General features: G+C 73.5%; 51 protein-coding genes and 3 pseudogenes (2 of these 54 cut by a window edge). 17 read left to right on the forward strand and 37 right to left on the reverse strand.

Translation table 11 applies throughout. The annotated features are described in order from the left end of the window. Together ffh and ACSNN8_RS06455 are read right to left on the reverse strand one after the other, a co-directional pair. Nucleotides 1-657, reverse strand: the start of a protein-coding gene (gene ffh, locus ACSNN8_RS06450; RefSeq protein WP_436647548.1) for a signal recognition particle protein. Its footprint begins 903 nt before the window's first position; 657 of the gene's 1,560 nt are visible here — the first part of the coding sequence; its start codon is at nucleotides 655-657; its stop codon lies beyond the left edge, outside the window. Nucleotides 658-719: 62 nt separating this feature from the next. Further along, nucleotides 720-950, reverse strand: coding sequence for a hypothetical protein (locus tag ACSNN8_RS06455; protein ID WP_436647549.1), 231 nt, complete (start codon nucleotides 948-950; stop codon nucleotides 720-722). A gap of 170 nt (nucleotides 951-1,120) precedes the next feature. Here ACSNN8_RS06455 and ACSNN8_RS06460 point away from each other — a divergent pair, with 170 nt between their 5' ends. Together ACSNN8_RS06460 and ACSNN8_RS06465 are read left to right on the forward strand one after the other, a co-directional pair. Then, the gene (locus ACSNN8_RS06460; RefSeq protein WP_436647550.1) at nucleotides 1,121-2,854 is read left to right on the forward strand and encodes a stealth family protein; all 1,734 of its coding nucleotides are present in this window, start codon (nucleotides 1,121-1,123) and stop codon (nucleotides 2,852-2,854) included. Further along, complete coding sequence (locus ACSNN8_RS06465) at nucleotides 2,851-4,098, forward strand: nucleotide sugar dehydrogenase (RefSeq protein WP_436647552.1); 1,248 nt, start codon at nucleotides 2,851-2,853, stop codon at nucleotides 4,096-4,098. The genes ACSNN8_RS06460 and ACSNN8_RS06465 overlap by 4 nt, the downstream gene beginning before the upstream one ends. A 34-nt stretch (nucleotides 4,099-4,132) precedes the next feature. On the opposite strand, the gene ACSNN8_RS06470 is transcribed toward ACSNN8_RS06465, so the two are convergent. From ACSNN8_RS06470 to ACSNN8_RS06500, 7 genes are all read right to left on the reverse strand, one after another. Then, nucleotides 4,133-5,860, reverse strand: coding sequence for an FAD-dependent oxidoreductase (locus tag ACSNN8_RS06470; protein WP_436647553.1), 1,728 nt, complete (start codon nucleotides 5,858-5,860; stop codon nucleotides 4,133-4,135). Beyond that, entirely contained in the window at nucleotides 5,853-7,721 is a 1,869-nt protein-coding gene (locus ACSNN8_RS06475; RefSeq protein WP_436647555.1) for a maleylacetate reductase and hydroxyquinol 1,2-dioxygenase domain-containing protein, read from the reverse strand. Before ACSNN8_RS06475 ends, ACSNN8_RS06470 begins: the two co-directional genes overlap by 8 nt. 40 nt (nucleotides 7,722-7,761) lie before the next feature. Next, a complete protein-coding gene (locus tag ACSNN8_RS06480; RefSeq protein WP_436647556.1) occupies nucleotides 7,762-8,646 on the reverse strand; it encodes a helix-turn-helix domain-containing protein in 885 nt (294 codons plus the stop codon). 31 nt (nucleotides 8,647-8,677) lie between these two features. After that, a complete protein-coding gene (locus ACSNN8_RS06485) occupies nucleotides 8,678-9,064 on the reverse strand; it encodes a GtrA family protein (protein WP_436647557.1) in 387 nt (128 codons plus the stop codon). Beyond that, complete coding sequence (locus tag ACSNN8_RS06490; protein WP_436647559.1) at nucleotides 9,051-10,010, reverse strand: glycosyltransferase family 2 protein; 960 nt, start codon at nucleotides 10,008-10,010, stop codon at nucleotides 9,051-9,053. The genes ACSNN8_RS06485 and ACSNN8_RS06490 overlap by 14 nt, the downstream gene beginning before the upstream one ends. A gap of 63 nt (nucleotides 10,011-10,073) precedes the next feature. Continuing rightward, entirely contained in the window at nucleotides 10,074-10,673 is a 600-nt protein-coding gene (locus ACSNN8_RS06495) for a hypothetical protein (RefSeq protein WP_436647561.1), read from the reverse strand. A 1-nt stretch (nucleotide 10,674) separates the two neighbouring features. Beyond that, the gene (locus ACSNN8_RS06500) at nucleotides 10,675-12,198 is read right to left on the reverse strand and encodes a hypothetical protein (protein WP_436647563.1); all 1,524 of its coding nucleotides are present in this window, start codon (nucleotides 12,196-12,198) and stop codon (nucleotides 10,675-10,677) included. A gap of 227 nt (nucleotides 12,199-12,425) precedes the next feature. On the opposite strand from ACSNN8_RS06500, the gene ACSNN8_RS06505 reads away from it, so the two are divergent. Further along, nucleotides 12,426-12,911, forward strand: coding sequence for a CAP domain-containing protein (locus ACSNN8_RS06505; RefSeq protein WP_436647564.1), 486 nt, complete (start codon nucleotides 12,426-12,428; stop codon nucleotides 12,909-12,911). Here ACSNN8_RS06505 and ACSNN8_RS06510 read toward each other — a convergent pair. The 4 genes from ACSNN8_RS06510 to ACSNN8_RS06525 are packed head-to-tail and all read right to left on the reverse strand — an operon-like array spanning nucleotide 12,905 to nucleotide 17,970. After that, nucleotides 12,905-13,837 (reverse strand): class I SAM-dependent methyltransferase, encoded by a 933-nt coding sequence (locus ACSNN8_RS06510; RefSeq protein WP_436647566.1) that lies wholly within the window; start codon nucleotides 13,835-13,837, stop codon nucleotides 12,905-12,907. The two genes, ACSNN8_RS06505 and ACSNN8_RS06510, sit on opposite strands and share 7 nt — an antisense overlap. Nucleotides 13,838-13,874: 37 nt before the next feature. Continuing rightward, entirely contained in the window at nucleotides 13,875-15,446 is a 1,572-nt protein-coding gene (locus tag ACSNN8_RS06515) for a hypothetical protein (RefSeq protein ID WP_436647567.1), read from the reverse strand. Between the two features lie 54 nt (nucleotides 15,447-15,500). Next, nucleotides 15,501-16,130, reverse strand: a complete 630-nt coding sequence (locus tag ACSNN8_RS06520; RefSeq protein WP_436647569.1) for a hypothetical protein — start codon at nucleotides 16,128-16,130, stop codon at nucleotides 15,501-15,503. Next, on the reverse strand, nucleotides 16,120-17,970 hold the full coding sequence (locus ACSNN8_RS06525) for a glycosyltransferase (RefSeq protein WP_436647570.1): 1,851 nt from the start codon (nucleotides 17,968-17,970) through the stop codon (nucleotides 16,120-16,122). Before ACSNN8_RS06525 ends, ACSNN8_RS06520 begins: the two co-directional genes overlap by 11 nt. A gap of 77 nt (nucleotides 17,971-18,047) precedes the next feature. Here ACSNN8_RS06525 and ACSNN8_RS06530 point away from each other — a divergent pair, with 77 nt between their 5' ends. From ACSNN8_RS06530 to ACSNN8_RS06550, 5 genes and pseudogenes are all read left to right on the forward strand, one after another. Then, entirely contained in the window at nucleotides 18,048-20,294 is a 2,247-nt protein-coding gene (locus ACSNN8_RS06530; protein ID WP_436647572.1) for a glycosyltransferase family 2 protein, read from the forward strand. A 271-nt stretch (nucleotides 20,295-20,565) separates the two neighbouring features. Next, nucleotides 20,566-20,682 (forward strand): annotated as a pseudogene (locus ACSNN8_RS06535) (RNA polymerase subunit sigma-70); the annotation flags it as partial. A gap of 139 nt (nucleotides 20,683-20,821) precedes the next feature. Further along, nucleotides 20,822-21,016 carry an RNA polymerase sigma factor gene (locus tag ACSNN8_RS06540; protein ID WP_436647574.1) on the forward strand — a complete coding sequence of 65 codons (195 nt, stop codon included), beginning with the start codon at nucleotides 20,822-20,824 and terminating at the stop codon, nucleotides 21,014-21,016. Next, entirely contained in the window at nucleotides 21,013-21,291 is a 279-nt protein-coding gene (locus ACSNN8_RS06545; protein WP_436647575.1) for a hypothetical protein, read from the forward strand. The genes ACSNN8_RS06540 and ACSNN8_RS06545 overlap by 4 nt, the downstream gene beginning before the upstream one ends. Then, on the forward strand, nucleotides 21,279-21,794 hold the full coding sequence (locus ACSNN8_RS06550; RefSeq protein WP_436647577.1) for a hypothetical protein: 516 nt from the start codon (nucleotides 21,279-21,281) through the stop codon (nucleotides 21,792-21,794). Before ACSNN8_RS06545 ends, ACSNN8_RS06550 begins: the two co-directional genes overlap by 13 nt. 4 nt (nucleotides 21,795-21,798) lie before the next feature. Here ACSNN8_RS06550 and ACSNN8_RS06555 read toward each other — a convergent pair whose 3' ends face one another. Further along, nucleotides 21,799-21,999: a hypothetical protein gene (locus ACSNN8_RS06555; RefSeq protein ID WP_436647578.1), complete on the reverse strand. Its 201-nt coding sequence runs from the start codon at nucleotides 21,997-21,999 to the stop codon at nucleotides 21,799-21,801. A 672-nt stretch (nucleotides 22,000-22,671) separates the two neighbouring features. On the opposite strand from ACSNN8_RS06555, the pseudogene ACSNN8_RS06560 reads away from it, so the two are divergent. Then, nucleotides 22,672-22,767, forward strand: a pseudogene (locus ACSNN8_RS06560) (hypothetical protein); the annotation flags it as partial. Nucleotides 22,768-22,846: 79 nt separating this feature from the next. Here ACSNN8_RS06560 and ACSNN8_RS06565 read toward each other — a convergent pair. The 8 genes from ACSNN8_RS06565 to ftsY all read right to left on the reverse strand — a co-directional run bounded on the left by ACSNN8_RS06565 (nucleotide 22,847) and on the right by ftsY (nucleotide 32,934). Beyond that, nucleotides 22,847-23,209, reverse strand: coding sequence for a hypothetical protein (locus ACSNN8_RS06565; protein WP_436647580.1), 363 nt, complete (start codon nucleotides 23,207-23,209; stop codon nucleotides 22,847-22,849). Continuing rightward, nucleotides 23,209-24,189 carry a class I SAM-dependent methyltransferase gene (locus tag ACSNN8_RS06570; RefSeq protein WP_436647581.1) on the reverse strand — a complete coding sequence of 327 codons (981 nt, stop codon included), beginning with the start codon at nucleotides 24,187-24,189 and terminating at the stop codon, nucleotides 23,209-23,211. The genes ACSNN8_RS06565 and ACSNN8_RS06570 overlap by 1 nt, the downstream gene beginning before the upstream one ends. A gap of 31 nt (nucleotides 24,190-24,220) precedes the next feature. Further along, nucleotides 24,221-26,575: a glycosyltransferase family 2 protein gene (locus ACSNN8_RS06575; RefSeq protein ID WP_436647583.1), complete on the reverse strand. Its 2,355-nt coding sequence runs from the start codon at nucleotides 26,573-26,575 to the stop codon at nucleotides 24,221-24,223. A 119-nt stretch (nucleotides 26,576-26,694) separates the two neighbouring features. Then, nucleotides 26,695-28,962, reverse strand: a complete 2,268-nt coding sequence (locus tag ACSNN8_RS06580; RefSeq protein ID WP_436647584.1) for a [protein-PII] uridylyltransferase — start codon at nucleotides 28,960-28,962, stop codon at nucleotides 26,695-26,697. Nucleotides 28,963-28,971: 9 nt separating this feature from the next. Next, nucleotides 28,972-29,310: a P-II family nitrogen regulator gene (locus tag ACSNN8_RS06585; protein ID WP_436647586.1), complete on the reverse strand. Its 339-nt coding sequence runs from the start codon at nucleotides 29,308-29,310 to the stop codon at nucleotides 28,972-28,974. Nucleotides 29,311-29,345: 35 nt separating this feature from the next. Further along, nucleotides 29,346-30,671 (reverse strand): ammonium transporter, encoded by a 1,326-nt coding sequence (locus ACSNN8_RS06590; RefSeq protein WP_436649437.1) that lies wholly within the window; start codon nucleotides 30,669-30,671, stop codon nucleotides 29,346-29,348. A 233-nt stretch (nucleotides 30,672-30,904) separates the two neighbouring features. Continuing rightward, nucleotides 30,905-31,696, reverse strand: coding sequence for a phosphotransferase (locus tag ACSNN8_RS06595; protein WP_436647588.1), 792 nt, complete (start codon nucleotides 31,694-31,696; stop codon nucleotides 30,905-30,907). 44 nt (nucleotides 31,697-31,740) lie between these two features. After that, on the reverse strand, nucleotides 31,741-32,934 hold the full coding sequence (ftsY, locus tag ACSNN8_RS06600; protein ID WP_436647589.1) for a signal recognition particle-docking protein FtsY: 1,194 nt from the start codon (nucleotides 32,932-32,934) through the stop codon (nucleotides 31,741-31,743). Between the two features lie 141 nt (nucleotides 32,935-33,075). On the opposite strand from ftsY, the gene ACSNN8_RS06605 reads away from it, so the two are divergent. Beyond that, nucleotides 33,076-34,755 (forward strand): alkaline phosphatase D family protein, encoded by a 1,680-nt coding sequence (locus ACSNN8_RS06605; RefSeq protein WP_436647590.1) that lies wholly within the window; start codon nucleotides 33,076-33,078, stop codon nucleotides 34,753-34,755. Then, nucleotides 34,752-35,276 carry a DinB family protein gene (locus tag ACSNN8_RS06610; RefSeq protein ID WP_436647591.1) on the forward strand — a complete coding sequence of 175 codons (525 nt, stop codon included), beginning with the start codon at nucleotides 34,752-34,754 and terminating at the stop codon, nucleotides 35,274-35,276. Before ACSNN8_RS06605 ends, ACSNN8_RS06610 begins: the two co-directional genes overlap by 4 nt. A gap of 14 nt (nucleotides 35,277-35,290) precedes the next feature. On the opposite strand, the gene ACSNN8_RS06615 is transcribed toward ACSNN8_RS06610, so the two are convergent. From ACSNN8_RS06615 to ACSNN8_RS06625, 3 genes are all read right to left on the reverse strand, one after another. Beyond that, on the reverse strand, nucleotides 35,291-35,905 hold the full coding sequence (locus ACSNN8_RS06615; RefSeq protein WP_436647592.1) for an HAD family hydrolase: 615 nt from the start codon (nucleotides 35,903-35,905) through the stop codon (nucleotides 35,291-35,293). 5 nt (nucleotides 35,906-35,910) lie between these two features. Continuing rightward, nucleotides 35,911-39,492, reverse strand: coding sequence for a chromosome segregation protein SMC (gene smc / locus ACSNN8_RS06620; RefSeq protein WP_436647594.1), 3,582 nt, complete (start codon nucleotides 39,490-39,492; stop codon nucleotides 35,911-35,913). 252 nt (nucleotides 39,493-39,744) lie between these two features. Continuing rightward, nucleotides 39,745-39,939, reverse strand: coding sequence for a hypothetical protein (locus tag ACSNN8_RS06625; RefSeq protein WP_127497323.1), 195 nt, complete (start codon nucleotides 39,937-39,939; stop codon nucleotides 39,745-39,747). A 1,370-nt stretch (nucleotides 39,940-41,309) separates the two neighbouring features. Between ACSNN8_RS06625 and ACSNN8_RS06630 the strand changes: the two are divergent. From ACSNN8_RS06630 to ACSNN8_RS06645, 4 genes and pseudogenes are all read left to right on the forward strand, one after another. Further along, nucleotides 41,310-41,507, forward strand: a pseudogene (locus ACSNN8_RS06630) (DUF3492 domain-containing protein); the annotation flags it as partial. A gap of 579 nt (nucleotides 41,508-42,086) precedes the next feature. Continuing rightward, nucleotides 42,087-43,322: a glycosyltransferase gene (locus ACSNN8_RS06635; protein ID WP_436649439.1), complete on the forward strand. Its 1,236-nt coding sequence runs from the start codon at nucleotides 42,087-42,089 to the stop codon at nucleotides 43,320-43,322. Further along, on the forward strand, nucleotides 43,319-45,094 hold the full coding sequence (locus ACSNN8_RS06640; RefSeq protein WP_436647596.1) for a hypothetical protein: 1,776 nt from the start codon (nucleotides 43,319-43,321) through the stop codon (nucleotides 45,092-45,094). Before ACSNN8_RS06635 ends, ACSNN8_RS06640 begins: the two co-directional genes overlap by 4 nt. Next, on the forward strand, nucleotides 45,091-45,660 hold the full coding sequence (locus ACSNN8_RS06645; protein ID WP_436647598.1) for a spherulation-specific family 4 protein: 570 nt from the start codon (nucleotides 45,091-45,093) through the stop codon (nucleotides 45,658-45,660). Before ACSNN8_RS06640 ends, ACSNN8_RS06645 begins: the two co-directional genes overlap by 4 nt. Here the strand turns inward: ACSNN8_RS06645 and mutM are convergent. The 9 genes from mutM to rsmD all read right to left on the reverse strand — a co-directional run bounded on the left by mutM (nucleotide 45,614) and on the right by rsmD (nucleotide 51,867). After that, nucleotides 45,614-46,468: a bifunctional DNA-formamidopyrimidine glycosylase/DNA-(apurinic or apyrimidinic site) lyase gene (gene mutM, locus ACSNN8_RS06650; protein ID WP_436647599.1), complete on the reverse strand. Its 855-nt coding sequence runs from the start codon at nucleotides 46,466-46,468 to the stop codon at nucleotides 45,614-45,616. The genes ACSNN8_RS06645 and mutM overlap by 47 nt on opposite strands. A 14-nt stretch (nucleotides 46,469-46,482) precedes the next feature. Further along, a complete protein-coding gene (locus ACSNN8_RS06655; protein ID WP_436647601.1) occupies nucleotides 46,483-47,640 on the reverse strand; it encodes a hypothetical protein in 1,158 nt (385 codons plus the stop codon). Beyond that, a complete protein-coding gene (gene rnc, locus ACSNN8_RS06660) occupies nucleotides 47,637-48,395 on the reverse strand; it encodes a ribonuclease III (RefSeq protein WP_436647602.1) in 759 nt (252 codons plus the stop codon). The genes ACSNN8_RS06655 and rnc overlap by 4 nt, the downstream gene beginning before the upstream one ends. Then, nucleotides 48,392-49,354 (reverse strand): phosphate acyltransferase PlsX, encoded by a 963-nt coding sequence (locus tag ACSNN8_RS06665; protein ID WP_436649441.1) that lies wholly within the window; start codon nucleotides 49,352-49,354, stop codon nucleotides 48,392-48,394. Before ACSNN8_RS06665 ends, rnc begins: the two co-directional genes overlap by 4 nt. A 59-nt stretch (nucleotides 49,355-49,413) precedes the next feature. Beyond that, on the reverse strand, nucleotides 49,414-49,587 hold the full coding sequence (gene rpmF, locus ACSNN8_RS06670; RefSeq protein ID WP_014694262.1) for a 50S ribosomal protein L32: 174 nt from the start codon (nucleotides 49,585-49,587) through the stop codon (nucleotides 49,414-49,416). Nucleotides 49,588-49,592: 5 nt separating this feature from the next. Then, a complete protein-coding gene (locus tag ACSNN8_RS06675; RefSeq protein ID WP_436647603.1) occupies nucleotides 49,593-50,156 on the reverse strand; it encodes a YceD family protein in 564 nt (187 codons plus the stop codon). A gap of 91 nt (nucleotides 50,157-50,247) precedes the next feature. Beyond that, nucleotides 50,248-50,745, reverse strand: coding sequence for a hypothetical protein (locus ACSNN8_RS06680; protein ID WP_436647604.1), 498 nt, complete (start codon nucleotides 50,743-50,745; stop codon nucleotides 50,248-50,250). Between the two features lie 82 nt (nucleotides 50,746-50,827). Continuing rightward, nucleotides 50,828-51,307, reverse strand: coding sequence for a pantetheine-phosphate adenylyltransferase (coaD, locus tag ACSNN8_RS06685; protein ID WP_436647606.1), 480 nt, complete (start codon nucleotides 51,305-51,307; stop codon nucleotides 50,828-50,830). Further along, a complete protein-coding gene (gene rsmD / locus ACSNN8_RS06690; RefSeq protein WP_436647608.1) occupies nucleotides 51,304-51,867 on the reverse strand; it encodes a 16S rRNA (guanine(966)-N(2))-methyltransferase RsmD in 564 nt (187 codons plus the stop codon). The genes coaD and rsmD overlap by 4 nt, the downstream gene beginning before the upstream one ends. 346 nt (nucleotides 51,868-52,213) lie before the next feature. Here rsmD and ACSNN8_RS06695 point away from each other — a divergent pair, with 346 nt between their 5' ends. Beyond that, complete coding sequence (locus ACSNN8_RS06695; RefSeq protein WP_436647609.1) at nucleotides 52,214-53,362, forward strand: cell wall anchor protein; 1,149 nt, start codon at nucleotides 52,214-52,216, stop codon at nucleotides 53,360-53,362. A 77-nt stretch (nucleotides 53,363-53,439) separates the two neighbouring features. Then, on the forward strand, nucleotides 53,440-53,970 hold the full coding sequence (locus ACSNN8_RS06700; protein ID WP_436647610.1) for a hypothetical protein: 531 nt from the start codon (nucleotides 53,440-53,442) through the stop codon (nucleotides 53,968-53,970). Between the two features lie 32 nt (nucleotides 53,971-54,002). On the opposite strand, the gene thyX is transcribed toward ACSNN8_RS06700, so the two are convergent. The 3 genes in view from thyX to recG are tightly spaced (each overlapping or abutting the next) and all read right to left on the reverse strand, a layout consistent with a single transcriptional unit that may run on beyond the window. After that, nucleotides 54,003-54,746, reverse strand: coding sequence for an FAD-dependent thymidylate synthase (thyX, locus tag ACSNN8_RS06705; RefSeq protein WP_436647612.1), 744 nt, complete (start codon nucleotides 54,744-54,746; stop codon nucleotides 54,003-54,005). Continuing rightward, nucleotides 54,743-55,099: a DUF952 domain-containing protein gene (locus ACSNN8_RS06710; protein WP_436647614.1), complete on the reverse strand. Its 357-nt coding sequence runs from the start codon at nucleotides 55,097-55,099 to the stop codon at nucleotides 54,743-54,745. The genes thyX and ACSNN8_RS06710 overlap by 4 nt, the downstream gene beginning before the upstream one ends. Next, nucleotides 55,096-56,587: the 3' portion of an ATP-dependent DNA helicase RecG gene (gene recG, locus ACSNN8_RS06715; protein ID WP_436647615.1), read on the reverse strand. 698 nt of this gene lie beyond the right edge of the window; the window shows 1,492 of its 2,190 coding nt (coding positions 699-2,190); the start codon falls outside the window, past its right edge; it ends in the stop codon at nucleotides 55,096-55,098. The genes ACSNN8_RS06710 and recG overlap by 4 nt, the downstream gene beginning before the upstream one ends.

Genomic DNA, 56,587 nt, shown 5'->3' on the forward strand with positions numbered 1-56,587 from the left:
GACCTCGTCGGGGTCGACCGCGTCGCGGATGTCGCGGGCCTGCTGCATCATCTCGGCGTCGATGCCGAGGCGGCCGGCGGTGTCGACGATGACGATGTCCTTGGCGGTGCGCCGGGCGTGCTCGATCGAGTCCCTGGCGACCTGCACCGGGTTGCCGACGCCGTTGCCGGGCTCCGGCGCGTAGACGTCGACGCCGGCCCGCTGGCCGAGCACCTGCAGCTGGTTGACCGCGTTGGGGCGCTGCAGGTCGGCGGCGACCAGCATGGGCTGGTGGCCCTGGCCCTTGAGCCAGCGCGACAGCTTGCCCGCCAGCGTCGTCTTGCCGGAGCCCTGCAGACCGGCCAGCATGATCACCGTGGGCGGCTGCTTGGCGAACTGCAGCCGCCGCCCCTCGCCGCCGAGGACGTTGATGAGCTCCTCGTGGACGATCTTGATGATCTGCTGGGCCGGGTTGAGCGCCTGCGAGACCTCGGCCCCGCGGGCGCGCTCCTTGAGGTTGAAGATGAAGGCCTTGACCACGGGCAGCGCGACATCCGCCTCGAGCAGCGCGAGGCGGATCTCGCGTGCGGTGGCGTCGATGTCGGCGTCGGTGAGCTTGCCCTTGCCCCGCAGCTTGGTGAAGATGCCGGAGAGGCGGTCACTCAGGGTGTCAAACACGGCTTAGCGTCCCGTTGGTCAGAGGGTTCTTTGACCGCAAGCCTAGCCGCCCGCCCGAAGGCTCACCGGTTCCGCATGCGGTACGTCTTGGTGGCCGCCTCGATCCGCCGCTGGGTGCGGGTGCCGGGGGCGATCGACTTCTTGGCCTTCGCGTAGAGGTAGGCCCCGCCGCCGACCACGAGCGCGCCCACGATCAGATAGAACAGCGCCGGTCCGAGCAGCGAGCTGACCACCCAGCCGACCACGACCACTCCGGCGATCAAAGCCACCAGAAATGCGAGCGCCTTGCCCATCTCGGCCTCCCCGAGTCGATGCGTCGGCCTCCACCATGACGCACCCCGGCAACCGCGGGCATCGGCGGTAACCCTGAGCACACCCGTAGGGGTCGGCACCATCGAGTAGCCCAAAACGCCCATAACGGATCGAAGCGCAACCTCCTCCGGGAGGCCACGTTGGGCGGTCCGTGAGCCCCCGGATCCTCGAGTTGACCCCCTGGCCCGTACGCCGCCGCGTGCTCGGCCAGTTGCAGCGCCGGCTTCTGCCGCTCGTGCCCGAGCACCGCCGCCTGCGGGTCGCCCGCCGCGTCGTGCCGCTCGGCGGCCGCCGGCGGCTCGAGCCCCTCGGGGAGACGCCGGCTCTGCGGGTCCGCACGGCGGCGGGGCGGCTGACGGCCCGGCGTTGCCTCGAGGCCTCCCCCGCGGGCGTACGGCGGGAGAACCTCGACCGGGTGCTGGACGCGCTCACCAGCGCCGGCATCGCGTGGTTCCGCATCCCGGTCGCGGAGCTGACCCGCTCCGGCGTGGCCGTCGCCGAGACCGACCGGGAGCGGGCGACGGCCGCGCTCGCCTGTCTGGGCGGCCGCCTCGACCGGGTGCAGCCCGGCGTCCTGCGCGTCAGCTGGCCGGTCACCGACCGCGACGGCCGCGTGGTGCTCGGCCCCGACCACGGCTGCGACGTCGAGTTCTGGCGGCCCGGCAGCGGCACCCTGATCGGCCCGCGCAGCAACCCGGTCGCCGACGTGGTGGCCGCCGACGAGCCCGAGATCGTCGTGGCCGAGCCCGTCTTCGGCCCGTTCGGCGCGCCCGGGACGACCCGCCGCTACCGCACCCGCGAGGTGTTCACGATGGTGAGCCCCGACCGCGTCGCCTTCCCGATCGACGCCGTCTACACGTGGGTGGACGGCGCCGACCCGGCCTGGCGCGAGCGCAAGGCGCGGGCGTTGCGCGAGAACGGCTGGGTGGCCGGGGTCAGCCCGCAGACCGCGAACGACTCCCGGTACGTCTCGCGCGACGAGCTGCGGTACTCGCTGCGCTCGCTGCACGCGTACGCCCCCTGGATCCGGCACGTCTTCGTGGTCACCGACGATCAGGTGCCCGCGTGGCTCGACACCACCCGCGGCGACCTCACCGTGGTCAGCCACCGCGAGGTGTTCGGCGACACCGGTCGGCTGCCCACGTTCAACTCGCAGGCGATCGAGTCGCGGCTGCACCGCATCCCCGGGCTGTCCGAGCACTTCCTCTACCTCAACGACGACGTGTTCCTCGGCCGGCCGGTGGCGCCCGAGATGTTCTTCACGCCCGGCGGGCTGACCCGGTTCTTCCCGTCCGGCGCGCTCGTCGACTCGGCGCCCCGCTCGGCCGGCGACGCGCCCGCGGACTCGGCCGGCAAGAACAACCGCGAGCTCATCCAGAGCGCGTTCGGCCGGGTGCTCACCCGCAAGATGAAGCACACCCCGCACCCGTCGCGGCGCAGCGTGCTGGCCGAGATCGAGCTGCGTTTCGCCGAGCACGTCGAGTCGACCGCCGCCCACCAGTTCCGCCACCCCGAGGACATCGCGCTGCTGTCGTCGCTGCAGCAGTACTACGCGTACCTGACCGGGCGGGCGGCGCCCGGGCACATCGACTACCTCTACACCGACCTGGCCGACCCCGCGACGCCGTTCCGGCTGGCGCGGCTGCTGCACCGGCGCAACCTCGACGCGTTCTGCCTCAACGACACCGCCTCCCGCCCCGAGGCGGTGCCCGAGCAGGCCGCGCTGCTGGCCGAGTTCCTGCCCGCCTACCTGCCGTTCCCGTCGCGGTGGGAGCTGTCCACGCCGAGGGCGGGCACCACGCCGATTCCCGCCAAGGCCCCCACGCGTACGCCCGTGGTCGCCCGTCAGCCCTCCCGGGCGCCGCAGCGGGAGGCCGCCCGGTGAGGTACGACGTGGTGATCCTCGGGCTGGGCTACGTCGGGCTGCCGCTGGCGCAGCAGGCCGTCCGCGCCGGGTTGTCGGTTGCCGGCTTCGACGTGCGCGCCGACGTGGTCGCCTCGCTGGCGGCGGGCCGTTCACACGTCGACGACCTGAGCGACGCCGACATCGCCGAGATGCTCGCGGGCGGCTTCACGCCGACGACCGACGAGTCGCTGATCTCACGGGCCGGCACGGCGGTGATCTGCGTGCCCACCCCGCTCGCCGAGGGCGACGGCCCCGACCTCACCGCCGTCACCGGCGCCACGTCGGCGATCGGCCGCCGGCTGCGCCCGGGCATGCTGGTCGTGCTGGAGTCGACGACCTATCCGGGCACCACCGACGAGGTGGTGCGCCCGCTGCTCGAGAAGCTCTCCGGCCTGACCGCCGGCGTGGACTTCCACCTCGCGTTCTCGCCCGAGCGCATCGACCCCGGCAACGAGCACTACGGGGCGCGCAACACGCCCAAGGTGGTCGGCGGCTACACGCCCGCGTGCACCTCGCGTGCGGCCGCGTTCTACGGCCGTTTCGTCGACACCGTGGTGCGCACCCGTGGCACCCGCGAGGCGGAGACCGCGAAGCTGCTCGAGAACACGTACCGGCACGTCAACATCGCGCTGGTCAACGAGATGGCCCGGTTCTGCCACGAGCTGGGCATCGACCTGTGGGACGTCATCAACGCCGCGTCCACCAAGCCGTTCGGCTTCCAGGCGTTCTATCCCGGCCCCGGCGTGGGGGGCCACTGCATCCCGATCGACCCCAACTACCTGAGCCACAACGTGCGCAGCCGGCTGGGCTACCCGTTCCGCTTCGTCGAGCTGGCCCAGGAGATCAACGCCACCATGCCGTCGTACGTGGCCCGGCGTGCCCAGAACCTGCTCAATGCCGACGGCCAGGCCGTGCACGGCGCCACGATCCTGCTGCTGGGCGTCACCTACAAGCCCGACATCGCCGACCGGCGCGAGTCCCCCGCCACTCCCCTGGCCCGCCAGCTCGCCGCCCTGGGGGCGAACGTGCTCTTTCACGACCCTCACGTTCCGGACTGGATCGCGCCTCGCGCCGACGACCTCGAGGGAGCCGTCACCTCGGCCGACCTCGTCATCCTGGTGCAGAACCACCGTGGCTACGACGCCGACCGGTTGGCCCTCTCGGCCAAGCGCTTCTTCGACACGCGGGGCGCCACCACCGTCCCCGAGGCCCACCGCCTCTGACCCACCGCGCCGAGGAACGTGCGCCGTCGAGCGACTACCTTCCGAGCACGCGGCCGAGCGCGGACCGCAGGGTGCCGCCGGGGTCGCCGGTCAGCGCCGGGCTCCGGAAGCACACGTGTTGGTCGGGGCGTACGAGCACGCAGCCCGAGTCGCCGATCTCGCGCAGCCGCGCCCAGTCGCCGTAGATGTCCTCGTAGTCCGCGCCGGGCCCGATGACCACGGCGACGACCCCGAGGTCGCGGGCGGCCCGCGCCCACGGCTCGCCACCGAGCCCGGTGAGCAGCGTGAACCGGCCCTGCCCGCACACGTCCAACGTGGACACCTTGGACCGGTCGCGGCCGATCCACGCGTGCGGCAGCTTGGCGCCGGGCCAGGTCGTCGGGTGGTGGTAGAGCTCGTCGTCGCGGGGGTTCACCGGCATCGGCGTGCCGTCGGGGACGATCGCGCCCGAGGCGTACCGCTGGTTCAGCTCGACGCCGTGGGTGTTGAACTCGTAGTTCTTGAACTCGATCGCCTCGCGCAGCTCGCGCCGCTGCTTCTCGGCCTCGGGCGTCGACGACTTGCGCGCGGCCATGTTGCGGCGCAGCGTCGCGGGGTCCTCGGCCGACAGCAGGCCCAGCGCCTCGAAGATGCGGGTGGTCTCGCCGATGCTGCGGTTGGCCCGGTCCACGATCTGCCGGCCGATCGGCGCCCGCTCGGCCGAGTAGCTGTCCAGCAGCGCCGGGGCGGCCGTCCCGTCCAGCACCAGCTTGAGCTTCCAGGCGAGGTTGTACGCGTCCTGGATCGAGGTGTTGGAGCCGAGCCCGTTCGACGGCGGGTGCCGGTGCACGGCGTCGCCCATGCAGAACACCCGGCCGTTCTGGTACGTCTCGGCGTACACGTGGTTGACCGTCCACGCCGAGGACGACTTGATGGTGACGGGCACGGTGTCGTCGCCGATGAGATGGTGGGCGATCCGGCGGGCGTACTCCTCGGTGAGGTCCGGCGGCGCGCCGTTGATGTCGTAGCCCCACACGATCAGCCACTCGTGCCACGGCCGGACGCAGCGGACCAGCCCCATCCCGATGCCGCCTACGTCCGACCCGGTCTGCAGCACCCAGTAGAGGGTGCTCGGCCGGTACGCCGTGTATTCGGTGAGGTCCGCCTCGAAGACGATGTTGATGCTGCCGGCGACGCCCATCCTCCCCACCATGGGCAGGCCGATGTCCTCGGCCACCCTGCTGCGCCCGCCGTCCGCGCCGATCAGGTACTTCGCGCGGATCGTGTATTCGTCGCCGCGCAACCGGTCCCGTACGGTCGCCGTCACCCCGTCCGCGTCCTGGGTGAGCGAAAGGTACTCCGTCTGGTAGCGGAACGCGGTCCCCCGCGCGACCGCCGCGGAGGCGAGCACCGGCTCCATCAGGTGCTGCGGCATGTCGCAGATGCTCGTGGGCGAGGCGAGGGTGTGGTCGGCCAGCCGCGACGGGTGGGTGTACCAGGTGTGCAGCCGGCCCAGCTCCTCGCCGGCCAGGCTGGAGCAGAACACCGTGTCGCCCATCAGGTGCTGCGGGGTGGCCAGCGCGACGACCTGGTCCTCGACGCCGGCGTCGCGCAGCACCTCCATCGTGCGCTGGTTGGTGATGTGGGCGCGCGGGGTGTCGGAGAGGCGGCCGTACTTGGTGACGACGATGTTCGGCACGCCGTAGGTGCTCAGCAGCAGCGCGGCCGCCCCGCCGGCCGGGCCGCTGCCGACGATCAGCACATCGGTCTCGACGTCAGTCATGCTCGGCCTCCAGCCGGAAGGTGAACTCGACGGTGCGCGTGCCGCCCGGACCCGCCGGGAAGTCGACGATCAGCTCCGGCTTGACCCCGAAGACCGCGTCGGAGTCGAGGTAGGGCCCGCCGGCGACGAACAGCTGGGTGACCAGCCGCCGGTAACCGGGCGCGCTGATCATGAAGTGGAGGTGCGGGGCCCGGTACGGGTGCCGGCCGGTCGCCCGCAGCATCCGGCCCACCGGGCCGTCGTCGGGGATCGGGTACTCCGACGGCAGGATCGACCTGAACCACAGGCGGCCGTCGAGGTCGCTGCGCAGACGGGCCCGCAGCACCGGCCCCTCCAGGTCGGGGAGCTGCACGTCGTAGTAGCCGTCCTGATCGGACTGCCAGACGTCGACCACCGCGTCCGGAACCGGCCGCCCCCGCGAGTCGGTGATCCGGATGTCGGCCCGCAGCGGCACCCCCGGCAGACCCTCGGCGAGGTTGGCGCCGGAGGGCTTGGCGGGCGGCCCCTCGACGTAGAAGGGGCCGAGCACCGCCGACGGCGTGGCGCCGCGCGAGCGCGAGTGGGTCAGCAGGTCGACCGCGCTCGAGATACCCAGCGTGTCGCTGAGCAGCACGAATTCCTGACGGGTCGGCGAGCACATCTGCCCGGTGCGGGTGAGGAAGTCGATCGCGGCCTGCCACTCGTCCTCGGTGAGGTCGTTGTCGGCGACGAACCCGTGCAACCGCCGCACGAGGTCGCCGAGCAGCGCGGCGACCCGCGGGGAGGACGCCCCGGCGAAGCTCGCCACCACCTGCTCGGTGAGCCCGCCGATGCCGGGCCGGCCGTCGGCGGTGGCCGGCCGGTCACCGCGCCACGCCTCGCCGAGCACCTCGAGAACCCCGTCGGCGGTGACCTGATGCGGCTGCGCGACGGCGAGCTCCGCGGCGGCCGGCAGGTCGGACGACGCGAGCCCGAGCGCCGCCAGCGAGCCGGGCGCGCCGAGCCGGGCGGCGAGGTCGAAGACGGCGGCCGGGGCGTCGGCGACGCCGAGCGCCTCGGCGATGCGCTGCACGGCCTCCGGAGCGGAGCGGGCGTGGTGGGCCATCACGTGCGGCAGCATCACGGCGTGCGTCTCGGAGTGCGGCAGCCCGAACGATCCGCCCAGGACGTGGCAGATCCGGTGCTGCAGGCCCGGTCCGGCGGCGGCGAGGCACATTCCGGCCAGCCACGCGCCGGCGAGCGCGTCCGCGCGGGCCGGTTCGTGGCGCGGCTGCTCGGCGATCCGGGGCAGCGCGCGGGCCAGCCGGATGATCGCTTCCCGGGCGTACGCGTCCACGGCGGGATCGGCCCGCGGCGAGCACAGCGCCTCGACCGCGTGGGCCATCGCGTTGAGGCCGCTGGTGACCGACAGCCCGACCGGCAATCCGAGCGTCAGGCCGACGTCGTAGAGCACCGTCACCGGGACCAGCGCGGGATCGCTGCGCGTCGTCTTCACGCCGTCCGCGGTCTCCCCCACGACCGGGGTCATCTCCGAGCCGGCGTACGTGGTGGGCACGGCGATCTGCGGGAGCCCGGTGCGCGCGGCCAGCGCCTTGCCCAGCCCGGTGGCCGAGCCGCCGCCCACCGACACCAGGCAGTCCGCGTCGTGCTCGCGCAGCACCCGCAGGGCCCGCTCGGTCACCTCGACCGGCGTGTGCATGGCGACGCCCTCGAACCGTGCCGCGGCCAGCGGGCCCAGCACCTGCGCCGCTTGGCCGCCCCGATCGCCCAGCAGCAGCACGCGTGCGGCCCCGAGCCGTCCGGCCTCCGCGCGCAGCCGGCTCAGCGTTCCGGACCCGAAGACCACCCGGGCCGCGGACGGGGTGTGCTCGAACGACTCCACGCGATCAGTGTCGGCCGATCGGCGCGATGCGATCCTGCACCTATGTGCTGCACGAAACGCGCATCGCGGCGGGCGTGGTGCCCAGGTGCGCGCGCAGCACCCGGGTGAGGTGCTCCTGGTGCGAGAAGCCGCAGCGCTGGGCGACCTCGGCGATCGGCATGGCGGTGCGGCACAGCAGCAGGCAGGCGGCCTCGACCCGGCGGCGGATCAGGAACTGGTGCGGCGACGACCCGGTGCGCGCCTTGAACTGCCGCGCGAACTGGCTGACGCTGAGCCCGGTCGCCGCGGCGAGCTCGCGCAGCGGCAACGGGTCCGCCAGCCGCTGCTCGACCAGCTCCCGTACGGCCGAGAGCTGCCGGTCGGTGAGCCCGGCGCGCAGCCCCCGCACGGTCGGCGGCGCGGGCCGGGCGCGCACGCTGTGCCGCCGGCCGAGCTGGGCGGCCAGCGCGTGCCCGAGGTGGTCCACATAGGTGCGCGCGGACGGCTCCCAGTCGCGCATCACCCCGTCGAGGGTGAGCAGCAGGTTCTCCACCAGCGGGTCGAGGCTGCCGAGCTCCTCCGCCAGCTCGACGGGCTCGTCGTGCGCCGCGGCGAGCAGCCCGTCGGTCAGATAGGCGTGCACGGTGTCGAGCGGCCCGCCGAGCTCGACGGTGAGGTCCTTGCCGGCCGGATGCACGAACAGGCCGCCGGGCGGCACGGTGCGCGAGCTGGTCAGGCCCAGGTGGCCGCGGCGCACCGTGACCGGGCCGTTGAGGTGCAGGATGACCAGGTGGCTCGGGGCGCCGCCGAAGCTCGCCTGGTAGGGCTGCTCGCTCTGGGTGGAGACGTAGAGCTGCTCCCAGCCGAGGCCGCTGCTGGTGCGGTCGGGCCGGATCCAGGGTTGCCGGAGGATGCCGTTGGTGTCGTGGACCGTGAGCTCCGCCACCCGACCATGACACCGGGATCTCTTGATCGAATCAAGAGATCCGGAAGGTCCACCGCGAGTGCAGCACGTAGTTCACCGCCGGGATCGCGGCCATGGCGAGCAGCTGCACCGGCACGAACGGGGCCGCGAGCGCGACGGCGCCGAGCCACAGCACGACGCTGTTGAGCGCGAAGGCCGCCGCCGTCACGGCCGCGAAGCGGGCGCCGGTGATGACGTGCGCGGTCGACGCGCGAAAGACCCAGGAGCGTTGCAGGGCGTACGAGACTCCCACGCTCGCTGCAAAGCCGGCCGCCGACGCCGCCACGGGCCGTACGCCCAGACCCTGCGCCAGCGTCAGCCCGAGCCCGAGATGGGTGAGCGCGCTCGCGGCGCCGCTGACCCCGTAGCGCAGCAGCCGCGTCACGTCAGCGCCGGCCACGGTCGGCCCCCACCCACTGCCCGGGCACGACCGCCGGGGGCAGCGGCTCCGCGCGGTCCTGCACGAGATAGCGCGGCCGGCCGCGGACCTCCTCGTGGATGCGCGCGAGGTACTCGCCGATCACGCCGAGCCCGAGCAGCAGGAACGTGCCCATCACCAGCAGCAGCAGGATGACGGTGGGGAAGCCCGCCACCGAGTCGCCGCCGATCCAGCGGATCAGCGTCTGCGCGCCCAGCAGCACGGCGAACGCGGCGAAGGCCAGCCCGACCATCGTCACCAGGTGCAGCGGCGCGGAGGTGAACGAGGTGAGCCCGTTGACCGCCAGCCGGAACAGCGAGCGGAACGTCCACCGCGAGCGGCCGTCGCCGCGGTGCTCGATGTCCACCTCGATCGTGCTGCGCTCGAACCCGATCCAGCTGCTGGTGCCCCGGAAGAACGAGGAGTGCTCGGGCAGCCGCAGCAGTGCCTCGAGCGCGGGCCGGCCGAGCAGCCGGAAGTCGGTGGCGTTCACCAGGTCGACCTGGGTGAGGCCGGTGAACGCGCGGTTGAACAGCCGTCCGCCGAGCCTGCCCACGACGCCCTGGCCGGTGCGGTTGCGTTTCACCGCCTCCACCACGTGCGCGCCCTCGCGCCAGCGCCGCACCATCTCGGGGATCGCGCCGGGCGGGTGCTGAAGGTCGGAGTCGATGACCACGACGGCGTCACCCGCGGCGTGCTCGAGCCCGGCCAGCACCGCGGACTCCTTGCCGAAGTTGCGGGACAGCCGCAGGCCGCGCACCCGATCGTCGAGCAGCGCCCGCGCGGCGACGCGGTCCCAGGAGTCGTCGGTCGAGCCGTCGTCGACCAGCACCAGCTCGTGGTCGAGGCCCGCGCCGGTGAGCACCTCGGTGAGCCGGTCCACGAAACGGTCGACGCCGGCGCTCTCGTTGAAGATCGGTGCGACCACGGAGATCAATGGGCTCGAAACGGTCACGCTCGCCCAACGACCGCGCGTCGGCGAAGGTTGCGATCAGCGCAGCAGCTCGGCGAGCGTGGGCGGGTGGGCGCGGTCCACGATGATCGTGCGGACGGTCCCGTGGTCGCGGTAGAGGCGCGACAGCCGCTCGGCGAGCACGTCCTCCCACGAGCGGTCCGGCCGGTGCTGCTCCCAGGTCGCCCGGTCGGGCAGATATTCGAGCAGTACGCCCAGATCGCGCAGCAGGGCGAACGACGGGCAGTCGGTGAGTACGACGGGCCGGTGGTCGGCGTCGACCAGCAGCCGCTGCCGCAGCGTCAGCACGAACTCGCGCACCGCCTCGTACTCCAGCCCGATCACCACGTACAGGTGGGCCGGTGTCCGCGGCGGAGGCAGCGCCGGGGTCACCGTCGTGCTCACGCGCCGGGCCGGGCGCAACCGGCGCAGCACCACCCGCATGAGCCTCAGCCGTTCGGCGCGGCGGCGCTGGCGGTCGCGTTCGCGGCGCAGCTCGGCGTTGCGGCGCTTCTCGTCGACCAGCCGGGCCTCCAGCAGCCGCAGTCGCGAGCCCATCGCGGCCAGCTCCCAGCGGGCCCGCTGGGTGGTGGCCTGCGGCTCCCGTGCGACCGGAAGGTGTGCGGTGGTGTCGGGCATGTCAGCCTCCGATCCGTTCCCGGCGGGCCAGGAGCCCGCTCAGCCACGTCGCGGCCGGCGCCGCGCCGTTCGCGAACGTCAGCTCGTCGCAGCGGCGGCGCAGCGCGGCGCGCACCTCCGCGCGGGCCGCGGCGTCCAGCGCCCGCTCCAGCTCGTTGGAGCCCGGGTCGGCGACGGTCAGCGCGACCCCGGCGGCGTCCGCGTACCGGGCCCGGGCGGCCTCGTCGTCGACCGTCGCGCCGCTGTCCGGCACGAACACCGTCGGGACGCCGAAGCGCAGCTGCTCGTGGTACGGGTGGTACGCCGCCGAGCTGACCACCAGGTCGAAGGCGCGCAGGCAGCGGCTGCCCGGCTCGACCCGCACCACCTGGAAGCCGTGCAGCCGCAGCCGTTCGGCGACCCGGGCGCCCAGCAGCGGGTCGCCGAGCCGGATCAATGCGGCGGGCCGCTCGTCCAGCGCCAGCTCCGCGCGGGCGGCCGCGGCGTCGAGCAGGTCGCCGCCGTCCAGCAGCGTGATCGGCTCGACCCGGTGCGCGCCGGCCCGGTCGCCCACGGTCGCCCCCTCGTCGACCAGCGCCGCGAACTCGCCCGGCTCGAGCACGTGGTCGAACACCTTGCCCTCGGTGATCCACTCCTGTCCCACGCCGCGCTGCCACATCGCGTGCCGCAGCCACACCCACAGCTGCCCGGGGTGCTCGCGGACGACGTCGGCGATCTCCCCGTGCGGCACGCCGGCGACCATCACGGCCTCGGGGCGGTGCAGGTCGACCAGGTGGCCGAGGCGGTCGCGCAGCAGCTCGCGCGACGGGATGTGCTCGGTGAGGAAGCCCGGCTGGTGCGCCCGCGTCACGATCACCGCGGACAGGTCGCCGGGCAGCCGCCGCGCGATCGCCACCAGGCTGGTCGCGTCGTCGCCGACCATCAGCACCCGGCGGGCCCGCGCCACCGGCAGCGCGGCGGGTTCGGCGCGGCGGGCGGGCGCGTTGATCCGCGGCCGCACGCCCAGGGCCGCGAGCCGCCTGAGGTGCGACTGGTGCCCGGTGGCGCGCTCGAGGGTGCGGAACAGCTCGAGGTCGCCGCGGCACCCGGCCGCCGCGTCGGTGATCTGGTGCCAGTTCTGCGGCGTGAGGCGGCAGAGCAGCGGCATGGCGGCGCGCACGTGCTCGTCGACGGGCGCCCAGTCGACGTCGCGGGCGCTGAGGCCGAGCGCCGGCGGCTCGTCGGCGATCACGACCGTACGCTCGGCGCGCACCTCCGGCATCGGCTCCGTGAGCCGGCGGGTGCCCCGGACCACCAGCAGGCGCGCGGCCACCGGCCGGTCGTCGTGGGCCAGCGTGGCCAGGCCGTCGCGCAGCAGCACGCGGATGGCCGGGTCGAACGGCGCGGGCCGGGTCTCCGGCAGCGGCACGTGCACCAGCACGGTGCTCAGCGCGGCCTCGGCCTGGGCGCGGACCTCGGCGGCGACGCCCGCTCCGGCAAGCCGGAAGTCGGACAGGATCGCCACGTCAGCAACGGTGTCGGGCACGGCGGATCCCCCTCTGGACGCTCTTCGAGAGCTAAACGATCTTTGCAACGCACCGTGACGGCAACGTGACGACACCAGCGCGGAAACCCGGCGCGGGTAGCCAACCGGGCGGCAACCGAAGGGCATCGGCACCGCACCCGTTCAACGGTCATCGTCACTGCGTTCGGGCCGAACTAGGTCGGTGAACGCGGCGGTAGCAGCCGCGGCCACCTACCGAAAGGCAGTCGATGCGCTCTTCGATCACCAAGCGTCTGGCCCTGATCGCGATGATCCCCGCCACCCTGCTCGTCGTGGTCGCGTTCGCATCCTCCGCCCAGGCCGCCGTCACCGGCACCGCGAAGATGCAGGCCGACGTCGTCACCTACACCAACCAGCAGCGCGCCGCCCACGGCTGCAAGGCCGTCGTCGCCAGCCCGAGCCTGACCCGCGCCGCCGTCGGCCACAGCACCTACATGGCCCGCTCCGGCAAGTTCAGCCACACCGGCGCGAGCAACTCGAGCTTCGCCTACCGCATCAAGCAGGCCGGCTACGCCCGCCCGCTGAGCGAGAACATCGCGTACGGCTACCGCACCGGCGCCGACGTCGTGAAGGCGTGGATGGCGAGCCCGGGTCACCGCGCCAACATCCTCAACTGCACCGCCAAGGCCGTCGGCGTGGGCGTCGTCTACGCCGCGAACGGCACCCCGTACATCTCGCAGGAGTTCGGTTACTGAGACCGGCTCAGCTGCCGCACGACGCGGCGGTACGACACCAGGGCCTCACCCTCACGGGTGAGGCCCTCGGTCTTTTCCAGCCACCGGCCGAGCACGTCGGGCTCGCCGAGCACGAACACCGCGGCTGCCTCGGCCAGCCGGTCCTCCAGCAGGCGCAGCGCGGGATAGCGGGCGTCCGGCCCGGTCGTCTCGGGCGGGCCGCCGACCACCAGCAGGTCGACGTCGTGCACGTCGGCGAGCGACTCCAGGTCGTACCAGGCGGACGTCCGGTCCTCCACCGCGATCGGCCGCAGCGGCGCCTCGCGGACCTCGGCGACCTCGGTCAGCCCGTGCGCGGCGAGCGCGGCCCGGGTCCGTTCCGCGCCGGCCGCGTCGTGGTCGAGCGTGAGCAGCTTGCCGCCGGTCTGTTCCAGGGCGTACGCGATCCAGACCGCCGACGCGCCGCCGAGCTCCAGCACGCGCCGCGGCCGCCGGGTGCGGATCAGGTGCAGCACGTCGAGCAGCGTCGCGCCGTCGGTCACGGGCGGCATCGGGGCGCGCGGTGTCACCTGCTGGAACAGCTGGACCAGCGCCTCCACTTCGCGCGTCTGCGCCCGCAGCTGGTGCGCGAGGGTGCCGGCCATCTCGCGGTGCCGGTCGCCGGAGTGCAGCAGCAGCTCCTCGATCGCGCCGAGCACCCGGCGCTGGGTCTGGTCGAGCACCGCGCGCACGTCGTCCTGGTGGCGGCGCTGCGCCCGCTGCAGACCCGAGAGCCGCCGGGCGATCAGCAGCAGCCCGGCGAACAGGATCGTGAAGAAGACCGCGAGCAGGGTGAGCGCGAGCCCGACGTTGCCGGTGAGCGCGGCCGCCGTGACCGCGGCGCACAGCAGGCACGCGCCGGCCGCCGTGGTCGCCTGGCGGCGGGTCAGGGTGGGCAACCGGCGCATCAGTTCGTCCTCCCGCGGTGCTCCTCGGCCGTCCTCGTCAACGCGGCCGGCCGTCGCCGGTTACGCCCGGGCAGTACGACACGTCCGCGCGCTGCCGGGCCGCGGTCTCCAGCGACTCGTCGAAGCGGCGGACCGAGAACGGCACGTCGCCGTGCAGCCTCAGGAATTCCGCGCGCAGCGCACACCGGCGCGCCGCGCCCTCCGGGCCCGGGTCGAAGTCGGCCATCTCGACCGCCAGCCGGTCCGCCAGCCGCGCGGCCGGGGTCGCCATCGTCGTGTCGCGCTGCCGCTTGTTGGCCGTCGCCGACACCGCCGCCGCGCCCGCGAGGAGCACCACGGCGGCCACCAGCACCGCCTGCCTGCGGACGAAGTGGACGGCCGCCACCATCAGCAGGGCCCCCGCCGTCGTGGTCACCGCCGAGTCGCGCCACCCGTACCCCCACCGCCCGGTCGCGACCAGCTGCTGCACGTCGGCGTTGAGCGCGCCCATCCCCGCGCCCAGCAGCACCAGCGCGCCCGCGGTCAGCGCCACGGCCAGGGCCGCGCGCGGGCCCACCCGGGACAGCCGCGGCAGGTCCCGGATCGCGTGCCACGCCAGCAGCCCGAACGCCACCACGGCGACGGCCAGGACGAGCCCCGGCTCCACGCCGGCGGTGCGCCACATCATCGGCGGCAGCCAGGCGACGGCACGCACCGGCAACGCCTCGACCGACTCCGGGCCGAGGCGCACGTCAGAGCCCTGGTAGCAGCCGCCGGCCGAGCAGTAGCGCTGGATGACGACCCGTACGGCCAGGAAGACCGGCAGGAACCCGAGCCACAGCAACCCCAGCGCGCGGGCGGGCGCCGCGGTGCACAGCCGGCGCGCGCCGAGGCCGAGCACCAGCCGGCCGCGCGCCAGTACCGCGACCGTGGCCAGCGGCAGCGCGAAGTAGGCGATCTCGTTGAAGGCCGCCAGGGCCGCGCCGCCCAGCAGCAGCAACGGCATCCACCAGATCCGCAGCGGCCGGTCCGGGTCGATGCGGCACAGCGCGGCGGCCACCCCCAGCACGAGCGCCGCCGACCCGAAATAGAGCCCGCCGAACAACACGACGGGGCTCGACCCGCCCGCGGCGACGAACCCCGCGGCGACCGCGAACGGCACGAGCGCGGCCACAGTGGACGGCGCCTGCCTCCCGCGGGCCACGACGCTCTCGGCGAGCAGCACCGCCGTCACGCACACCAGCACCGCCGACACGAACGAGACCAGCCGGAAACCGACGTTCACCGGCAGCCCCAGCACCTCGCCGAGGGCGTACGCGGCCAGGTCGAGCGCCTTCTCGAGCATCCGCCCGAACAGCCGGAAGTTGCCCAGCCGCAGGTACCCCGGCAGCGAGCCGACCGTGTGCGGCACGATCCGCAGCGGCTCGTCGCGGAACAGCCCTCCGTGCCAGTACAGGTTGAACCGGTGGTCCCGGCTCGGCGCGAGCGCCACCAGCGGCGCCAGCACCGGCAGCGGCACCAGCACCGCCCGCACCATCGCCCGCCGCCACAGAGCCCGCACCGGCGGCCCTTCGACCACGAACCGCATCCCGACGCGCGGGGCGGGGGCATCGACGGTCGGAGCGCTCATGCCGGCACCAACGACCCCACCGGCGTCCCGGTGACGCCCGCGCCGGCGCGGGGGTCAGGCGGCGTTGTCCAGCAGCCGGGCCAGCGTGGGCGGATCCCGCGGATCGATCACGACAGTCCGGACCGCCCGGTGGTCGCGGCACAGCTGAGCGATCCGCCCGGCCAGCAGCGACTCCCATCGCGCCTGCGGCTCGTGCCGGGACCACGTCTGCGGGTCGGGCAGATATTCGAGCACCACCCCGGGCACCTGCAGCCCGCGCAGCGCCGGCTGGTCGGTCACCACCACGGGCAGGTGGTCGGCGTCGACGAGCACGCGCTGGCGCAGCGCGCGGATCAGCTCGTGCGAGCCGGCCCGCGACAGCCCGACCGCGACGTACACCCGGGCCGGCACGGACGCGGCGCGGGGCCGCGGCAGCGACTGGATCGCCGCCTGCCGGCGCAACCGGCGGGCCGCGCGGCCGGCGATCGACGGGCCGTTGCGCACCGGGTCGCGGGCCAGGTCGACCAGCGTGCGGCCCAGCCGGTACGGGCGGCTGCGCAGCAGGGCCAGCACCAGGTCACGGTTGCGGTCCCGGTCGCGCACGGCGGCGTCCCGCTCGTCCTCGACGCAGCGCAACCGGCCGGTCAGCGTGGCCACCTCCCAGCGCGCGAGCGCGAGATCGACCGCCTCCGGTTCATCGAACACCCTCGGCCTCCACTTCGGATCGTCTGCGGCAGTGCCCGGCCACCCACGCAGCCGCGTCGCCCGCCCCGTTGCCGTACGCCAGCTCCGCGCAGCGCCGGCTGAGCGCCTCGCGGGCCGCCGGATCGCTCAGCCGTTCGAGCTCGGCGGCGGCCGCCCGGTCGTCGGTCGCGCACACCGCCACCCCGGCCGCCGCGGCGAACCGGGCCCGGGCCAGCTGGTCGTCGGCGCCGTCGGGGTCGGGCACGAAGACCGTCGGCACCCCGGCGCCGATCAGCTCGTGGAAGCTCGTGTAGTCGGCGCGGGACACGGCCAGCGCGACACCGCTGAGCGCCTCCGGGCCGGCGTCCACCACGGTGAACCCGGGCAGCGTCGCCTCGACCCCGCGGCAGAGCAGCGTGCCGGCGACGGTGCGGCGCGGCTGCCTGGCGGGCAGCTCGGTGATCGGGTCGACCGTGCTGACCCCGGCCCGCGCGGTGGTGGTCCAGCCCTCGTCGCCCGCGGCGGCGAACTCGCCCGGCTCGAGGATGCCGGCGAACAGCGCACCCCGGGCCGCCCACTCGCCGCCGGTGCCGCGCCGCCACATCGCGGGCCGCAGCCACAGCCAGCGCGGGGCCGGATGGGCCTGGATCGCGGCGACGATGCCGTCGTGCGGGACGCCGCCGACCAGCACGGCGCCCGGGCCGTACAGCTCGATCAGATGCCGCAGCCGGTCGCGGACGAAACCGGTCCAGCGCTCCTCGGCGACCCCGAGCGCCGCGGCGGACGGCAGGTACTCGGTGAGCAGGCCGGCGGCGTGCGCGTCCGCCAGGCCGGCCGAGCCGGCGACCACCACCGCCTCGACCTCGGGCGGCAGCCGGCGCGCGATGGCGCGGAACCGGGCGATGTCGTCGCCGACCATCAGCACGCGCCGGGAGGGCCGGGGGCCGGGGCGTACGGGGGCCGGCGGCGCAACGGTCGCGCGGGTGAGCACGCCGAGCGAGGCCAGCCGGGCGATGTGCGAGGCGCGGCCGTAGTGCTCGGTCACGAACGAGCGGCCGCGGGCGGCCAGGGCCTCGTACGCGGGCCGGTCGGAATGCAGCCGCAGGACCAGGTCGGTGAGCCCGGCCGGATGCGTGTAGGCGGCGGCCTCGGCGAACATCGGGCGGAAGCGCGGCGGGGCGACGACCGGCACGCCGGCGGCCATCGCCTCGAGGACGCGCCGGTCGTAGGCCTCGTGGAGGTGGACGAAGAAGTCGATCGCGGCGAGGAACTCGCGGGGCGACTCGTCGGCGCCCGGGGTCCGCACGTGCAGCCGGGGCAGGTCCGCGTCGAGACGCCCGTGCACGCCGACGACCGGGACCGTCGACCGTGGACGGCGCTCGAGGTCCCACTCCGCGACGTCGACGATCTCGTGCCAGTCCGTGTCGGGCAGCGCGACCGCGTCGGCGACGCCCTCGCGCACCTCGGCGCTGGTGGGCGCCCACACCACGCCCGGGCCGAAGAGGCGCCCGACCCGCTCGTGCACCTCGGCGGGCACGGGGTGGTCGAGCACCACGATCGTGTGGTCGGCGCGCACGGCCGGCACGGTCGCCGGTTCCTCGGCGAAGGTCCGCGGCTGCCGGATCAGCAGCACCTTCGCGGCGATCCCGGCGTCGTCCTCGTGCGCCAGCTCGGCCAGCCCGTCGCGCAGGCAGGCCACGATCCGTGGGTGGAACGGCCGCGCGTGCCGCAGGTGCGGCGACGGCACGTGGATCAGCACGGTGGTCAGCCCGGCGGCCGCCTGCGCGCGGACCTCGGCCACGATGCTCGCCGCGTTGCCGCCCGGGTGCCGCAGGTCGGACAGGATGGCGACGTCGTACACGGCATGGTCAACGAGCAGTGGAACCGGGCGATACGGACAATTCACCCGAGCCGTTCGGTCGTTGTGATCTTCGAGAAATGATCTTCGAGGAAGAGGCCACCATGCGCGACCCCGGACCGCACCCGCTCGCCGTCGCGGCCCTGCAGGCCCGGTCGGTCGCGGCCCGTGAACCGCTGGCCCGGGCCGCCGAGGCCTCGGGCGACCCCTGGCTCACCGGCGAGCTGGCCCGCGTCATCGCGCTGCAGGACCTGCGCCCGGACGACCAGGCCGACGCGCTCGCCGTCCTCGACGGGCTGCGGGCGCGCGGCGACATCGCGGACGTCCACCAGGGACTGCACTGTCAGCTCGCGTACGCCTCGGGCAACCGCACGCTGACCGCCGCGCTGCTGGCCGAGTACGCCGCGGTGCCCGAGCCCGTGCGGGCCGCGCTCGCCGCGGACCTCGCCAACCCGTACGCCGGGGGCTCCGGGGACGGCTGGAGGTTCGCCGCCCTGCTGCCCGCCCCGAGCGTGCAGGTGGCCGAGGGACCCGGTTCGCCCTTCGACCGCCTCACCACCGGCCCCGCCCAGCGCGTCGGCCACCCCTGCCGGATCACCACCGTCGTGCCCACGTGGCGGCCCGGCCAGGAGCTGCTCACCTCGGTCCGCTCGCTCGGGCGGCAGACGTGGACCAACCACGAGATCCTGGTCGTCGACGACGGCTCGCCCGCCGAGTACGGCCCGATGCTGCGCGCGGCCGCCGCCCTCGACCCCCGCGTCCGCGTCGTCCGCATGGTGGCCAACGGCGGCGCCTACGTGGCCCGCAACGCCGGCCTGGACGCCGCGACCGGCGACTTCGTGACGTTCCAGAGCGCGAACGACTGGTCCCACCCGCTGCGCCTCGAACGCCAGGTGGCGCCGCTGCTCGCCGACGAGTCGCTGCTCTCCACCACGTCCACCGGCCTGCGCGTCACGCCGGACCTCGTCGTCACCCGCCCCGGGACGCCCGCCGTGCGCCCGCACGACCTCATGCTGCGGCGCGTCGAGGCCCTGCGCCGGGTCGGCCGGTTCGATCCCGTCCGCGAGGGCGCCTTCACCGAGTACGTGGAACGCGCCCGGGCGGTCCTGGGCCGGGGCGCCACGCAGGTTCTGAGCGGGCCGCCGCTCGCGCTGATCCGGCTCACCGCCGACCACGACCACCCCGGCCGGCTGTCGCCCGCCGAGCGCTCCTACCGGTCCGCCTACCGCGCCTGGCACGCCGACGTCCGCGCCGGCCGCTCGCTCCCGACGCGCCCGCGGGCCTTCGCCGCGCCGCGCCGCCTGCTCGGCGAGACCGGAGCGAGGGCGTACGACGTGGTGCTCGCCGGCGACTGGACCACGCCCGGCGGCGCCGGGACCGCGGGCATCGGCCAGCTGCGGGCCCTCGCCGCGCGCGGCCTGCGGGCGGCGCTCATGCAGCTGGACGTGCTGGCCAACCTGCGCGAGGGCCCGCAGGACCTCGACCCGGCCGTGCAGGAGCTCGTCACCGGCGGCGAGCTCACCCAGGTCGAGCTCACCCACGACGTGCGTACCCGGCTGGTCGTCGCCCGCTCCGCCCGGGTCCTGCAGCACGCCCCCGACGTGCGAAGCGGCGTACGGGCCCAGCGCGTCGTCATCGAAGACGCCGTGGTCGTCCCCGCCGCGGCCGCCGCCGCCAAGCGCCTCTTCGGCCACGCTCCACTGTGGTCGCCCGCCGGCCCCGACGGCCGCCGCCGGCTCTCCGCTCACGAGTCGCTCGCGAAACTGGACCTGCCCAGCACCCTGGACGCCGCGCAGTGGCGGCTGGACCGCCGAGGCCCGCGCGCCGACCGCCCGGTCGTGGGACGGCACTGCCGCGGCGGCCGCGCCGAGTGGCACCGCCTGCGCGACGCGCTCCCGCCCACCACCGGCCTCGACGTGCGCCTGCTCGACGCCGCCGGCACCTGCCGCCGCTCGTTCGGCCGCTCCGGCGCGCCGCGCACCTGGCTCGTCTACGAGACCGGCGACGTCAGCCTGCGCTCGTTCCTCTACCAGATCGACTTCTACCTGCACCTGCCCGCCGACGACGACCCGGCCGACCCCACCCCCGATCTGCTGGCTGCGCTCGCCGCGGGCTGCGTCGCCGTGCTCCCCCACCGCTATGCCCGCACCTTCGGCGAGGCCGCCGTCTACTGCAACCTCGCCGAGGTGCACGACGCCGTCCGCGACCTGCACGGCGACCCGGTAGCCCTGCGCGACCAGTCCGCCCGCGGCGCCGCCTTCGTCCGCCGTCATCACGCCCACGAGCTCTACGCCGAACGCGTCGCGTGGCTGGCATCCCGGAGCTGACCCGTTCGCACCCGCCCGGCACCCGGCGAATCGTCAACCCGGCCCCCGCACAGCCGATTCCTCAGGGCACAAGCAACGCAACGACCCGGGGCGGCCCCCGCCGCCCCGTACGCGGGTAGCACCACCTCCCCCACCCGCGTACCGCTACCCCGCCGACCCCCTGCGGCGGGGTAGCGGTGTTTCCCCGCCCGCAAGGCCGCACCCCCGTCGGCGAACGTGACAGCGCGGATGAGAACCCGCCGCACCGGACGCCTCCACGACCGGCACGGGGATGTTCTCCCGGCACGGCAGGTACTGCCTGCGGCGGGTGGGACCGCAGCTCGCGGAGGACGTGGTCGCCGAGACGTTCCTGGTGGCGCACTCCTTCGACCCGCGTCACGGCGAGTTGCTGCCCTGGCTGTACGGCATCGCGACCCGGCTGCTGCGCCGGCACGTCCGCGCCGAGGTGCGAGCGCTGCGCGAGGCGACCCGCCTGCCGCTGGTCGAACACGGGACGCACGACGAGGCGGGTCGACGCGCAACGGTCGGTGAGCCGCCTGTCAGCCGGCCTGGCCGCGCTGCCCCGCCGTCGGCGCGACGTGCTGATGCTCTTCGCCGTGGCCGAACTGGAGTACGCGGAGATCGCCGCGGCCCTCGACATCCCGCTCGGCTCGGTGCAGTCGTCGCTGCACCGGGCACGGGCCAAGGTGCGGGCCGCGCTGAGTGAGGAGGAGACGCGGTGAGCCGCACGGACGCCGACCTGGCCGCGGTGCGCGACCTGCCGCCCGGCACCATCGAGCCGTCCGCCGAGGCCCTGGCCCGGGTGTGGGCGCGCATCGGCGAGCGTTCAGCACCCCGGCGGTCGTGGCGGTCCAGCCCGCGGCTGTGGACGCCGATCGGCGCCGCCGCGGTCGTGCTGGCGCTGGTGGGCGTCGGTGTGCTGATGCTGCGGCCGCGCTCGGAATCGTTGCCGGCGGCACCGGGCTCACCTCCGACCCGGCCGCCGTGGCCCGGGTGATCGTCGAGCTGAGCGACGCCACGCGGCAGCTGTTCTCTCTGCGCACCCGCACCGTGCCCGGCGCCCGGTCGGGCGAGAGCTGGGTGCGCACGGCCGACCTCGGCGCCATCCACCGGCAGTGCGACGGCGACGACCAGCCCGACGACCTGATCGAGGCGTTCCGGGTCCAGGAGCTCGCCACCCGGTCACGCTGGGCCGGATCGGACCCCACCCGTCCCGGCCTGTCGGATGTCAGCGCCCGCGACTACGTCGATCCGGCGGCGATCCGGGCCCGCTTCATCCGGCAGCGCAACGACATGCCCGAGGCGGGCGACGACCTGCGGGTCCTGCAGACCGCGATCTGGACGGGCCGGTTCGCGCCGGTCGACCGCCGGGTCGCGCTGCGCCGGGTGATGGCCGCTCTGCCCCTCAGCGTGGGACGCACCGAGCAGGACGGGCACCGCCCGGTGGTGGTGCGCTTCGCCGGCGGCGCGACCGCGAGCGACCTGCGCGACCGCCCCTGAGCCGCTAAGGCTTGGCGCCGGGCGACCTGCGCGGCCAGAGGTAGACGCCCGCCAGGGCGCACATCGCACCGACGAGCACGACGGCTGCCTCGATCACGCCGGGGAGGTCGTCCATGAAGGGGAAGGCGCGAGAGCCGGCCAGCGCCAGAAAGGCGACCACGAACAGGACGACGGCACCCGCGCGACGCGACTTCACGACCACCATTGGATCATTCCGTGTCCAGCCGGATCGCCGTTGCGGCCGAAGCGGATGCCGGGGTGCGCCGCCAAGCATGGCGCGCTCCGATCGACTCAGGGACGCCACCGCCGTACGGTCGGACCGGACCCACCACACCTGTCCGGGAGGACCGTTGACTCCACGCTCGCGGCATCAGCAAGGCCGGTGTTCCGTCTGTAAACGGCTGGTGGCTCTCACCGACGACGGAAAAGCGGCGCGGCACAACGGCACCATCCGTGCCTACGCCCCGCCCGAAGAGTGCCCCGGGGCTGGGCAGCCACCGGAATCACGCGAGGACCGACCCGGCGGCGGACGCTGAGCTTCCGCTTGGCTCGGGCCATTAGGCTCGGCGTCGTGCTGGACGCGGGGATCATCTGGAACGTCGTGACCCAGCCGAGGTTGCTGGCCGTCCTGGGCGTGAGCGTCGTTCTCGCCTGGCCGCTCGGGCTCCTTCTCCGGCGCGGACCGATGGGCGCCGCGTTCGTCCTGGCTCTGGGCGCCGCGCTGGCAGCGACCACGACGACGAGGATGCCGCACTACTCATCGGACGGCGTCTGGACGTACCTCCAGGCCTACGCCGACCCGGCGAGCATGGTCGACGGGTTCGCCGGCAGCGACGAGAAGCTGGCCAACATCGGGCTGTTCCTGCCGGCGGCCGCGATGGCGACGATCCTGTGGCGACGTCCCGCCGTCGTTCTCGGCGCGGCGGCGGGGTTGAGCTTCCTGATCGAGGGCTGGCAGGGCTTCATCGGCCGAGGCGGCGACGGCGTCGACGTCGTCCACAACGCGGCCGGTGCGCTGATCGGCGTCTGCGCCGGGTTCGCGATCCTGCGGGTCAAGCCGCCGGCAGGTCCACCCGGCGCCCCATGCCGAAGGCCTCGGCCCGGTCGTCGGTCACCATTGCGAAAGCCCCCGCAGGCACTCCCGGGAAAGCCGCGACATGGGAGGCCGCTCGCAGCAGGACAGCCTCTTCGGCTCCGGAAATGAAGAAGACATACACGTCTCCGACGTGCTCCCCGTCGTCGAAGATGTCCAATTCCCCCGCGATACTGAGCTCGGCCAGATATTCCGTGACCTCGTCGATCCACGTTATCGGATGCTCTTCATCCGGAAGGTCTTCGACGGTGTCGGCCGGCAAGGGGAAGTGAATCTCAACGCACAGCGCCATGGCGTCGAACAGTACGCTGGAACGAAGCATCAACGACCGAGCACCGGCACGGCCGGTTCAGCGGCAACGGTCTCCGGATGCACGAGGGCCGTCCACCGCCCCGGCAGCGGCCGCCGCACGGTGAGACCGAACCCGCCGCCCTGCCGGGGTGCGACCCGGTTGGGCTCGTCGTCGACCACGACGGCGGCGCCGGGGGCCAGGCGGCGGCCCAGCACGTGCAGCGCGGGCGCGAGCGGGTCTGGGCCGGGCGGGGCGAGCGTTCCGTCGACGACCAGCAGGCCGATGTCGGTGACGCCGTCGAGCGCGTCGACGTCGTACCAGTCCACCGTCCGGCCGTCGACGGACAGCTCGGCCAGCGGGGCATGCCGCAGGGTCACCGGCAGGCCGTGCTCGGCCAGCCGCGTCCGCACCTGCTCCAGCCGGCCCGCGTCGTGGTCGACGACGGTCAGCCGCGTGCCGGCGAGGGCGTAGCCGAGCCACACGGTCGACGGTCCGCTGCCCAGCACGACCGTCGAGGCGGGGCGCAGGTCGCGGGCGGCGTGCACGAGGCCCAGCAGATCGGTCGGCTGCAGGCCCTCGCCCGGCGGCATGGGCGCGCGCGGGGTCACGGCCTGGAAGAGCTGGAACAGCGCCTCGATCTCGCGGCTCTGCTCGCGCAGCAGCAGCTCGGCCCCGCGGCCGGTGAGGCGCTCGGCCCGCGTCACGGCCTCGGTGAGCTCCTGATGCCGGTCGCCGGCCTCGAGCCGTTCGCGCTCCACGGCGGCGACCACGCGGCGCTGCAGCTCGTCGACGGCGCCGCGCAGGTCCCGTACGGCCTCCTGGGTCGAACGGTGCGCGGCGCCGGCCCGGCGGCAGAGGTGGAACAGCCCGGCGAGCAGCAGCGCGGCGCCGCCGATCACCGGCACGGCGAAGCCCGCGACGGCGAGCACCACGACCAGGGCGCCGGCGAGCCAGGGCTGGGAAGGGCGCGCGCCGCCGAGGCGCAGACGGGCCGGGATGATCTGCCGCACATCATGATCAACGCGGCCGGGACGCGCGACGTTACGGGGTTGTGAGCGGCGCGGGCAGCAGCGCGGCGAACCGGGCCGGGTCGTGGACGGCAGCCGCCTGCCGGGCGCGCCGGCTCTGCTCGGCGAACAGCGCGGGATCGTCGCGGTAGCGGGCGATCAGGGCCTCCACTTCGGACCGGGTGCAGTACACGGCCGCCTCGCCGTAGAAGGCCTCGTAGCGCGGCGGCATCACGACGACGCAGCCCTGCGCCGCAGCCTCGAGCGCCGGCCGCGAATACCACTCGGCCGACTCGCGCGGCGGGAAGTGCAGGTAGAAGTCGAGCTGGTGCAGGAACGGCCGGGACTCGAGGTCGGCGGCCTGGTAGCCGAGCCAGGTGGGAGCGATCGCGATGTCGCAGGTGCCCGCGGGCCGGTCGGGCAACCGCACCCGTACGTCCACCGACGGCAGCCGCCGCAGCACGGCGAGCGCGTCGGCGGCGTCGGGCGGCCAGTTCGCGGCGTCGCACAGGTCCATGCCGACGATCGAGGGTCCGGGCGAGGCGCTCGTACGGTCGGCGACCCACCCTGCCTGGGCGAGCGCCACCGGCCAGTCCTGTTCGCCCCAGGACACCGTACGCACGGACGCCCGCACCCCGCCGTCCTGCGGCATCCACACCGGGTCCGCCCCGAACAGCCGCCGCACCGCCTCCGTGCACGTCGCCGGGTCGTAGCGCCGGTCGCTGCCGTCCGCCCGCACCGGCGCGCGGTCCGCCACGATGACCGCGCGCGACGCCCGTACGGCTGCGGTCTCTCCTCCGGCGAACTGCAGCACCGCGGCCTGGCGCACCACGAGCAGTGCCACTTCCGCCGGGTCGTCGAGCGGGAGCCGGTCCACCACGCCGGCGTTGACGAGGTCCTGCACCGGCGCCGCGAGCGGGATCCGCCGCACCTGCATCGCCCGGTACGAGTCGAGCTGCACCACCGCGACCCGCAGCCCCGCGGCGGCCAGCGCCCGCAGCTCGTCCACGGCGGTCCGCTGCGTGCTCTCCAGGAACCGCCAGTCCGCGACCATCACCACGTCGTACGCCCGGTCGCGGACCGTGCCCAGCAGGTGGTCCGGCGCGGGGAAGGGCCGGTCCGAGCCGTCCGCCGGCCGGTACGCGGGCGCCCGCCGGTTCGCGATCAGCTCGTGGTGCCGCTGATAGGCCGACATGTACGCGGTCCGCGCCGGGTGCATCCAGTGCGCGCGGATCTCGGAGCGCGACAGCGAGCCCGCCGAGAGCCGGATCAGCGCGAGCGGCGGCGAATCGAGGTGCCGTACGCGTCCGGCGCCGAACGCGGCCTGGATCCGTCCGATGTACTCGGAGTCGGCGGCCTTGCGCAGCCGGTCGAAGTAGCCGACCGTGCCCAGCACGGCCCCGCGCCGCAGCATCAGCGACGACGGGTTGAACCGGCTGCTGCGCACCCCGGGACGGGTGCAGCGCAGGTCGTCGGTGACGGCCAGCCCGTCCGAGGTGGTGGCGACCAGCCGGCGGTCCTCGAGCAGCGGCCGCACCTGCAGCTCGACGCGCCGCGGGTGCGACCAGTCGTCGGAGTCCTGGAACGTGGCGAACTCCCCGCCGGCCGCGTCGAGACCGGCGTTGCGGGCCGCGTACGTCCCCGAGTTGACCGGCATCCTGATCAGCCGGATCCGGTCGCCGAGCGCCACCGCCTCGCGCAGCACCGGCTCGAACTCCGGCGGCGAAGCGTCGTCCACGACGATCACCTCGAGGTTGGCCCAGCTCTGCGCGAGCAGCGAGCGCACCGCGGTGATCAGCCCGCGGTCGGGGCGGTAGGCGGTGACCACCACCGAGACCCGGTGCGGCCCCTCCACGCGCTCGGGCGCCTCGGCCGTCAGCCGGTCGAACGGCGTCCCCTCCCCGTCGGCCACCACGGGCGCGGGCGCCGGCAGCAGCGCCCGCAGGGACCCGTTGGGCAGGTCGGCCTGCAGCGCCGCCCGGGCGATCGCGTCGATCTTCCCGTAGCGCCGCAGCAGCTTGCGGGCCCGCTCGGGATCGCTCAGCAGGGCGAGCTGCGCGTGCAGGGCCTGGTTGGCCGCCGTGAGCGACCGGGCGCCGCACGCCCGCCGGGTCAGCTCGAACAGCGCCAGCGCGTCGTCCCGGTCGCCCGGCAGCAGCTCCTGGAGCCCGATCGTGTGCGCCAGCGCGGCGACCAGGCCGGGGTCGATCCGCCGCCGGATCCGGCGCAGCCACCGCCGGTCGCCGTCGCGGGCCGCCCGCAGCAGCTCGCCGAGCGTGCCGTGCTCGCCGAGCGCGGCGCGGGCCAGCAGTTCGCGGGCGTCGAGCGAGCGGTTGCGGCAGGCGGTCGCGATCAGCGCGGACCGGAGCCGGGGGCCGGCCGCCGTCACATGATCATCGAGGAGGTCGGGGAAGGATGCCTTCAGTCCGTCTTCGGGCGGGGGGTGGGGTGGTCGGAAGGGCACGAATCGTCAACGCGCGCACGGCGACGGCGGTGACGTACCCCTTTTCAGACAGCGGCGAGCACCGTGGCGGCCACCCGATCGCGCTCGGCGGCGTCCGCCCACGAGCCGACCAGGTAGAACGCGTCCACCACGTCGCCGCCCAGCGTGGAGATGCGGGCCGCGCGCACCTCGGCGCGGGCCTCGTCGAGCGCGGTTGCCACCCGGTAGAGCAACCCCGGCGAGTCGGCCGCGCGCAGCTCGAGGACGGCCGCGTCGGTCGCCACGTCGCGCTGCCACACCACCCGCGGCGAGGCCGTGCCGCCGCGCGCGCTCATCGCCCGCGCCCGCACCCGCTGGGTCACCGAGACGTCGCCGGCGGCCACCCGCCGCAGGTCGGCGGCGAGCGCGACCGGGTCGTACGGGCTGCCGTAGCGGGGCTGGGTGTAGAACTCCACGATCGCCCGGCCCTCGACGGTGCTCGCGTTCGCGCCCACCACGTCGAGCCGGTGCATCGCCAGGCAGGCGGCCACCGCGGCGAGCAGCCCCCGCCGGTCGGCCGCGGCCACGGCCAGCCGGTCGCCGTCGAGGTGCACCGCCGGCAGGCCGCCCTCGAGCAGCTCGGGGTCGGGCGCCGGCGGCTCGGGCAGCTCCCCGGTGTGCAGCGCGGTGTGCACCCGGCTGACCAGCTGGGCCATGAGCCGGCCCTTCCAGTCCGACCAGGCGGCCGGGCCGGTGGCCTGCGAGTCCGCGCGGGCCAGCGCGTGCAGCAGCTCCAGGGTGGTGCTGTCGCCGACGGCCCCGGCCACCGACGAGATCGTCATCGGGTCGTCGAGGTCGCGGCGGGTCGCCACGTCGGGCAGCAGCAGGTGCAGCCGCACCATCTTCTCGATCGTGGCCACGTCGGCCGGCGGCAGCCCCACGCGGGTGGCGATCTCGGCGGCGATGGGCGCGCCCACCACGCTGTGGTCGCCGGGCAGGCCCTTGCCGACGTCGTGCAGGAACGCGCCGAGCAGCAGCAGGTCGGGGCGTTCCACCTCGCGGGTGTGCGCGGTGGCCTCGTACGCCGCCTGCACCAGGTGGCGGTCGAGGGTGAACCGGTGGATCGGGTGGTGCTGGGGCAGGCTGCGCAGCCGCGCCCACTCGGGCAGCCACGCGTCGATGAGCCCGTACCGGTCGCAGGTCTCCCAGGTGGGCAGCAGACCGGGGCCCGACCCGAGCAGCGAGACCAGCGCGGCGCGAGCCGCAGGTGGCCACGGGGCGGGCAGCGGCGGGCAGAACGCGGCCAGCCACTCGCTGGTGGCCCGGGCGATCGGCAGCTGCACGGTGGCGGCCGCGGCGGCGACCCGCAGCGACAGGCTGGGGTCGGGCACCGGGCCGATCGCGGTGCGGGCGAGCACGAGCTCGCCGTCCTGCTCGACCACGTCGCGGGCCACCGGGCGGCGTACCGGCGGGCCGCCGGGCACACCGCGCCGGCGCCCGCTGCGCAACCGGTCGGCCGCGCGCCAGGCGTCGTCGAGGGCATGGGCCACCGTACGGGCGTCGCCCGCCGTCCGGCGCAGCAGCGCGTCGCCGTCGTCGAGCTCCAGAAGCTCCGCCACCGCGGCCCGCTCCTGGGCGACGAGCCGGTCGACGCGACGCCCGACCGCCAGGTGCAGGGCGTCGCGGGTGTCGAGCAGCCGTAGGTTCGCGGCGCGCACCGCCGGGCGCATCGTGTCGGCGACCCCGGCGCGGCCGATGGCGCGCAGCAGGGTCACGTCGCGCAGCCCGCCGGCCGCCTCCTTGAGGTCGCCCTCGAGCAGGAAGGCGAGCTCGCCGTGGCTCGCCCAGCGGGCGGTGGTGAGCTCCCTGAGCTGGGGCAGCAGCCGCACGGCGGTGCGCCGCCACTGGTCGCTCGCGGCGGCGATCAGCTCGGCGGCCAGGGTCGCGTCGCCGGCCACGTGGCGGGCGTCGAGCAGGCCGAGGGAGACCTTGACGTCGTCGTGCGCGACCGACAGCGCCTCCGGCAGCGTGCGCACGGAGTGGTCGAGGCCGAGCCGGGCGTCCCAGATCGGATACCAGAGGTCGGCGGCGATCCGGTCGATGCCGGCCGCGCCGTTGTGCAGCAGCACGAGGTCGAGGTCGCTGTGGGGGGCGCAGTCGCGCCGGCCCAGCCCGCCGACCGCCACCAGGCTGACGCCCGGCAGGTGGCTGGGGAACATCCCGCGCAGCCAGGTGTCCAGCGCCGCGGCCCGCTCCTCGCGGGCCGCGGCGCCGATGTGCTCGCGGAGCTTGTCCGGCGAGCCACCGGCCGGCGCCTGGGGCGGGGCCGGTGGCTCGTCGGGCATGCGGGTCATGTCGGCCGATCAGAGCGCGTCGAGGCCGCGCTCGCCGGTGCGGACCCGGATCACGTCGTCGACCGTCGTGACCCAGACCTTGCCGTCGCCGATCTTGCCGGTCCTGGAGGCCGTGACGACGGCGTCCACGATCTTGTCGACGTCGATCTCGTCGGTCACCACCTCGACCTTGATCTTGGGCAGGAACTCGACCGTGTACTCGGCGCCCCGGTACACCTCGGTGTGGCCCTTCTGGCGCCCGTAACCCTGTACCTCGCTCACGGTCAGGCCGGTCACGCCGAGCGCGTGCAGAGCCTCCTTCACCGCGTCGAGCTGGTACGGCTTGATGACCGCGGTCACCAGCTTCATGCTCAGTCCTTCCCTGGGTGCAGTCATAGGAGAATCTAACCAGCGACCTTCTGGCTGACGTCGGCCTTGCCGTCGGCATCCACCGCGGCGCCGGGCTTGAGGCCGGCCATGGCGAACGCGCCGCCGCTGCCCGAGCCGCTCGCCGGGGTGAGGTCGTAGCCGGTCTCACCGTGGTCGGCGATGTCGATGCCGCCGATCTCGGCCTCGTCGCTGACCCGGCCGAGCTTGACGGCCTTGAGGAACAGCGCCAGGACGGCCGCGATGACGAACGAGTAGACCGTCACCACGAGGCTGCCGAGGAACTGGCGGCCGAGCTGGGTGACGCCGCCGCCGTAGAACAGGCCCTCGCTGGCGTTGAGGATCGCGGAGTCGGTGATGCCGGCGTTGACCTGCGCCGTGGCGAACAGGCCGATCGACAGCGAGCCGATCCAGCCGCCGACGAAGTGGACGCCGACCACGTCGAGCGAGTCGTCGTAGCCGAAGCGGTACTTCAGGCCCACGGCCAGGGCGCAGACCGCACCGGCCACGAGGCCGATGATGATCGCGGCGAACGGCGCGACGAAACCACAGGCGGGGGTGATCGCGACCAGGCCGGCGACCGCGCCGGAGGAGGCGCCGACCATGGTCGGCTTGCCGTCGCGCAGCCACTCCACGACGATCCAGCCGAGCAGGGCGGCGGCCGTGGCGACCTGGGTGTTGATGAAGGCGAAGACGGTGGTGCCGTCGACGGTCAGCTCGGAGCCGGCGTTGAAGCCGAACCAGCCGAACCACAGCAGACCGGCGCCGAGGGCGACGAACGGCACGTTGTGCGGCCGCATGTTCTCGCGCGGCCAGCCGATCCGCTTGCCCAGGATCAGCGCGAGGGCGAGCGCCGCGGCGCCGGCGTTGATGTGCACCGCCGTGCCACCGGCGAAGTCGAGCGCGCGGATCTTGGCGCCGATGAAGCCGCCGCCCCACACCCAGTGCGCGACCGGGATGTAGACGATCGTGAACCAGCCGAGCGCGAACAGGACCCAGCCGCCGAACTTGAAGCGGTCCGAGACGGCGCCGCTGATCAGGGCGACCGTGATGATGGCGAACATCATCTGGAAGGCCATGAAGGCGTACGTCGGGATGCCGGTGTTGGCGCCGAAGAACAGCCACTCTTCGGTGATCTTGTCGGTGCCGGTGCCGAAGTACGAGAAGTTGCCGATGATGTTGTTGAGGCCGGAGCTGCCGTTCACGCCGAACGCCAGGGTGAAGCCGTAGATGACCCAGAGAACGCTGATGAGCCCGATGCACGAGAAGCTCATCATCATCATGTTCAGGACGCCCTTGGACCGGTTGAGGCCACCGTAGAACAGCGCCAGACCCGGAGTCATGAGCAAAACGAGCGCAGACGACAGGAGCAACCAGGCGGTATTGCCGGTGTCGATCTCCACGCTGCCTCCTCTCGGAAATGTTGGTGTCTCACACACAGCCATGGGCGGCGTCGCCGGTCGGCCGGTTTCGTGACGAGAGACTTCCGTTCCGAGGTTTCACGCACGGTCTACGCTCGATTTCCGGCGCGTGACGGACTGTTTCGTACGTGTGAAGAAACTCTCACCGCTGCCGCTCAGCGGAGGGCGTACTCCAGCGTGTGGCGCTCGTAGTCGAGCAGGCGCAGATCGCGCATCGGGCGCCGCAGGTGCCCCTTGTGAACAATGCGAACGAACGCGGGGTCGCCGGCCGCGGCCATGCGCCGGATGCCCTCGACGTGGTCGACGATCCGCTTGCGGATCGTGCGCACCAGCCGGTGCCGGTCGCGCGGGATCAGGCCGTAGGCGTCGGCGAACAGCCGCAGGCGGCGCGGGCGGTTCGGCCTTTTCCACCCCAGGGTGTACGAGTCCCGGTCGCTGAACAGCGGCACCCAGGTCCAGGCGGCGTACGCCACGTCGTAGATGCGCGCGCCCGGCGAGGCCAGGTCGAAGTCGATCAGCGCGAGCGTGCCGTCGGGCCGCCAGACCACGTTGTGCGGCGCGGCGTCGTGGTGGCAGATCACCTCGGTGTCCGGCGGCGGCGGGCCGAACGAGCGCCACACCGCGCCCGGCGGCGGGACGAAGCCGTACTGCGCGTCGTGGAACATCCGCAGCATCGTGGCGACGGTGACCAGCGCCTCCTCGGTCACCCAGTGCGGCGCCAGCGGGTATTCGCCGCACTCGCCGTCGAGGTACGACAGCACCTCGCGGCCCTTGTCGTCCATGCCCAGCGCGTGCGGCGAGCCGGTGAAGCCCACCCGTTCGAGGTGGTTGAGCAGGGCGTGCACGGCCGGCGTCCACGGTCCGGCATTGCGCCGGACGGTGTCGCCGACCTTCGAGACGGTGCTGACGTTGCCGCCGTGCAGCGGAATCTCCCGCTCCTGCGTCACCAGCACCTCCCCGTCACGATCGCGCCCGAGCCCTGAGCTGAAGCCTACGCGGCGCTGCCAAGCAGGGCGTCGACGAACGCGGCCGGCTCGAACGGCGCCAGGTCGTCCGCGCCCTCGCCCAGCCCCACCAGCTTGACCGGAATGCCCAGCTTGCGCTGCACGGCGATGACGATGCCGCCCTTCGCGGTGCCGTCGAGCTTGGTGAGCACCACACCGGTCACGTCCACCACTTCGGTGAACACCCGGGCCTGCTCGAGGCCGTTCTGCCCGGTGGTGGCGTCGAGCACGAGCAGCGTCTCGTCGACCGGGCCGTGCTTCTCGACGACCCGCTTGACCTTGCCCAGCTCGTCCATGAGCCCGACCTTGTTCTGCAGGCGGCCGGCCGTGTCGATCACCACGGTGTCCACGCCGACCTCGATGCCGCGCTTGACGGCGTCGAACGCCACGCTGGCCGGGTCGCCGCCCTCGGGGCCGCGGACGGTCTCGGCGCCCACGCGCTCGCCCCAGGTGGCGATCTGGTCGGCGGCGGCCGCGCGGAAAGTGTCGGCCGCGCCGAACAGCACCGACCGGCCGTCCGCGATCAGCACCCGGCCGATCTTGCCGCAGGTGGTGGTCTTGCCGGCGCCGTTCACGCCGACGACCAGCATCACCGCGGGACGGCCGTCGTGCGGCAGGGTCTTGAGCGTCCGGTCGAGGCCCGGCTCGAGCGCGGCGACCAGCTCCTCGGCGAGCTGCTCACGGACCTCGCCGACGGTGCGGGAGCCGAGCACGCGGACCCGCTCGCGCAGCCGCTCGACGATCACCTGGGTGGCCTCGACGCCGACGTCGGCGCCGATCAGGCTGTCCTCGATCTCCTCCCACGCGTCCTCGTCGAGGTGGTCGCGGGAGAGCACGCTGAGCAGGCCGCGGCCGAAGATGTTCTGCGAGCGCGAGAGGCGGGCGCGCAGCCGGACCAGCCGGCCGGCCGTGGGCTCCGGCTTCTCGAAAGTGGGCGCGGCCGGCTCCTCGACGACCGGCGCCTCGATGAGGGGAGGCAGCTCCTCGTCCGTCGTGGGCGGCACGACCAGCGGTGGCGTGTCGACCGTCGGCCCCGCGGCGGGCGGCCTCTCCAGCGTTGTCGTGCCTCCGGCCGCGGGCGGAGGCGGCAGGTCCCGGCGGCGCATGCGGGGCACCACCAGGCCGACGGCGCCGGCCAGCAGGACGACGAGCAGGATCACTGCGGCGACCACGTATTCCATAGCCGAAATCCTGACAGATGTGCCGCCGGGCCGTGGCGTCGGAGCCTCACTGGCGACTTGTGGCACACGTGAAGGAGGATGGGGACCCCCTCGAACCCCGCGTGGAGGCTCTCCCGTGCGTCACACCCCGGCGGCCGCCCGGTGACCGCTCACCTGCTGATAGGCCCGCTGCTACGCCGCGTGACCGGCGACCGGGCCACCGTCTGGGTCGAGACGACCGAGCCGGCCCTCGTGCGCGTCGAGGCCGAGGGCGGCGGCTCGGGCTCCGCGCCCACCTTCAGCGCGTACGGGCACCACTACGCGCTCGTCGTGGTCGAGGGTCTGCGCCCCGACGCGGCCAGCGCCTACGAGGTCCACCTCGACGACCGGCAGGTGTGGCCATCGCCGGAGTCGCCGTACCCACCCCCGGTCATCCGCACCCGGCCCGCCGACGACGCCGCCGCCCCCGTACGCATGATCTTCGGCTCGTGCCGGGAGGCCACGCCGCACGCCACCGGGCGCAAGCTGCCGCCCGACGCCCTCGACGCGTACGCCCGGCGGATGATGGCCGACCCGCAGAACCCCGAGCTGCGCCCCGACCTGATCGTCCTGCTCGGCGACCAGGTCTACGCCGACAAGACCTCGGCCAAGGTGCGCCGCTTCCTGCGCCGGCGCCGCCCCGCCGGGCACGACGCCCCCTCCGACCAGGTCGTCACGTTCGACGAGTACACCAAGCTCTACCTGGAGTCGTGGCGCGACCCCGAGGTGCGCTGGCTGTTCGCGACCGTGCCGACCGTCATGATCTTCGACGACCACGAGCTGATCGACGACTGGAACACCTCCCAGTCGTGGCACCGCGAGATGCTCGAGCAGCCCTGGTGGATCGAGCGGATCACCGGCGGGCTCGCGTCGTACTGGGTCTATCAGCACCTGGGCAACCTCAGCCCCGACGAGCTGGCCGCCGACCCGCTCTTCCAGAAGGTCACCGCGACCGACGACGCCACCGACCTGCTCCACGAGTTCGGCCGCACGGTCGACAGCGGCGAGATCCCCTACCGGTGGAGCTACGCCGTCGACGTGGGCCGCACCCGGCTGGTGATGCTCGACAACCGCTGCAGCCGGGTGCTCACCCCCGAGCGCCGCGAGATGCTGCCCGCCGACGAGTGGAACTGGTTCGTCGACCAGGCCCACGGCGAGTACGACCACCTGGTCGTCGGCTCGTCGCTGCCGTGGCTCATGCCGCCCGCGATCCACTACCTCGAGGCGTGGAACGAGCGCGTCGCGGCGTCCCGGCGCCCGTTCGTGGCCGGCGCCGCCGAGAAGCTGCGCCGCGCGGTCGACCTCGAGCACTGGGCGGCGTTCGGCCGCTCGTTCGACGCGCTGGGCGAGCTGTTCCGCCGGCTGGGCGAGGGCGGCACCGGCGCGCCCGGCCACCGCGTGGGCGCCGGCGGGGCGTACGCGGCGCCCTGCACGATCAGCGTGCTCAGCGGCGACGTGCACCACTCGTACGTCGCCGAGGCTCACTTCGGCACGCGGATGGCCACCCCGGTCATGCAGCTCACGTGCTCGCCCGTGCACAACCAGGTGCCCGCCGTGCTGCGCCCGTTCATGCGGTTCAGCTGGTCGCGCGCGGCGGCCCACGGCGTCCGGGCCCTGGCCCGCTCGGCCGGTGTCCGCCGCCCCGCGTGGTCGTGGAAGCGGCTGGCCGGCCCGTACTTCGGCAACGCGATCAGCACGCTGAAGCTCGACGGCCCGCGCGCGACCGTCCGCGTCGACGGCACCAGCAAGGACGGCAACCTGTTCGAGGTGGCCGCAGTCTCGTACCCGGAGAGTTCTTCATGACATGGACAGCACCCAAGCCCTCCCGCACGGGCGAGCCCCACACCGGCCCGGAGCGCGCCATGCTCCAGGGCTGGCTCGACTGGCACCGGGGCACCCTGCTCGCCAAGTGCGCCGGCCTCACCGCCGGCCAGCTCAAGCAGGCATCGGTGCCGCCGTCGAACCTCACGCTGCTCGGCCTGGTCCGCCACCTGAGCTACGTCGAGCGCGTCTGGTTCCGCGAGCGCGTCGCCGGCGACCCCTCGGCCACCCCGCTGTACGTCACCGCGGATCGCCCCGACGCCGACCTCGAGGACGTGGCAACGGCCGACGCGGAGGAGGCATTCGCCGTCTACGCCGAGGAGTGCGCGGCCGCCGACCGCGCCGTGGCCGGGTTCGACCTCGACCAGGAGTTCCCGATGAAGGGCGGCCACGGCTCGCGCAGCCTGCGCTGGGTCTACCTGCACATGATCGAGGAGTACGCCCGCCACAACGGCCACGCCGACCTGCTGCGCGAACGCGTCGACGGCGTCACCGGCGACTGAGCCGGCCGCGGCGATCAGGCGAGGTCGAGCGCCTTGCGCAGATAGTCCAGGTGCTGCGTGCCGGTCCAGCGGTACGCCGACAGGCCGGCCACGCGCGCCCCGCGTACGGCCCGGTCGTCGTCGTCGATGAACAGCAGCCGCTTGGGCTCGTAGCCGATCGCGAGGCAGGCCTTCTCGAAGAACTCGGGGGCCGGCTTGTGCACCTTGAGCTCCCACGAGCTGATCACCACGTCGACCTCGTCCGCCAGGCCGAGCGCGTCGAGGTCACCGCGCAGGCGGTCGGTGGCGTTGGTGGCGAGGCCGACCTTGCGCCCCGCGGCGCGCACCTCGCGGACGAACGCCAGCACGTCGGGGTCGGGTTCGCCGCGGTACGCCTGCCACTGCGCGACGGCGGCCCGCGCCGCGTCGATGTCGAGCGGCAGCCGCGACGCGACCAGCTCCATCCACTCGGCGTCGGTGATCTCGCCGGCCATCGCGGGGCGGTAGATGTCCCACGACATCGCCGTCTCCAGCAGGGCCGCCGGGGGAAGCCCGTTGTCCACCTCGGCGGCGATCATCGGGGCCGGGTCCCAGCGGCGCAGCACGCCGTCCAGGTCGATGAGCAGGGCCTGGGCGCGCTCGCGCGGCATGGGGCTCAGTCCTCCGATTCGTGCTTCAATCGCTGGCTGATCACCTGGGTCACACCGGCGCGCATCGTGACGCCGTACAGCGCGTCCGCGACCTCCATGGTGCGCTTCTGGTGCGTGATGATCAGCAGCTGGCTCTTCTCCCGCAACTGTTCGAAGAGCGTAATCAACCGGCCCAGGTTGACGTCGTCGAGGGCCGCCTCCACCTCGTCCATGATGTAGAAGGGCGAGGGGCGGGCGCGGAAGATGGCACAGAGCATCGCCACCGCGGTCAGCGACCGCTCGCCGCCGGACAGCAGCGACAGCCGCTTGATCTTCTTGCCCGGCGGACGCGCCTCGACCTCGACGCCGGTGGTCAGCATGTCCTCGGGGTCGGTCAGCACCAGCCGGCCCTCACCGCCCGGGAACAGCACCTGGAACACGGTCTGGAACTCGCGGGCCGTGTCCTCGAACGCGGTGGTGAACACCTCGAGGATCCGGTCGTCCACGTCCTTGACCACGGTGAGCAGGTCCTTGCGGGTGGCCTTGAGGTCCTCGAGCTGGTCGCTGAGGAACTTGAACCGCTCCTCGAGCGCCGCGAACTCCTCCAGCGCCAGCGGGTTGACCTTGCCGAGCAGGGCCAGGTCGCGTTCGGCCTTGTTGGCCCGCTTCTCCTGCGTGGGCCGATGGAAAGGCACCGGCTCCGGTACGGGCTTGCCGTCCTTCTCGGCCTGCGCCACCTCCGCCTGCGTGGGCGGCACGGGCTGCTCCGGCCCGTACTCGGTGATCAGCGTGTCCACGTCGAGCGAGAAGTCCTCGGCCGCCTTGGCCTCGAGCTGCTCGATGCGCAGCCGCTGCTCGGCGCGGGCCACCTCGTCGCGGTGCACCTCGCTGGTGAGCCGCTCGAGCTCGGCGACCAGCCGCTTCGCCCCCGCCCGCACCTCCTGGAGCTCTGCCTCGCGCAGCGTGCGCGCCTGCGCCAGCTCGTCGCGCACCTCGATGGCCGCTTGCAGGGACACCCGTACGCGGGCAAGCGCCGCAGCCGCACCCAGCGCGACCGCCTTCGCGATCTCCGCACCGCGGGCCCGGGCGGCGCGGCGGGCGGCGGCGCGCTCGCGGGCCTGCCGCTCGGCGTTCGCCTGGCGCAGCAGCGAATCGGCGCGGCCCGCGATCGAAGCGACGCGCTCCTCGGCCGTACGGACCGCCAGCCGCACCTCCATCTCGTTCTGCCGGGCCTGGGGCACCAGCGCGGCCAGCCGGTCCCGCTCGTCGGTGGAGGGCTCCTCGTCGATCGGGGTGGCCTCGGCCAGCCGCAGCCGCTCCTCGAGCTCGGCGACACGCATCAGGTCGGCCTCGCGCGCGGACTCCGCCTTCTGCCGCGCGGCCCCGAGGCGCTCGGTCTCGGCCTTGGCGGATCGGGCGGCGGCGCCCAGCTCGGCGAGCCGGCGGGCGGCCGCGTTGCGCTCGCCCTCGGCGGCGCGCTTGGCGGCGGCCGTGACGGTGACGGCCTCCTTGTGCTTGGCCACCTCGGCGCGCGCCCGGGCCAGCTGGTCCTTGAGCTCGCCGATCGACTCCTCGGCGGCGATGCGGCGGGCCTTCGCCTCGTCGACCGCGGCCTGCACCTCGAGATAGCTGGTCGCCTTGCCGGAGCCGCCGGCGGCCGCGTACGCCCCCAGCACGTCGCCGTCCGGGGTGACCGCGCGCAGCTCGGCGTTGGACGCGACGAGCGCGACGGCGGCCGCGTGATCGGGCACCAGGACGACGTCGCGCAGCGCGCGGTTGAGCGCGGGCCGCACGGTGTCGGGGCAGCCGATCACGTCGGGCGCCCACACCGCGCCCTCGGGCAGGCTCGGGCGCAGCGCGTCCAGCGAGCCCTGCATGCCGGGCCCGGCCGGCGACGCGACGACCAGCGCGGCACGCCCCGCGTCGGCGATCTTGAGCGTGCGCATGGCCTCGACGGCCTCGTCCACTCCGGAGATCGCGACCGCGTCGGCCAGCGAGCCCAGCGCGGCGGCCAGCGCGGCCTCGTGCCCGGGCCGGACGGTGAGGATCGACGCCAGGCTGCCGAGCAGCCCCGGCACCTCGCCGGCCTTGGCGAGCAGCGCGCCGGCGCCGTCCTTGCGCTTGAGGCCGAGCGCGAGCGCCTCCTCGCGCGCCTTCCAGCTCGCCGCGTCCTTCTCGGCGGCCCGCTCGGCGTCGGAGAGCTCCTTGACGACCGCGGCCGCCCGGTCGTGCTCGGCGACCGCCTCGGCGTGCCGCTCGTCGAGCTCCACGTTGTCGCGGTCGGCCTCGGACGACTCGGCGGCCACCGCGTCCACCTCGGCCTGCGCCGCCTCCGCGCGCATCATCGCGTCGGTGTGCGCGGCGGCGAGGCGTTCGATCTCGTCAGTGGCGCCCTCGGTGCGCGCGCGGGCCGCGTTCACGTTGCCCGTGAGCTTGGCGAGACCCTCCCGGCGGTCGGCGATCACCTTCGCGGCCGTACGCAGGGCGCCCTCCGCGGCCGCGAGCTGGCGCTCGAGGTCCTGGCGGTGCTCGATCGCCTCGGCCAGCCGCATCTGGTCGTCGGTGAGCGCCTCGCGCAGCTCCTCCTCCTGCTCGCGCACCCGCTCCGACTCGGCCACGAGCTGGTCGGGGTCGCGGCCCGGCCGCTCCTCGTCGGGCGCGGCGGCCAGGTGGCGCAGCCGCTCGGTGGCGAGCTGCTCGGTCGAGCGGAACCGCTCCTGCAGCGCGGACAGCTTGTACCAGGTGTCCTGCGCGGCCTGCAGCAGCGGCGCGTCCTCGGCGTGCGCGAACTCCAGGTCGGCGAGGTGGCGCTGCACCTCGCGGTTCTCCTCCTCCACGTGGCCGCGCCGCTCGCGCATCGCCGACTCGTCGGCGATCTCCTTGTCCAGCGTGGTACGCAGCGTGTGCAGGTCGTCCGCGAGCAGCCGCAGCCGGGCGTCGCGCAGGTCGGCCTGGATGCCGGCCGCGCGCCGCGCCACCTCGGCCTGCTTGCCGAGCGGCTTGAGCTGGCGGCGCAGCTCCGCGGTGAGGTCGGTGAGCCGGTTGAGGTTCACCTGCATGGCGTCCAGCTTGCGGATCGCCTTTTCCTTGCGCTTGCGGTGCTTGAGGACGCCCGCGGCCTCCTCGATGAACGCGCGGCGGTCCTCGGGCTTGGCGTGCAGCATCGCGTCGAGCCGCCCCTGGCCCACGATGATGTGCATCTCGCGGCCGATGCCGGAGTCGCTCAGCAGCTCCTGGATGTCGAGCAGCCGGCACGCGTTGCCGTTGATCTCGTACTCGCTGGCGCCGTCCCGGAACATGCGCCGGGTGATCGACACCTCGGTGTACTCGATCGGCAGGGCCCCGTCGTTGTTGTCGATCGTGAGCGTCACCTCGGCGCGGCCCAGCGGCGCCCGGCCGGACGTGCCGGCGAAGATGACGTCCTCCATCTTGCCGCCGCGCAGCGCCTTGGCGCCCTGCTCCCCGAGGACCCAGGCGATGGCGTCGACGACGTTCGACTTGCCGGAGCCGTTCGGGCCCACCACACAGGTGATACCCGGCTCCAGCCGCAGCGTCGTAGCGGAGGCGAAGGACTTGAAGCCCTTGACCGTCAGGCTCTTGAGGTGCACGGATCTCCGAGGGTCAGTCGATTTCTGCTTCGGCGCAGATTACCCCCGCAGCGAGCCGGCAGCCGTACCCGCCGCTCCGCGTTACCCAGAAACCGGACAAAAACCCCAGTACGCCACCGTGGGCGCGAGGGCAAAAAGATGCGCGCCGCCACGGGGTGGAGGCGCGCGATTTCCGGGGGTGCGTCTTTGGTGCGAGGGGAAAGCTGTGGCCGCCAGGGCCGTGGGTCACACGGGAGCGGCGGCCGGCGGAGCTCAGGTCAGCGCGGGCTCGGTCAGGCGCGCGAAGTCGTCTGCCTCGGCTGCGGCAGCCGCGAGACGATCGTTTTCCGCCCGGAGACGGGTGACCTCGAACTCCAGGGCCTGCACCCTGGAACGCAGACGGGTGACCTCGTCGAGCAGGCGCCGGTCGGGCGCCGCACCTACGTGGCCAAAGAGGGCCTTCGCCATGGTGACTCCTTGAGAAGCACTGCTTCTTCTTGTGGATAGCGTTGCCGGAGAGGCCGACCAACGCGCGCCCAGCATGCACCGCAGAACTGCGCTCAAGGGCACGCTTGAGCACAGAATCATGCACCCTAGGATTGGTTTCTCAGGGTGCAGATCGCTCATGTCCAACACGAACCGGGCACGAGTGGGCGCGACTGGCGACATCTCTATAGTCCGCCGATACCCAAATTCCGTCAAGCGCTGCGGAGGCGTCGCGCGCCGGGGAAGCAGTGAATCATGCCACCCCAGTGGCCGTCATCAGGATAAACGGCCGCTCGACAGCAGCTCCGGGCCCTCAGCATCCCCTCACGCCGCCCCGTAGGCAACGTCGGATTTTGGCACGCCCGCCCGCTCGATCGTCCAGCTGCCGGCCGCGCCTTCCGACGGACGGTTTCACTCGATCGCAACCCGGCACACATCTTCGGTCGCCAACCGACGGTTTTCGCCGCTCGGCTTGACCGCCGCACCGCTGTCGCCGCAGCCCACAGGGATCGCGGTCGCACCTCTGGTTGTCACATGGCGCACAACGCATCCCCGGCAACGGCTGCACTACTGCCAGCACCGGCCACATTGTTCGCTCCGGACCGGCGACAGCCCATTGGAGAGCGCGCCCGATCGACTGCAAGGCACCGCCGGCGGGGGCAGGCGATGCCGGAGCCGCGACGGGCAGCGCCTCCTCGTGAGCGGTTGGCGGGGTGCCAGTTCCTGACAAGCGTGAGCCGCTGACGTGTGCCAGCTCCTCAGAAGCGTGAGCGGCTTACAGGTGCCCGCTCCTGACAGGCATGAGTGGCTGACGGGTGCGACCTTCTGACAGGCACGCGCGGTTGAGTCGGAGTGGCCGGACTGGCGGGCATGGGCGGCGGACCGGGGTGGGCAGCCAAGGAGGGTGGCCGACTGACGGGCTTGAGCGGCTGAGAGGCGCGTGAGCGGCTGCGGAGCGCGGGCGACTGAGGTATGTGGCCGACTTACGGCTCGCGGCTGAGAGGCGCGGGCGACTGAGGCGTGTGGCCGGCTACGGGACGCACGGCTGAGGGCGTCAGCGGCTGAGGCGTGTGGCCGACTTACGGGACGCACGGCTGAGGGCGTCGGCGACTGACCGTGTGGGCGATGCGGCGGGGCGAACTGGTGAGGCGGCGCGGGGCGGGGCGGGTGGCCTTGGTGAGCGGGATGGAGGGTTGGGCGGGCCGCGGGGTGGGTGAAAGAAGAACATTGCTTCGTGTTCGGAAAAGTGCGTTTCGGACATACCGGGTGGCAAATCGGGTTAAAGGTGCGTAATTGTGTCGCCTACCCGACACGGGTTTGCGGGCGGGTGGGGGTCTGTCGTTGCCCCCAGCGTGAATCCGACCCCGTCGCGCGAGCGCATTTGTTTGCTCACCGGCGGCGGGTACCCGTACCGGCGGGATGCCCTCAGCGGATGGTGCCGCACCCTCGTCGAAGGGTTGCGGCGGTTTCGCTTCGAGCTGCTCACCGTCACGGATCGGGAACCGCCGTCCGCACCCGCCTATCCCCTCCCGCTCAACGTGGTCTCGGCTCGTGCCGTCGCCATCGGGCTGGGTCCGGGGCGGCGGGAGAGCCGGTACGAAAGCCGGCACGACCAGCCCGGAATCTGGCACAGGGGACCGCGGGGCAGCTGGCACCCCGAGTACGAGAGCGAGCACGACTTGCGGCTCGACGACTCGAGCGAGGCCGACGAGCTCGGCAGGGAAAGGGGCGAGGCCGGAGGACCCGGCGGGTGGAGAGGTGATGCCCGAGAAAGCGGCGGGTGGAGAGGTGATGCCCGAGAAAGCGGCGGGTGGAGAGGTGAGGCTGGAGAGCCCGGCGGGGCAAGGGATGAGGCTGGAGAGCTCGGCTGGGCCAGGGAAGAGGCTGGAGAGCCCGGCTGGGTGAGAGGGGCGGCTGGAGAGCTTGGCTGGGCAAGGGATGAGGCCCGGGAGCCCGGCTGGGCCAGAGGTGCGGCTGGAGAAGCCGGCAGGGGAAAGGGCGAGGCCGGGGAAAGAGGCCGGACCGGAGAACCCGGCGGGGAGAAGAGCGGCGAGGCGGGGCGGGAGAAGGAAAAGCGGAAGGGCTGGGGCTGGGGCCGGGACAAGGAGGAGCGCGAGCGCAGCAAGGCCGTGGCGGCTCTGCTCTGCGGCGGGCTGATCGGCGAGCGGGAGGACGCGGAGGAGGTCTTCGCGGACGGGCTCCGGCGGCTCGCGGTGGACCCGGGCGCGCTGGCCAAGCTGCCGCTGAGCGATGCCCTGCTGGACGCGTGGCGGACGGGACACGTACGGGATGGGGAACTGCCGCTGCCCCGGCTGAGCGTGCGCGATGCGCGGACCGCGGCCACGCTGCTCCGGCACGCGCTGGGGGCGCTGGCCGTCGACGTTCCCCGGGCGGACCTCGTGCACTGCATCGGCGGGACGACCCCGCTGCTGACGGCGCTCGGTGGGCGCTGGCGTCAGGGGGTGCCGCTGCTCGTCACGGAGGCGCGGGCGCCGGTGGCCCGGCACAAACCGCACGAGGACAGGTTGTCGCCTGCGGTGCGTACGGTCCTGCGGCGGTTCCGCGGGTCGGTCGCGCGCACGGGATATGCCGAGGCCGACCTGGTGGCGCCGCTCAGCGCGTACCACCACAGCTGGGCGCTGCGGCACGGGGCGCGCGCGGCGAAGCTGGTGCAGGTGCCCGCGGGGGTGGACCCGTCGGAGTACGAGGACGTCGCCGAGGCGGGGCCCGCGCCGGCGGTGGTCTGGGCCGGCAGCGGCGGTGCGGACAGCGGGCTGGTGCCGCTGCTCGCCGCGTTCGAGCAGGTCGCGGCGGCCGTGCCGGGGGTGGTGCTGCACCTGGTCGGGGTGACGGCCGCGCACGAGGACTACTGCGCGGAGCAGATCGAGCGTACGGGGCTGGGACGCGCCGTCCGCCTGCATCCGCTGCCCGCCGATCCCCGCGACCGGTACAGCGCGGGGCACGTGGTGGCGCACGTGCCCGGGCCGGCCGATCCGCCGTACCGGTTGATCGAGGCGATGATGTCCGGCCGCGCGATCGTCGGTGTCGACGTCGGGCCGGCCGCGGAGACGCTCGGCGACGCGGGGGTGCTGGTGCAGCCCGGCGACCCGGCCGAGCTCGCGATCGCCGTGGTGGACCTGCTGCGCGCGCCGGACCGGCGGCGGGCGCTGGGCGAGGCGGCCCGCGAGCGGGCGCTCACCCACTTCACCACCGACCGGGTCGTCCGCGTCTACGGCGCGCTCTACACCGATCTGGCGGCGCCGCCACCGCCGCCCTCGTACGAGCTGGCACTCGCCGTGCCGGCCCCGCGGTCCGAGCCGCCGGTCACGTTGCGCTGGCTGGTCAGGGAAAGGCAGGACGGATGACGATCACCCCCGCACGGTCGCGCACGGCCCGGCGCTCACGCCGGCGCGCCGACGACGCCCCCCGGCACGCGCTGCCGCCGAACGACGAGTGGCCGCCCCCGAGAGAGACGAACGACGAGTGGCCGCCCCGGAGAAACACGAAGGAGGAGTGGCCGCCCCCGCGAGAGACGGACGAGGAGTGGCCGGCTCCGAGCACGACGAACGAGGAGTGGCCGGCCCCGAGCAGGACGAGCGACGAGTGGCCGCCCCCGCGAAAGACCAACGACGAGTGGCTGCCCACGCGAGACACGAACGAGGAGTGGCCGCCGCCGAGGAGGACGGGCGAGGGTTCGCCGTCGAGGGAGGCGGCGCGCCGGTCCGGCGAGAACGGGGCGACCCACCGCGGTGAGACGGACGGGGCGACGGAGACGCCCCGCCACGAGGAACGGCACGCGGCAACGCACACCATCGGGGAGCGGCCGCGGCGGATCCGGCGGATGGCGCCGGCGGAGAGCGAACCGCAGCAGGCGCCGGAGGAACTGCCCGGGGCGGTCGCGGAGCAGCCGGAAGCATCGGGAGCGACCGAGCTGAGGTTCCGGTACGCGGCCCGGTCGCACCGCGCCAAGCCGAGCCGCGCCTACCTCTGGGCGGCGCTGGTGCGGTGCGCGCTCTATCTCGGCCCGCTCAGCGTGGCGGCCGCCGCGGCGCAGCCGCTGACCCGGGTGGCGTGGCCGGTGCCGCTGGTCACGCTGCTGCTGGGCTGGTCGGCGGCGCAGTTCCTGACCTGCACGGGCGTCTCGGTGGCCCACCGGGCGGGGGCGGCCGCCGCCGCGCGGCACGTGGGCTGCGGGTTCGCGGCGGTGGCGGGGCTGTGGTGCGCGCTCGTGTGGGTGGCGCCCTCGGCGCTGCTCGGGCCCGACCGTGGGCTCGCCCTGGTGGTCGGGCTGGGCGGCATCGGCACGCTGGCCACGGTCACCGCCGCCCTCGTGACCCGCGCGGAGCCGCGGCTGGTGCTGTGGAGCCTGCCGTGCTGGCTGCTCGGCGCCGCCGCGCTGGTGGCCGACACGTACCCGGTGCCCATCGGCACGCTGCTGCCGGCCGCGATCGTGGTGCCGCTGGTGCGGGCGTTCCGGCCGGTGGTGGTTCCGGGCGTACGCGGCCGGCCGCCCCGCCTCACCTCCGCGGAGGTGCGCCGCGGCAGCGCGTACCTGGTCATCGGCGCCTCGCAGGCGGTCTGCGTGGGCCTGGTCTGGCAGGCCGGGCCGTCCGGTTCGACCGCGCCGTTCTGGCTGCCGCTGCTGCTGGCCGTGCCGATCCTCGAGGCGCTGATCGGCTGGCACACCGGGCAGGTCGAGGCGGGGCTGGACGCGGCGGAGAACAGCGACGACTACCGCCGGCACGTCCGCAGCGTCACGCTGATCACGCTGACCGGTCTGGTACCGCCGTTCGCCGTGGGCGTCACGCTCGCGCTCACCGCCTATCGGCTGCCCGCGGGGCTGCCGGCGCTCGCCCACACCCAGGCCGGTGTGCTCGGGCTGGCGGGCGGCACCCTGCTCGGCGGCGTCTTCGCCATCACGTACCTGCTGGCGGCCCGCGCCCGTACGGGCATCGCCGCCACCCTGGCCGCCGCGCCACCGCTGGTGACCGCGGCCCTGCCGATCCTGCCGCTGCCCTCGTCCGGCCCGCTGCCGGACGCCGTCGCCGTGCTCGCCGCCACGCACCTGGCGGGCCTGATCGTCGTAGCCCTCACCGCACAGCCCGCGACCACCGACGACTCCAGGAGAACACCGTGAAGACCCTGTTCCCCCCGTACGCCCACCCGTCGCCCGGTGTGCCGCTGGACGGCGACACCTGGATCGTGCGCGACGTGCCCGGCGAGCGGCGCTCGCTGCACCAGTCGCTGGGCCGCATCGACCTCGACTGGGGCAGCCGTTCGCTGGCCGACGTGCTCGCGGACGTGGACGCCTGGCGCGAGGACGGCGCCGAGGGGCTGTTCCTCGACCGGGCGCCGGCCGGCTCGGGCGGCGTGGGCCCGGTCGCCCTGACCGTGCGCCTGGCAGCCCGCCGCGGCCTGCACCGCGTGGTGCTCAACCCGGGCGTGCCCACCCACCCGCTCTACCGGGACCTGGGCGTGCGGATCTGCACGTTCGAGGGCCCGTGGTCGTCGTACCAGAGCTGGGACGGCGACGGGTCCCGCCCGGGCGACGGCCACCTGGTGCACGGCGTGCCCACCCCGCTGCTCACCGCCGCGCGCCGGCTGATGGGCCGGCGCGGCGCGGGGTTCGGCGTGGCGACCGACGCCAGCCCGTACGTCAGCGCCGGGTCGTACGCGGGCGGGGCTGGCAGCGCGGACAGCTGAACGACGAGCGGTTCATGAACTGCTCGCGGCGGATCGGCGTGCCGCACCGGTGGCACGGCTGACCCTCCCGGCCGTACGCGTTGAGGGACCGGTCGAAGTAGCCGCTCTCGCCGTTGACGTTGACGTACAGCTCGTCGAAGCTCGTCCCGCCCGCGACGATGGCTTCGGCGAGCACGTCCCGCACGTGCGCGAGCAGACGGCGTACGGCCGGTCTGGTCAGTTGATCGGTCAGCCGTGCGCCGTGCAGCTGGGCGCGCCACAGAGCCTCGTCGGCGTAGATGTTGCCGACGCCGGAGATGAGCGTCTGGTCGAGCAGCGCGCGTTTGACCTCGGTGTGCTTGCCGCGCAGCCTCGCGACGAAGGCCTCGTCGTCGAAGAGCGGGTCCATCGGGTCGCGGGCGATGTGCGCGATCTCGTCCGGCAGCTCGGCGCCGCCCTCGGAGACCGACAGGCCGCCGAACGTGCGCTGGTCGACGAAGCGCAGCTGCGGTCCGCCGTCGGTGAACGTGAACCGGACGCGCAGGTGCTTCTCGTCCTCGGCGTCGGCGGGCTGCATGAGCAGCTGGCCGCTCATGCCGAGGTGGCCGATGATCGCGTCGCCGGAGTCCAGCGGGAACCACAGGTACTTGCCGCGGCGCGACACGTCCACGATCGTGCGGCCGGTGAGCAGGGCGATGAAGTGCGCGTCGCCGGTCAGGTGCCGGCGGATCGCGCGCGGGTGGCGCACCTCGACGGTCCGGATGGTGCGGCCGGTGACCCACTTGGCCAGGCCCTGCCGCACGGTCTCGACCTCGGGCAACTCGGGCACTGCTTCTCCCCCTGTTACAAGGTGTACGGCCAGACGGCGACCAGGTAGGCGCCGTACCAGAGGCCGAAGGCGGCCCACGCCGCGATCGACAGCACCGCGACCCGCGGACGGGCCCGCGCGGCGGCGACCGCGGCCGGAAGCAGCGTCAACAGTACGGGCACCAGCAGCCGCGGCTTCGAGTGGTAGAAGCCGGCCTGGCCGTAGACGAGCACCATCGCGATGACCCCGTAGACGGCCAGCGGCGCCCAGGGCCGCCGGACCAGCGCCACCGCGGCCGCTGCCGGCGCCGCGAGCAGGATGAACGCGACGCTGACCGGCACCCAGCCGTCCCCGGTCGACAGCGTCGTGCCCAGGAAGCGCAGCGTGCTCGACCCGAAGTCGAAGGCGGTGCCCCAGCCCGCCGCCTGGATGCGGAACCACGCGCTCGGGTCGCCGACCCGCAGCCCCACCCAGGCCAGGAACAGCGGCACCCCGGCGAGCGCGACCACGGCGGCGCCCAGCGGCTGCCACGCCTTCTCCCTCGACTCGCGGACCGCCAGCAGCGCGGCGACCGCCAGGGCCACGGCAGCGGCGGCGCCGGTCGGCCGGGTCAGCGCGGCGAGCAGGCCCAGCAGGCCCGACGCCCACCACACGCGGCGGTGCGCGGCCACCAGCATGCCGGCGACAAGGGCGAGGAAGGTCCCCTCCGAGTACGCCATCGAGAAGACCACCGACACCGGGGCGCTGAAGCAGATCGCCACGAGCGTCCACCCGGTGCGCTTGTCCCGCAGCGAGGTGCCGAGCAGGTGCACCGCCACGGCTGCGCCGATCGACGCGAGCCACGCCACCACGAGGGCGGCCGTGTGCGCCTCGATGCCGAGCGCCGCGACGAGGCGGATGAGCATCGGATAGACCGGGAAGAAGGCGAGCTCGTTGCCCTCCATCCGGCCCGCCGGGTCGTACGTGTAACTGTGCGGATAGCCGTCGGTGGCGACCCGCAGGAACCAGCCCGCGTCCCAGACCAGCAGCCGGTTCCGTACGCCGATCGGGTCGTCGCCGGCCGCGTCGAGCCAGCCCAGGATCACCAGCTGCGCGATCCGGGTCAGCGCGAAGATGCCGACCGCGGCGCCCACGCCGCGCCACCCGCCGGCGAGCTCCCAGAGCCGGGAGCGCTCCTTGGCGGCCAGGCTCACTTATCGAGCTCGTCGGGCTTGTCGAGCAGGGCCCCGTCGGGCTCGCTGGTGCGCTCGGTGAGGATGCGCCACGCCGCGGCGGCCGCGCGCTGCTCGGCCTGCTTCTTGCTGCGCCCCTCGGAGCCGCCGTAGCGCTCGCCGGCCACCACGACCCACGCGGTGAACGTCTTGGCGTGGTCGGGACCGGAGTCCTCGATCACGTAGTCCGGCACGCCCAGCCCGAGGGCCGCCGTGAGCTCCTGCAGGCTGGTCTTCCAGTCCAGCGCGGCGCCCCGGCCGGCCGACTCGGCCATCAGCGGGTCGAACAGGCGGTGGATCACCTCGGCCGCGACGTCGAGCCCGTGCTCCAGATAGATCGCGCCGAGCAGCGCCTCGAGCGTGTCGGCCAGGATGCTCGCCTTGTCGCGTCCGCCGGTCGTCTCCTCGCCCTTGCCCAGCAGCAGGTGCCGGCCCAGCCCCTCGGGGCCCAGGCCGCGGGCCACGTCCGCCAGCGCGTGCATGTTCACCACGCTGGCGCGCAGCTTGGCGAGCTGGCCCTCGGGCAGGTCGGGGTGGTTGTGGAACAGCGCCGAGGTGATCACGACGCCGAGCACCGAGTCGCCCAGGAACTCGAGGCGCTCGTTGGTCGGCAGGCCGCCGTTCTCGTACGCGTACGACCGGTGGGTCAGCGCCCGCTCGAGCAGCTCCGGCTCGAGGGGCACGCCGAAGGCCTCCTCCAGCGGGAGGGTCGGCGGCCGGCGACGCTTGTCGTTCATGAAGCACCTCGTTGTGTTTCGATCATCTCGGCCATCGCCGCGACCGCGGCTTGGCGATGTAGCTGGGCGGCGAACGCGATGCCCGCGGCCACGTCCGGTCCGGAGGCGGCGCCGTGACAGACGACCACGGTGCCCGAGACGCCGAGCAGCAGGGCCGCGCGCGGCGGGATCGCGGGATGCGGCGGGCCGACCTCGGCGTACGCGGTCTCCAGGCCCTTGAGCAGCACGTTGCCGGTGAAACCGTCGGTCACGACGACGTCGGCGATCTCGCCGGTGACCACGTCGGCGCCCTCGACCAGGCCCACGTAGCGGCCGCCGCCGGGCAGGTCCAGGGCGGCGAGCAGGGGCGGGAGGGCACGGCGCAGGCGGTCGCCCTTGCCGCGCTCGGTGCCGATGGTGAGCAGGCCGATGCGGGGCTCGGCGATGCCGTGGACGACCGAGGCGTACGCGGAGCCGAGCCGGGCGTGCATGGCGACGGTCTCCTCGTCGGGGTCGACCGAGGAGCCCACGTCGAGCAGGACCAGGCGGCCGGCCCTGGTGGGCAGCACGGCGGCGAGCGGCGGGCGGCGTACGCCCGGGCGGCGGCCCAGGCCGAGCGCGGCCGAGGTGACGGTGGCGCCGGTGTTCCCAGCGGAGAGCACGGCGTCGGCTTGGCCCTGCGCGACGGCGAGTACGGCGGAGCGCACCCCGGACTCGATCCAGCTGTCGACCGGAACGCCCGGGGCGATGGGCAGCGTGCTGATCCGGGCGTGGTCGCCCGGCGCGAGGGCACCAAGAATCTCGTCGGCAGCTTCGAGCGGGCCGACGAGCAGCAGGTGAAGGGCCGGATCGGCCTCGCAGGCGCGCAGAGCGCCGTCAACCACGACGGCGGGAGCGTGGTCCCCGCCGAGGAGGTCGACGGCGATCCGCGCGGCGCCCGGCTCCCCGACAGACAGCTGTCCGGAAGCCGTGGCGCCGATCGGTCGCCTGTGCGCGGGCGCGACCCGCCCGATGATCGGGCGCGTCACTTAAGCGCGGCTCAGACCTCGAGGACCTGACGCCCGTTGTAGGTGCCACAGACCGAGCAGGCGGTGTGCGGCAGCTTCGGCGACTTGCACTGGGGGCAGGCGACGGTCGAAACCGCGGTCGCCTTCCAGTTCGCCCGGCGGGACCGGGTGTTGCTGCGCGACATCTTGCGCTTGGGGACGGCCACGGTACCTACTCCTCGGTGTTCGTTAGGTTGCGCAAAGCGGCCCAGCGGGGATCGACGTCCTCGTGGCTGTGATCGGCCGGGAGGTCGTCGAAATGCACCCCGCACTCGGGGCACAGGCCTGGGCAGTCCGGCCGGCACAGCGGGTTGGTCGGCAGTGTGAGCACCACCGCGTCCCGCAGAGCCGGCTCCAGGTCGAGCAGGTCGCCCTGCATCCGGCCCACCTCGTCCTCGTCGGTCGTCTCCTCGGTGGTGCTGTCCTCGTAGGCGAACAGCTCCGCGATCTTGACGTCGAAGGACTCGCTGATCTCGTTGAGGCAGCGGCCGCACTCGCCGGTGAGCGAGCCGCGGACGTTGCCGCTGACGTACACCCCCTCGGAGACCGACGTGAGCGTGAGATCGAGCTCGACGTCCGACCCCTCGGGGACCGAGATCAGCTCCAGGCCGAGGTCCTGCGGTGCCGGGATCACCCTTTTCAGGGCACGCGTCGCGCCAGGCTGCCGTGGAAGCTTCGTCGTGTCGACGACGAGCGGCTGCCTGGGGTCCAGGTGACTCTGCGGTGACTTGGGCATCGTGATTCCTCAGCCATGGGTAGGCCGACAGAAAAGGTTACCTGAGCTGCCGCCGTACCGTCGAATCCGGCCCCTCCTGGAGCCGGCCTTCTTAGAACGGCAGGGGGCGTTCGCTGTCTTCCCCCTGGAAGGTGCCGATCTCGCGCAGCGCGTGCATCTTGTCGCGGCCACGCTCTATCGAGGCTAGCGCGCGGGTCAGGAACTGCTCGAAGTTGGCCAGCGCGGTGTCGACGTAGTCGTCGACCTCCTCGCGCAGGCGCTGGGCCTCGGTGCGGGCCTCGGCGATGATCCGGGCGCCCTCGTGCTCGGCCGAGACCGTGATCTCGTTGACCGACACGAGCCGGGCGTGCTCCGTCTCACCCTCGCTGATGATCCGGTCGGCCTCGCGGCGCCCGGCCTCGATGATCCGGTCGCGCTCCTCGAGCACGGCGGCGGCCTTGCGGAGCTCGGACGGCAGCTCCGAGCGCAGGACGTCGAGGTGCTCGATCATCTCACCGCGGTCGAACATGAAGTTCGTCCGCGACATGGGCACGGAGCGCGCTTCCTGCACGAGCTCGATGATCTCGTCGATGCGGTCGAGCGGATCCACCGGTCTCTCTCCTCCATGCGCAGCGTGGTGCGATCACGTTACTGCGTCACCGTCCGGCCCGGTTCCGGCGCGCCGATGGCGGTCAGTTCTGCTTGAGGCGGGTGACCAGTCGCTCGCCGACGAAGTCGGGCACGTACGCCGAGGCGTCGCCACCCCACTTGACCACGTCCTTCACGAGGCTCGACGAGAGGAACGAGTAGAGCGGGTTCGTCGGCATGAACAGCGTTTCCACGCCGGACAACCCGATGTTCATCTGCGCCATCTGCAACTCGTAGTCGAAGTCGCTGACCGCGCGCAGACCCTTGATCACCACGGCGGCGCCCTGGGCGCGGCAGAAGTCGACGAGCAGGCCGTGGAACGAGGCGACCCGCACGTTGCCGTACGAGGCGGTCGCCTGGCTGAGCATCTCGAGACGCTCCTCGATCGTGAACAGGCCCGTCTTCGACTGGTTGATCAGCACGCCGATGACGACCTCGTCGAACAACCGGCTGGCCCGGCCGACGATGTCGAGGTGGCCGTTGGTGACCGGGTCGAAGGAGCCGGGGCACACCGCTCGTCTCATGATCGGCGACCGTACCAAAGTGTGGTCTCCCCGTAGCGCCGGCTGCGGTCGGCGGTGATGCCGTCCACCCAGGTCACCGCGCCTCCGCGGGTGGCCCGTTCGAGCACCACCACCGCGTCCGGCGCCAGCCAGCCGGAATCGATCAGGGACTGCTGCACCTCGGCAAGCTCGGCGTCGGTCACCGCGTACGGCGGATCGGCGAACACCACGTCGTACGGGCCGCCGTCGGGCGGGGCCGCGACGACCTGGGCGACCTTGCCGGTGACCAGCCGCGCGGCGCTCCCTAGACGCAGCGCGACGATGTTGTCGCGGATCGTGCGCGCGGCCCGGCCGTCCGCCTCGACCAGCAGGGCGTGGACAGCCCCGCGGGAGAGCGCCTCGAGCCCGACGGCCCCCGATCCGGCGTACAGGTCGGCGAACCGGGTGCCGGTCAGGTCGATCATCGAGTCGAGCGCGCTGAAGAACGCCTCGCGGACCCGGTCCGATGTGGGCCGGGTCAGCGCACCGGCCGGAGCGGACAGTCGCCGCCCGCCGTGCGCGCCGGCGATGATCCTGGTCATGGCGTCGCTCGCAGCTGTGGGGTGGACACGACTCGAAGCTAGCGGACTGCTTACGCACCGCAACCGCAGAGTGAACAATTCCGCAGTTGTGCGCCACTCTCGGCATCGACTCGGATCCGTACCGTCGATGGAAAATCACGGATCAGCCACAAGACCTTTAAGCGCCTCTGAGGGATTTCCCAGATTCTCGTTAGTCGTTATGGTCAGGCGCTGTTGCCGACGCCTCCACCGGGGTCGGCCGACGACGTGGGGAGGCGTCGTCGCAGGCCGTCGCCCCTTAACCGCCGGCGACCGGCCCGCCCGCTTCCTTGCGCCGTACCCCTGATTTCCCCAGACAGGAGTAGGCGTGAACCTGCTGAAGTCCAAGCTGCGGCGTGGCACCGCCGCAGTCGCGGGAACGCTCATCGGCCTTGCCGGTGTCGCGTTCTTCGCCTCGCCCGCCAGCGCCCACGACAGCTTCGTCAAGGGCAGCGCGGAGTGCGACACGACGACCGGTGAGTGGGTCGTCACCTGGGAAGTGAACACCGACAACGGCAACGAGCCGGGCGCGGAGAACTACCGCTTCCTCGCCGTCGACGCCTACCCGACCCCGGTCGAGGGCATCGTGCACACCCCGGACGACGCCGACCCGGCCTTCCCGCACAAGAGCAACGAGCCGCTCACCGGAACCCAGCGGGTCGACGGCAAGGCGAAGTTCGCGAAGCTCGAGGTCCAGGTCAAGTGGAGCGACGAGTGGGTGCAGTTCGAGCACAAGAAGGGCTTCGTCAAGTTCCACGGCGACTGCTCGAAGACGGAGACCCCCGCGCCGGACGCCTCGATCGCGTCGTCCTGTGAGGGCGTGACCGTCACCCTGGCGAACGGCAAGGAAGCCACGGTCGACGCCGAGTTCACGGTCAAGGGCTCGAAGGGCTTCGAGAAGTCGGTGACCGTCAAGGCCGGCGACGAGCCGGTCAAGGTGGAGATCCCGGCCGAGAACGCCAAGCACGTGGTCGTCACCGAGAAGCACAGCGACAAGCCGGTGCTGGTCGGCAAGTGGGAGGAGCCCGCGGACTGCGCGCCGCAGGGCAACTTCGAGGCCGGCTACGAGGTCACCTGTGACTCGCTGATCTTCGGCATCGACAACACCGAGGGCTCCAAGACCGTCACCGCCGTCTTCACGCCGAGCAAGGGCGAGCAGAAGACCCTGGTCGTCAAGGCCGGCGAGGAGAAGACCGTCACCTTCAAGGGTGAGAAGGGCCTCGTCATCAACGCCAAGGTCAACGGCGAGCAGTACGAGCCGGTGAAGTGGGACGACGAGGAGAAGCCGGCGGACTGCGACAAGCCGTCCCCGACCCCCACCGTCACCGAGACGCCCGCCGCTCCCGGTGAGGGCGGTGGCCTCCCGGTCACCGGCGCCGCCGCCGGTGGCATCGCGGGTGGCGCGGCCGCTCTGCTGGCCGCCGGTGCCGTGCTCTTCATCCTGGCCCGTCGCCGCAAGGTGAAGTTCACCGCCTGATAGCCCAGTAGTTCCGTAGCAAGGGCGCGCCGACTCCGGTCGGCGCGCCCTTCTCGTTCTCGCACGGGGGATCACAAATGAAACTGCTTCTTGCCGCGGCCCTGCTCGTCGCGCCGGCGCACGCCGCCGTGGGCACCGCCTCCATGGTGTCCACCTGCGAGGGCGTCACGGTGTCGCTGACGAACAACTCGTCCCGCGACGCCGAGTTCACCGTCACCGGGTCGGCCGGTTATGTGGAGGACGTGCACCTCGGGGCCGGGCTGGGAACCGTCAAGCTCAAGGTCCGCCTGCCCGGCGCCGAGAAGATCGTCGTCACCGAGAAGCACAGCGGGTCGCCCCTGCTCCGGGGTCGCTGGAACGCCGACGACTGCCCGACCGGCGTCGTCATCCCCTCACCAGCGGCGCCGACCACGCCCGCGCCGCCCGCCGCAGCGCCGGCTGCGTCAGCCGTGGCACTCGCGCCGGCTTCGTCGACGCCCTCACCCGCGGAGGACGACGACGGCGCACCCGACAGGACCACCGCGGCCGGGGTCGTGGCGGGAGCCGTCGCGGTGCTGGTCGTCGCCGGCGTGCTGTTCCTGCTGGTTCGCCGCAGTCGCCGGCCCTAGCTCACGGACGCGAGGGGCGCTGGTGCGGGCGTCTACGGCCCGACGCGGCCGTTGGCGTTGAACGCGGCGTGGGTCAACGGCATCTTCCCGGCCCAGAGCGCCTCCATCCGCTCCGCGACCATCTCGATCTCGCGTTGCGGGAAGGAGGGGACCGTCGCCCGGTCGTCCTTCGTGCGGAGGGACAGGAACGCCATCAGTGACCGCGCGTTGCAGGTGACGTACATCGACGAGAAGAGCCCGACCGGCAGCACCGCGCGGGCCACCTCACGGGCGATGCCGGCGTCGAGCATCTCCCGGTAGGCCGCGTACGCCTGGGCGTACGACGCCTCCATGGTCTTGGCGACCAGTCGGTGCTGCTCCGCCGATCCTTCGGAGAACTCGTACTTGCCCGGGCGCCCGCGCTGAACGAGCATGCGGTCCGCGCCGGGGACGTAGAACACCGGCCGCAGCTCCCGGTAGCGGCCGCTCTCCTCGTTGTAGGAGAAGCCGACACGGTGCCGCTGGAACTCGCGGAACACGAAGATCGGAGCACTGACGAAGAAGGTCATGGAGTTGTGCTCGAACGGCGTGCCGTGCCGGTCCCGCATCAGATAGTTGATCAGCCCCCGGGAGCGCTCGGGATCCTTCTGCAGCTCGTCGAGGGACTGCTCCCCCAGCGTGGACACCCGCGCGGCGAACAGAACGTCGGCGTCGTGCGCGCTGCTGCGAACGAGCTCGACAGTGACGTCGTGGCGGAAAACCGCTTCCCCGTCGGCAGTCTTCTCGCCGTCTGTCATTCCCGCCCCTCCGAGGCGGACCACGGCCGGAACGTGCCGTCGGGCTCGGGACGGTACTCGACGACCTGCGCGACGGCGTCGAGCGGCAACGGCGCGTACAGGTGCGGGAAGGGGCTGCCGTCGGCGGCGGGCGGGTCGCCCTGTTCCCAGGTGAGCGGGACCGGCAGGCGGGACTCGTCGATCACCAGCAGCAGCAGGTCGTCGCGGCCGCGGAACAGCGCGGTGGCGGGCAGGTGGACCTGGTGCTCGGTGGAGCAATGAATGAAGCCCTGGGTGGCCAGGGTGTCGCCCTCGTAGACGCCGGCCTCGACCGCCGCCTCCCACGCCTTGCGCGGCACGATGTGCAGGATCATCCCTTCTCCAGATACTCGGCTCGTTCCTCGTCGACGAACGCGGCCACCGAGGCGGCCAGCGCCGGATATCGCGCGAGGCTGGGATCGTCGCCGACCAGCGCGGACGCCTCGGCCCGCGCCTCGGTGATCAGCTTGGTGTCGTGCAGCAGCGACAGCAGCCGCAGGTGCGAGTGTTTGCCGGACTGGGAGGCGCCGAGCACGTCGCCCTCGCGGCGCTGCTCGAGGTCGATCTCGCTGAGCTTGAAGCCGTCGGTGGTGGACGCCACCGCGGCCAGCCGTTCGCGGGCCGCGGTGCCCTCGACCGACTCGGTGACCAGCAGGCAGATGCCCGGCGCGGACCCCCGGCCCACCCGGCCGCGCAGCTGGTGCAGCTGCGAGACGCCGAACCGGTCGGCATCCATGATGACCATGACCGTGGCGTTCGGGACGTCGACGCCGACCTCGATCACCGTGGTGGCGACCAGCACGTCGAGGTCGCCCGCGGCGAACCGACGCATGATCGCGTCTTTCTCGTCGGCGGGCAGCTTGCCGTGCAGCACGCCGATGCTCAGGCCGTGCAGCGGGCCCTCCTCGAGGATCGGCGCCACCTCGGTGACCGCGAGCGGCGGGCGTCGCGCCGGCTCGTTGTCGCCCGGCGGCTCGGCGTCGTCGTCGCTGCCGCCGTCGCCGATGCGCGGGCACACGACGTACGCCTGGTGGCCCTTCTGAACCTCCTCGCGCAACCGGCGCCAGGCGCGGTCGAGGAAGGCGGGCTTCTCGGGCGGCACCACGTGCGAGGCGATCGGCGAGCGGCCGCGCGGGAGCTGCGACAGCGTCGAGGTCTCGAGGTCGCCGTAGACGGTCATGGCCACCGTACGGGGAATGGGGGTGGCCGTCATGACCAGCACATGGGGCGGGGTCGCGGCCTTGGCGCGCAGGGCGTCGCGCTGCTCGACGCCGAAGCGGTGCTGCTCGTCGACGACCACGAGGCCGAGGTCGTGGAAGTCGACGCCCTCGTAGAGCAGCGCATGGGTGCCCACGACGATGCCGGCCGTGCCGTCGGCGACCTTCGCGAGGGCGGCCCGGCGGGCGGCCGCGCCCAGCGAACCGGTGACCAGCGTGAGCTGCGTGCCGGCCGGATCGCCGTCGACCTCGCCGGCACGGCCCAGCGCGCCCAGCTGGGCGCCGATGCCGCGGTAGTGCTGGGTGGCGAGCACCTCGGTGGGCGCGAGCAGGGCCGCCTGGCCACCGGAGTCGACGACCTGCAGCATGGCGCGGACCGAGACGAGCGTCTTGCCCGAGCCCACCTCGCCCTGCAGCAGCCGGTGCATGGGGTGCGGCCTGGCCAGGTCGGCGGCGATCTCCTCGCCCACCGCGGCCTGGCCCTCGGTCAGCTCGTACGGCAGACCCGCGTCGAACTTCGCGAGGATGCCACCGTCGACGCGGGGCCGGGCGCGACCGGGCGTCTGCGCGGCACGGGCCCGGCGCTGCACGAGCGTGAGCTGCACG

This window comes from Actinoplanes sp. URMC 104, assembly GCF_051386375.1.
GTDB lineage: Bacteria > Actinomycetota > Actinomycetes > Mycobacteriales > Micromonosporaceae > Actinoplanes.

What these genes read in the sequence shown, in the direction of transcription:
- ACSNN8_RS06515 (WP_436647567.1), bottom strand. Translation starts at nt 15,446, where the DNA reads ATGAGCGCTCCGACCGTCGATGCCCCCGCCCCGCGCGTCGGGATGCGG.
- rsmD (WP_436647608.1), bottom strand. Translation starts at nt 51,867, where the DNA reads ATGACCAGGATCATCGCCGGCGCGCACGGCGGGCGGCGACTGTCCGCT.
- ACSNN8_RS06530 (WP_436647572.1), top strand. Translation starts at nt 18,048, where the DNA reads ATGATCTTCGAGGAAGAGGCCACCATGCGCGACCCCGGACCGCACCCG.
- ACSNN8_RS06585 (WP_436647586.1), bottom strand. Translation starts at nt 29,310, where the DNA reads ATGAAGCTGGTGACCGCGGTCATCAAGCCGTACCAGCTCGACGCGGTG.
- ACSNN8_RS06710 (WP_436647614.1), bottom strand. Translation starts at nt 55,099, where the DNA reads ATGATCCTGCACATCGTGCCGCGCAAGGCGTGGGAGGCGGCGGTCGAG.
- ACSNN8_RS06610 (WP_436647591.1), top strand. Translation starts at nt 34,752, where the DNA reads ATGACATGGACAGCACCCAAGCCCTCCCGCACGGGCGAGCCCCACACC.
- ACSNN8_RS06565 (WP_436647580.1), bottom strand. Translation starts at nt 23,209, where the DNA reads ATGCTTCGTTCCAGCGTACTGTTCGACGCCATGGCGCTGTGCGTTGAG.
- ACSNN8_RS06505 (WP_436647564.1), top strand. Translation starts at nt 12,426, where the DNA reads ATGCGCTCTTCGATCACCAAGCGTCTGGCCCTGATCGCGATGATCCCC.
- ftsY (WP_436647589.1), bottom strand. Translation starts at nt 32,934, where the DNA reads ATGGAATACGTGGTCGCCGCAGTGATCCTGCTCGTCGTCCTGCTGGCC.
- ACSNN8_RS06700 (WP_436647610.1), top strand. Translation starts at nt 53,440, where the DNA reads ATGAAACTGCTTCTTGCCGCGGCCCTGCTCGTCGCGCCGGCGCACGCC.
- thyX (WP_436647612.1), bottom strand. Translation starts at nt 54,746, where the DNA reads ATGACAGACGGCGAGAAGACTGCCGACGGGGAAGCGGTTTTCCGCCAC.
- coaD (WP_436647606.1), bottom strand. Translation starts at nt 51,307, where the DNA reads ATGAGACGAGCGGTGTGCCCCGGCTCCTTCGACCCGGTCACCAACGGC.
- ACSNN8_RS06625 (WP_127497323.1), bottom strand. Translation starts at nt 39,939, where the DNA reads ATGGCGAAGGCCCTCTTTGGCCACGTAGGTGCGGCGCCCGACCGGCGC.
- ACSNN8_RS06555 (WP_436647578.1), bottom strand. Translation starts at nt 21,999, where the DNA reads ATGGTGGTCGTGAAGTCGCGTCGCGCGGGTGCCGTCGTCCTGTTCGTG.
- ACSNN8_RS06470 (WP_436647553.1), bottom strand. Translation starts at nt 5,860, where the DNA reads ATGACTGACGTCGAGACCGATGTGCTGATCGTCGGCAGCGGCCCGGCC.
- ACSNN8_RS06590 (WP_436649437.1), bottom strand. Translation starts at nt 30,671, where the DNA reads ATGACTCCGGGTCTGGCGCTGTTCTACGGTGGCCTCAACCGGTCCAAG.
- ACSNN8_RS06640 (WP_436647596.1), top strand. Translation starts at nt 43,319, where the DNA reads ATGACGATCACCCCCGCACGGTCGCGCACGGCCCGGCGCTCACGCCGG.
- ACSNN8_RS06495 (WP_436647561.1), bottom strand. Translation starts at nt 10,673, where the DNA reads ATGCCCGACACCACCGCACACCTTCCGGTCGCACGGGAGCCGCAGGCC.
- ACSNN8_RS06455 (WP_436647549.1), bottom strand. Translation starts at nt 950, where the DNA reads ATGGGCAAGGCGCTCGCATTTCTGGTGGCTTTGATCGCCGGAGTGGTC.
- rnc (WP_436647602.1), bottom strand. Translation starts at nt 48,395, where the DNA reads ATGAACGACAAGCGTCGCCGGCCGCCGACCCTCCCGCTGGAGGAGGCC.
- ACSNN8_RS06580 (WP_436647584.1), bottom strand. Translation starts at nt 28,962, where the DNA reads ATGACCCGCATGCCCGACGAGCCACCGGCCCCGCCCCAGGCGCCGGCC.
- ACSNN8_RS06615 (WP_436647592.1), bottom strand. Translation starts at nt 35,905, where the DNA reads ATGCCGCGCGAGCGCGCCCAGGCCCTGCTCATCGACCTGGACGGCGTG.
- ACSNN8_RS06675 (WP_436647603.1), bottom strand. Translation starts at nt 50,156, where the DNA reads ATGCCCAAGTCACCGCAGAGTCACCTGGACCCCAGGCAGCCGCTCGTC.
- ACSNN8_RS06510 (WP_436647566.1), bottom strand. Translation starts at nt 13,837, where the DNA reads ATGCGCCGGTTGCCCACCCTGACCCGCCGCCAGGCGACCACGGCGGCC.